At 67.1% G+C, this 57,303-nt stretch carries 48 protein-coding genes (1 of these 48 running past the window's edge); 21 read left to right on the forward strand and 27 right to left on the reverse strand.

Features of this window, described 5'->3' with window-relative positions:
• Positions 1-7,895 carry the 5' portion of a VCBS domain-containing protein gene (locus tag CDO87_RS18285; RefSeq protein ID WP_157815038.1) on the reverse strand. The gene continues 1,279 nt to the left of window position 1, outside the view, so only the first 7,895 of its 9,174 coding nucleotides appear in the window; it begins with the start codon at positions 7,893-7,895; the stop codon falls past the left edge of the window.
• A 353-nt stretch (positions 7,896-8,248) separates the two neighbouring features.
• On the opposite strand from CDO87_RS18285, the gene CDO87_RS18290 reads away from it, so the two are divergent.
• Positions 8,249-8,809, forward strand: coding sequence for a helix-turn-helix domain-containing protein (locus CDO87_RS18290; RefSeq protein ID WP_100930110.1), 561 nt, complete (start codon positions 8,249-8,251; stop codon positions 8,807-8,809).
• 218 nt (positions 8,810-9,027) lie between these two features.
• Here the strand turns inward: CDO87_RS18290 and CDO87_RS18295 are convergent, their stop codons facing one another.
• Entirely contained in the window at positions 9,028-10,401 is a 1,374-nt protein-coding gene (locus CDO87_RS18295; RefSeq protein ID WP_100930111.1) for an L-serine ammonia-lyase, read from the reverse strand.
• Positions 10,401-11,108 carry a glutathione S-transferase family protein gene (locus CDO87_RS18300; protein ID WP_100930112.1) on the reverse strand — a complete coding sequence of 236 codons (708 nt, stop codon included), beginning with the start codon at positions 11,106-11,108 and terminating at the stop codon, positions 10,401-10,403. Before CDO87_RS18300 ends, CDO87_RS18295 begins: the two co-directional genes overlap by 1 nt.
• Before the next feature lie 193 nt (positions 11,109-11,301).
• Between CDO87_RS18300 and CDO87_RS18305 the strand changes: the two genes are divergently transcribed.
• Positions 11,302-11,847, forward strand: a complete 546-nt coding sequence (locus CDO87_RS18305) for a fasciclin domain-containing protein (RefSeq protein ID WP_254698202.1) — start codon at positions 11,302-11,304, stop codon at positions 11,845-11,847.
• Between the two features lie 199 nt (positions 11,848-12,046).
• Positions 12,047-12,505, forward strand: coding sequence for a peptide-methionine (R)-S-oxide reductase MsrB (msrB, locus tag CDO87_RS18310; protein WP_100930113.1), 459 nt, complete (start codon positions 12,047-12,049; stop codon positions 12,503-12,505).
• A gap of 100 nt (positions 12,506-12,605) precedes the next feature.
• On the opposite strand, the gene CDO87_RS18315 is transcribed toward msrB, so the two are convergent.
• The 6 genes from CDO87_RS18315 to CDO87_RS18335 form a co-directional block, all read right to left on the reverse strand.
• Complete coding sequence (locus tag CDO87_RS18315; protein WP_100930114.1) at positions 12,606-13,232, reverse strand: J domain-containing protein; 627 nt, start codon at positions 13,230-13,232, stop codon at positions 12,606-12,608.
• 171 nt (positions 13,233-13,403) lie between these two features.
• Positions 13,404-13,874 carry a DUF4177 domain-containing protein gene (locus CDO87_RS18320; protein WP_100930115.1) on the reverse strand — a complete coding sequence of 157 codons (471 nt, stop codon included), beginning with the start codon at positions 13,872-13,874 and terminating at the stop codon, positions 13,404-13,406.
• 473 nt (positions 13,875-14,347) lie between these two features.
• Entirely contained in the window at positions 14,348-14,485 is a 138-nt protein-coding gene (locus tag CDO87_RS26845; protein ID WP_157815039.1) for a hypothetical protein, read from the reverse strand.
• Positions 14,472-14,711 carry a hypothetical protein gene (locus CDO87_RS18325; protein ID WP_100930116.1) on the reverse strand — a complete coding sequence of 80 codons (240 nt, stop codon included), beginning with the start codon at positions 14,709-14,711 and terminating at the stop codon, positions 14,472-14,474. Before CDO87_RS18325 ends, CDO87_RS26845 begins: the two co-directional genes overlap by 14 nt.
• A 39-nt stretch (positions 14,712-14,750) precedes the next feature.
• On the reverse strand, positions 14,751-16,265 hold the full coding sequence (gatB, locus tag CDO87_RS18330) for an Asp-tRNA(Asn)/Glu-tRNA(Gln) amidotransferase subunit GatB (protein ID WP_100930117.1): 1,515 nt from the start codon (positions 16,263-16,265) through the stop codon (positions 14,751-14,753).
• Between the two features lie 237 nt (positions 16,266-16,502).
• Positions 16,503-17,705 (reverse strand): hypothetical protein, encoded by a 1,203-nt coding sequence (locus tag CDO87_RS18335; RefSeq protein WP_100930118.1) that lies wholly within the window; start codon positions 17,703-17,705, stop codon positions 16,503-16,505.
• A gap of 218 nt (positions 17,706-17,923) precedes the next feature.
• On the opposite strand from CDO87_RS18335, the gene CDO87_RS18340 reads away from it, so the two are divergent.
• Complete coding sequence (locus CDO87_RS18340; RefSeq protein WP_254698204.1) at positions 17,924-18,889, forward strand: transglycosylase SLT domain-containing protein; 966 nt, start codon at positions 17,924-17,926, stop codon at positions 18,887-18,889.
• Positions 18,890-18,970: 81 nt separating this feature from the next.
• Here CDO87_RS18340 and CDO87_RS18345 read toward each other — a convergent pair whose 3' ends face one another.
• From CDO87_RS18345 to pepN, 4 genes are all read right to left on the reverse strand, one after another.
• Positions 18,971-19,834, reverse strand: a complete 864-nt coding sequence (locus CDO87_RS18345; protein WP_100930120.1) for a lysophospholipid acyltransferase family protein — start codon at positions 19,832-19,834, stop codon at positions 18,971-18,973.
• Positions 19,835-20,011: 177 nt separating this feature from the next.
• Positions 20,012-20,461 carry a hypothetical protein gene (locus CDO87_RS18350; protein WP_100930121.1) on the reverse strand — a complete coding sequence of 150 codons (450 nt, stop codon included), beginning with the start codon at positions 20,459-20,461 and terminating at the stop codon, positions 20,012-20,014.
• On the reverse strand, positions 20,458-21,201 hold the full coding sequence (locus CDO87_RS18355) for an SDR family oxidoreductase (protein WP_100931029.1): 744 nt from the start codon (positions 21,199-21,201) through the stop codon (positions 20,458-20,460). The genes CDO87_RS18350 and CDO87_RS18355 overlap by 4 nt, the downstream gene beginning before the upstream one ends.
• 273 nt (positions 21,202-21,474) lie before the next feature.
• A complete protein-coding gene (gene pepN / locus CDO87_RS18360; protein ID WP_100930122.1) occupies positions 21,475-24,027 on the reverse strand; it encodes an aminopeptidase N in 2,553 nt (850 codons plus the stop codon).
• Between the two features lie 174 nt (positions 24,028-24,201).
• Here pepN and CDO87_RS18365 point away from each other — a divergent pair, with 174 nt between their 5' ends.
• Positions 24,202-24,354 (forward strand): hypothetical protein, encoded by a 153-nt coding sequence (locus CDO87_RS18365; protein WP_157815040.1) that lies wholly within the window; start codon positions 24,202-24,204, stop codon positions 24,352-24,354.
• A 64-nt stretch (positions 24,355-24,418) separates the two neighbouring features.
• Entirely contained in the window at positions 24,419-24,571 is a 153-nt protein-coding gene (locus CDO87_RS18370; RefSeq protein ID WP_100930124.1) for a DUF2256 domain-containing protein, read from the forward strand.
• A 382-nt stretch (positions 24,572-24,953) separates the two neighbouring features.
• Here CDO87_RS18370 and CDO87_RS18375 read toward each other — a convergent pair whose 3' ends face one another.
• Complete coding sequence (locus tag CDO87_RS18375) at positions 24,954-28,712, reverse strand: efflux RND transporter permease subunit (RefSeq protein WP_100930125.1); 3,759 nt, start codon at positions 28,710-28,712, stop codon at positions 24,954-24,956.
• Complete coding sequence (locus tag CDO87_RS18380; RefSeq protein ID WP_254698205.1) at positions 28,709-30,655, reverse strand: efflux RND transporter periplasmic adaptor subunit; 1,947 nt, start codon at positions 30,653-30,655, stop codon at positions 28,709-28,711. Before CDO87_RS18380 ends, CDO87_RS18375 begins: the two co-directional genes overlap by 4 nt.
• A gap of 379 nt (positions 30,656-31,034) precedes the next feature.
• On the opposite strand from CDO87_RS18380, the gene CDO87_RS18385 reads away from it, so the two are divergent.
• From CDO87_RS18385 to CDO87_RS18400, 4 genes are all read left to right on the forward strand, one after another.
• Entirely contained in the window at positions 31,035-31,691 is a 657-nt protein-coding gene (locus CDO87_RS18385) for a tetratricopeptide repeat protein (protein WP_100930126.1), read from the forward strand.
• 118 nt (positions 31,692-31,809) lie between these two features.
• Positions 31,810-33,135 carry a PQQ-like beta-propeller repeat protein gene (locus CDO87_RS18390; RefSeq protein WP_100930127.1) on the forward strand — a complete coding sequence of 442 codons (1,326 nt, stop codon included), beginning with the start codon at positions 31,810-31,812 and terminating at the stop codon, positions 33,133-33,135.
• A gap of 139 nt (positions 33,136-33,274) precedes the next feature.
• On the forward strand, positions 33,275-34,741 hold the full coding sequence (der, locus tag CDO87_RS18395; protein WP_100930128.1) for a ribosome biogenesis GTPase Der: 1,467 nt from the start codon (positions 33,275-33,277) through the stop codon (positions 34,739-34,741).
• Between the two features lie 333 nt (positions 34,742-35,074).
• Positions 35,075-35,635 carry an adenylate kinase gene (locus CDO87_RS18400; RefSeq protein ID WP_254698206.1) on the forward strand — a complete coding sequence of 187 codons (561 nt, stop codon included), beginning with the start codon at positions 35,075-35,077 and terminating at the stop codon, positions 35,633-35,635.
• Positions 35,636-35,677: 42 nt separating this feature from the next.
• On the opposite strand, the gene CDO87_RS18405 is transcribed toward CDO87_RS18400, so the two are convergent.
• The 3 genes from CDO87_RS18405 to serS all read right to left on the reverse strand — a co-directional run bounded on the left by CDO87_RS18405 (position 35,678) and on the right by serS (position 38,356).
• Complete coding sequence (locus CDO87_RS18405; RefSeq protein ID WP_100930130.1) at positions 35,678-36,130, reverse strand: GNAT family N-acetyltransferase; 453 nt, start codon at positions 36,128-36,130, stop codon at positions 35,678-35,680.
• Positions 36,131-36,344: 214 nt separating this feature from the next.
• Positions 36,345-37,046 carry a hypothetical protein gene (locus CDO87_RS18410; protein WP_198521749.1) on the reverse strand — a complete coding sequence of 234 codons (702 nt, stop codon included), beginning with the start codon at positions 37,044-37,046 and terminating at the stop codon, positions 36,345-36,347.
• 17 nt (positions 37,047-37,063) lie between these two features.
• On the reverse strand, positions 37,064-38,356 hold the full coding sequence (gene serS / locus CDO87_RS18415; protein ID WP_100930131.1) for a serine--tRNA ligase: 1,293 nt from the start codon (positions 38,354-38,356) through the stop codon (positions 37,064-37,066).
• Between the two features lie 217 nt (positions 38,357-38,573).
• Between serS and CDO87_RS18420 the strand changes: the two genes are divergently transcribed.
• Positions 38,574-39,326 carry a calcium-binding protein gene (locus tag CDO87_RS18420; protein WP_100930132.1) on the forward strand — a complete coding sequence of 251 codons (753 nt, stop codon included), beginning with the start codon at positions 38,574-38,576 and terminating at the stop codon, positions 39,324-39,326.
• 227 nt (positions 39,327-39,553) lie between these two features.
• Here CDO87_RS18420 and CDO87_RS18425 read toward each other — a convergent pair whose 3' ends face one another.
• Complete coding sequence (locus tag CDO87_RS18425; protein ID WP_100930133.1) at positions 39,554-40,201, reverse strand: serine protease; 648 nt, start codon at positions 40,199-40,201, stop codon at positions 39,554-39,556.
• Between the two features lie 148 nt (positions 40,202-40,349).
• On the opposite strand from CDO87_RS18425, the gene yajC reads away from it, so the two are divergent.
• The 9 genes from yajC to CDO87_RS18470 all read left to right on the forward strand — a co-directional run bounded on the left by yajC (position 40,350) and on the right by CDO87_RS18470 (position 46,487).
• Positions 40,350-40,637, forward strand: coding sequence for a preprotein translocase subunit YajC (yajC, locus tag CDO87_RS18430; RefSeq protein ID WP_100930134.1), 288 nt, complete (start codon positions 40,350-40,352; stop codon positions 40,635-40,637).
• 7 nt (positions 40,638-40,644) lie between these two features.
• Positions 40,645-42,312, forward strand: coding sequence for a protein translocase subunit SecD (gene secD / locus CDO87_RS18435; protein ID WP_100930135.1), 1,668 nt, complete (start codon positions 40,645-40,647; stop codon positions 42,310-42,312).
• 13 nt (positions 42,313-42,325) lie between these two features.
• Positions 42,326-43,294: a protein translocase subunit SecF gene (gene secF / locus CDO87_RS18440; RefSeq protein WP_100930136.1), complete on the forward strand. Its 969-nt coding sequence runs from the start codon at positions 42,326-42,328 to the stop codon at positions 43,292-43,294.
• Between the two features lie 14 nt (positions 43,295-43,308).
• The gene (locus CDO87_RS18445) at positions 43,309-43,662 is read left to right on the forward strand and encodes an Mth938-like domain-containing protein (protein WP_100930137.1); all 354 of its coding nucleotides are present in this window, start codon (positions 43,309-43,311) and stop codon (positions 43,660-43,662) included.
• Positions 43,663-43,709: 47 nt separating this feature from the next.
• Complete coding sequence (gene ccmA / locus CDO87_RS18450; protein ID WP_198521904.1) at positions 43,710-44,315, forward strand: heme ABC exporter ATP-binding protein CcmA; 606 nt, start codon at positions 43,710-43,712, stop codon at positions 44,313-44,315.
• Positions 44,312-44,968, forward strand: a complete 657-nt coding sequence (gene ccmB, locus CDO87_RS18455) for a heme exporter protein CcmB (RefSeq protein WP_100930139.1) — start codon at positions 44,312-44,314, stop codon at positions 44,966-44,968. The genes ccmA and ccmB overlap by 4 nt, the downstream gene beginning before the upstream one ends.
• Before the next feature lie 85 nt (positions 44,969-45,053).
• Positions 45,054-45,803 carry a heme ABC transporter permease gene (locus CDO87_RS18460; RefSeq protein WP_100930140.1) on the forward strand — a complete coding sequence of 250 codons (750 nt, stop codon included), beginning with the start codon at positions 45,054-45,056 and terminating at the stop codon, positions 45,801-45,803.
• Positions 45,800-45,952 carry a heme exporter protein CcmD gene (gene ccmD, locus CDO87_RS18465; RefSeq protein WP_100930141.1) on the forward strand — a complete coding sequence of 51 codons (153 nt, stop codon included), beginning with the start codon at positions 45,800-45,802 and terminating at the stop codon, positions 45,950-45,952. The genes CDO87_RS18460 and ccmD overlap by 4 nt, the downstream gene beginning before the upstream one ends.
• Positions 45,945-46,487 (forward strand): DsbE family thiol:disulfide interchange protein, encoded by a 543-nt coding sequence (locus CDO87_RS18470; RefSeq protein ID WP_100930142.1) that lies wholly within the window; start codon positions 45,945-45,947, stop codon positions 46,485-46,487. The genes ccmD and CDO87_RS18470 overlap by 8 nt, the downstream gene beginning before the upstream one ends.
• An 84-nt stretch (positions 46,488-46,571) precedes the next feature.
• Here CDO87_RS18470 and CDO87_RS27445 read toward each other — a convergent pair whose 3' ends face one another.
• The gene (locus tag CDO87_RS27445) at positions 46,572-46,700 is read right to left on the reverse strand and encodes a hypothetical protein (protein WP_256388379.1); all 129 of its coding nucleotides are present in this window, start codon (positions 46,698-46,700) and stop codon (positions 46,572-46,574) included.
• A gap of 440 nt (positions 46,701-47,140) precedes the next feature.
• Here CDO87_RS27445 and CDO87_RS18475 point away from each other — a divergent pair, with 440 nt between their 5' ends.
• Complete coding sequence (locus CDO87_RS18475; protein ID WP_100930143.1) at positions 47,141-47,398, forward strand: YjhX family toxin; 258 nt, start codon at positions 47,141-47,143, stop codon at positions 47,396-47,398.
• A 116-nt stretch (positions 47,399-47,514) separates the two neighbouring features.
• Here CDO87_RS18475 and acnA read toward each other — a convergent pair whose 3' ends face one another.
• From acnA to CDO87_RS18510, 7 genes are all read right to left on the reverse strand, one after another.
• Positions 47,515-50,304 (reverse strand): aconitate hydratase AcnA, encoded by a 2,790-nt coding sequence (gene acnA / locus CDO87_RS18480; protein ID WP_100930144.1) that lies wholly within the window; start codon positions 50,302-50,304, stop codon positions 47,515-47,517.
• A gap of 452 nt (positions 50,305-50,756) precedes the next feature.
• Positions 50,757-51,713 carry a cupin domain-containing protein gene (locus CDO87_RS18485; RefSeq protein ID WP_100930145.1) on the reverse strand — a complete coding sequence of 319 codons (957 nt, stop codon included), beginning with the start codon at positions 51,711-51,713 and terminating at the stop codon, positions 50,757-50,759.
• Positions 51,714-51,716: 3 nt separating this feature from the next.
• Entirely contained in the window at positions 51,717-53,066 is a 1,350-nt protein-coding gene (gene hisD / locus CDO87_RS18490) for a histidinol dehydrogenase (RefSeq protein WP_100931032.1), read from the reverse strand.
• 138 nt (positions 53,067-53,204) lie between these two features.
• Positions 53,205-54,209, reverse strand: a complete 1,005-nt coding sequence (locus CDO87_RS18495) for a LacI family DNA-binding transcriptional regulator (RefSeq protein ID WP_100930146.1) — start codon at positions 54,207-54,209, stop codon at positions 53,205-53,207.
• A gap of 70 nt (positions 54,210-54,279) precedes the next feature.
• On the reverse strand, positions 54,280-55,335 hold the full coding sequence (locus CDO87_RS18500; protein ID WP_100930147.1) for an ABC transporter ATP-binding protein: 1,056 nt from the start codon (positions 55,333-55,335) through the stop codon (positions 54,280-54,282).
• A gap of 5 nt (positions 55,336-55,340) precedes the next feature.
• Positions 55,341-56,219 (reverse strand): carbohydrate ABC transporter permease, encoded by an 879-nt coding sequence (locus CDO87_RS18505; protein ID WP_100930148.1) that lies wholly within the window; start codon positions 56,217-56,219, stop codon positions 55,341-55,343.
• Positions 56,219-57,250 carry a carbohydrate ABC transporter permease gene (locus CDO87_RS18510; protein WP_100930149.1) on the reverse strand — a complete coding sequence of 344 codons (1,032 nt, stop codon included), beginning with the start codon at positions 57,248-57,250 and terminating at the stop codon, positions 56,219-56,221. The genes CDO87_RS18505 and CDO87_RS18510 overlap by 1 nt, the downstream gene beginning before the upstream one ends.
• Between the last annotated feature and the right edge of the window lie 53 nt (positions 57,251-57,303).

The following is a 57,303-nucleotide window of genomic DNA, read 5'->3' on the forward strand; positions in this document are numbered from 1 at the left end:
AGCTGCTGCAGCCATGCTGAGGTGCCGAGGCTGCCCGACGCATCCATGGCGAACACCAGGTTCACGCTGGGCGCGTCGTAGGACGTCAGGTCGATGGAGATCGCCCCTGCCGGGTTCCCGTCCACTGGTGCTGCGTTCAGGTCCAGCGTCACCTCCTGTCCGCTGTCAGACACGAAGGTCTCGTTGGCGACCTCGATCCGCAGCTCGGCGGTGTCGGTTCGCCCGGTCGAATCCGTGACCGTGGCGGTGAAGGTCTCCACTCCGGTAAACCCGGGGTTGGGGATGAAGTTGAACCCGCCGCTCGGAGAGATGTTGAGCGTGCCGTTCGGCAGGGCAAAGCTGCCCGCCGTCCATGTCAGCGTGTCGCCAAGGTCCGGATCGACCGCGACCAGCGCGCCGGGCGGGGGCGTGTAGGGCGAGAGGCCGTCGTTGATCGGAACCTCGATGACCTGGTCTTCAGCGCGCGGCCCATCCTCGACCGGCAGGATCCGGTAGGTGCCGGAGGCGGTCGTGGACGCAGCGCTGCCGTTGGACGTCTCGGTCGCCGTCGCCGTGGCGGTCAGGGTGAAGCTGCCGTTCCAGTCGGCGGGCGGCGTCATCTCGAGTGTCGAGAGGTCCAGACCTTCGGCGTTTTCGATCACCCAGTCGCTGCCCGAGGCCGCGCCGAGGCTGAAGGTCGCGCCCGCCGGGAAACCGGAAAGCGTGATCGTCAGCGTCTCGGACCCGTCCGTGACGGTCAGCGCCGCGGCCAGGTTCACCGGCACCGGCTGGTCCTCGGTCGTATAGCCTTCGGGCAGGGACGTGAGTGTCGAGAAGATCTCTCCCGCGCCAATCTCCGTGCTCCAGACGTTGACCAGATCCCCGTTGTCGAGCAGCGCCATCTGCCCACCGCCGCCGAACGGGTACGAATACTGGTTGCCGGTGGTGATGTTGTTGACGCGGGTTTCGATGCCAAAGGGGCTGCCGTCCGCATTGTAGCGCTGCTCGAAGATGCCGTAGCCGGAGCCGTCCTCAAGAAAGGACGACCAACTGATCGCAAAGCCGCCGTCGGGCAGTCCGACCACGGTGGGCGAGGACTGGGCACTGAAACTATATGTGTTGACCTGGAATTCACCGCCGACGCGCGCGCCGGTCAGATCGTATCGCTGCGCGTGCAGGCTGCTGCCACTTCCGTCCTGGCCGAAACTCTGCCAGGCGACGACATAGCCGCCGTCCGCCAGCGCGGCGACGACCGGAAGCTCCTGGTTGCCGTTGGTGTAGGTGTTCGCGACGAACTCCGGGCCGACCGGTGCGGCACTGGCGTCGAAGATCTGGCCCACGATGGCCAGGCCATTGCCGTCCTGCAAGTCGGAGGCCCAGACCGCCACGAAGCCGCCGCCGGGCAGGGCCGTGACGTGGCTGCTTTGCTGGGCGGTGGGGTTCGTCACGTTGACGAGGAACGGGCTGCCCAACAGGTTTCCGTTGGATGCAAGGACCTGCCCCATGATCGCCGAACTGCCCGCATCGCCGCCAGCGCTCTGCGTGTAGGTCACCACGATGCGCCCGTCGTCCAGGACGGCTGTGTCGGGGTGGACCAGTCCGGACCCGCCGAATGTCTGCGTGTTGGTCTGGCTTCCGCCGGCATCGTACAGAGACACGGATATGTCGCCGCCGCCGGCTCCGGCGCTGGCATGCGCTATGGCGAACCCTCCGCCGGGCAGGCCGTTCACCACCGGGTACGGGATCGCCGGCAGGCCAGAGGCAACCGTCAGGGCCTGACCCTGCGGTGTGCCATCGTCCAAGAACATCCGGGCCAGCACGTTGTACGTGCCGTTTTCATTTGAATGCCAGACGACGACGTAGCCGCCGCCATCCAGTGCCGCGACCGTCTCTGCCGTGTCGCCATCGGTCGCGGCGGTGGACACCTGCTGGTCGACCCCGCTGCCTGCGAAACCGTAGGTCGCCGCCCCCGGCGGTGCCAGAGAGACGGTCGGCGCGTCGGCCACGGCCTCGATGGTGATGATCTCCGTCCCGACCTCGTAGGCGCCAAGGCTGTCGGTCGCCCGGTAGTCGAAGCTGTCGATCCCGGACCAGTCTGCGTCCGGGGTGTAGGTGTAGCTCCCGTCGATGTTCATCGTGACGCTGCCATGCGACGGCCCGGTTTCGACGGTATGGATCGGTGCCGCCACCGAATCCGGGTCCGACGACAGCACGGAATCGATGACCATGCCATCCTCCGTCCCGACCTGGAGGGTATCCGGCGCGAAAGGCGCGTCATTAGACCCGGTGATGGTGATGGTCAGCGTGCCGATGTCGGCCGCGAACAGACCGTCATTCACCACGTACTGGAAGGTCTCCGTGACCACCTCGCCCTCGGCCAGCGCGCGGGTCGACGGGTTGAGGTCGTCCAGCGTGTAGGTCCAGTCGCCGTTCGCGCCGATCACGACCGACCCGTAATGCCCCGCCACCGGCGCGCCGACGTTGGCGTTGTCCGCTTCTACCGAAAGCACGATCAGCACGTCCGACGTATCCGGATCGGTGTCGTTGGCCAGAACGTTGCCGCTGGCGATGGGATCGCCGGCCGTGGCAAAGCCCGCCTCCACCACCGGATCGCCGCCGTTGTCGTCGGCCACGGCCACCGGCGCATCGTTCCTGCCCCGCACGTCCACGGTGATCTCTGCCGTGTCGGTGCCGCCGTTTGCGTCCGTCACCGTGTAGGTGATGCCGGTGCTCACGAACTCCCCGTGGGCGAGGGCGTTGAACTCGCCATTCGTGTCAAAGCTGTAGGCGCCGTCGTTCCGCACGGTGAAGACGCCACCGTTGGTCCCGGCGATGGTCATCGTCTGTCCGGGCGCGCCGAAAGGATCGGGCAGCGTCTCCGAGTCTATGCCGTTGGTGATCGAGGACGCCCGAAGCGCGTCGCCCTCCGGGTCGGTGTCGTTGGCAAGCGCCAGCGAGACCTGCCCGAAGATGTCCGCCTGGGCGAAGCCGTGGACGTCATCCTCGTCGACCTGCAGGCTGTCGTCGGATGCCACCGGCGGCGCGTTGTCGCCGGACCCGGTGATGGTGATCGTCAGGGTGGAGCTTGCCTCCGCCCCCGTGCTGTCCACCACGGAATAGCCGAAGACCTCCGTCGCGATCTCGCCCTGCGCCAGCGCCTCCGTATCCGGGTCGGCGTCGTCCAGCGTGTAGGTCCAGTTGCCCGCCGCATCGACCAGCAGGCTGCCGTAGGTGCCCGCGACCGCCGTGCCGATGTTCGCCGCCGATCCGTTGACCGCGGACAGCGTCAGCGTGTCGTTGGCGTCCGGGTCGCTGTCGTTGATGAGCAGCTTGCCCACGGCGCTCGGGTCGCCCGGATCGAGGGTTCCGGCCTCCGTCACGAGGTCGCTGCCGTTGCCGTCCGCCACCAGCACCGGCCCGTCATTCGTGCCCGTGATGGTGAAGGTGACGATGTCGGACGCCAGCGCTGCCCCGAAATCGTTCGCCACGATCCGGACCGAGAAGGTGATCGTCTCGCCCGCGCCGAGGAAGTCGAGGTCGAGCGAGTTGTTGTAGCTCCACGGCAGCACCGTCCCGGCCGTCACCGGCCCCGGTACGCCGAGCGTGAAGCCGGTCTGGATCTGCACCTCCTGCGCGGCGGTCAACGTACCGTGCGACCAGACGGGCACATCCACCAACTGGGTGTAGACCTCCAGCACGTCGTTCACGTCGAGGTCGGCGATCTCCACCGTGCCGGACAGCCCGATGACCTGCGCGGAGGCATCCGCCTCCTCTGTGATTGCGCTGGCCGGGGTCGCCGTCACCACCGGCGCGTCATTGGTGCCCAAGATGCTGAAGAAGATGACATCTGTGCCGGTCTGCGTGCCGTCATGCGCCGCGACCATATAGGACAGGCCGATGGTCTCGTTCCGACCGAGGAAATCGAGGTCGAGCGTGGCGTCGTAGGTCCAGCCGATTGTGCCGGGCGCATTGGCCCCTGTTACGCCAGTGGAGAACCCTGCCGCCAGCGCGGTTTCCTGCGCGGCGGTCAGTGTCCCGCCGGACCACACGGGCGCCCCGTTGATCGAATAGGTCAGATCGATCGTGTCGCCCAGGTCGATGTCATCGAAACTCAGCGTGCCGCTCTGTGACAGGACCTGCGCCGTGGCATCCGCGTCCTCCACGAAGGGCAGGGCGGGCTCGATGACGACGGTCGGCCGGTTGTTGCGGCCTTCGATGGTGATCGCGATGTCGTGGCTCGCCTCTGCACCGTGCACGTCGGTCGCGGTCACCGTGTAGGTCAGCACGAGGCTCTCTCCCAGCGACAGACCGGCAAAGTTGTTCGTGCCGCTGTCGAAGGTCCATCCGCGCCGCGCGAGGCTTTCGACCGCACTCAGCACGGTCGGCGTGTCCAGCGTGAGCATCCCGAGAAGGTTCTCGGGCGGAACCCCCGCCAGAACCGCCGTCGCGCCGGTAGCACTGAATCCGGTCACCGCCGCCGTCACCGTGTCGGAGGTGTCCATGTCCGAGAAGGTGAGGGTGGACGACACCGTCAGCGGCAGGCCGGACTCTGTCAGCGTCTCCGCATCGGTGTCAGGGGTGGTCAGGGTGATCCGCGGCGCATCGTTGGCGCCCTGCACGGTGATGGTCACCAGCTCCGTATCGACCCCGCCGTTGCCATCATCCACGGTGTAGGTGAAGGTATCGGTCGCCTCCTCACCAAGCGCCAGATGCTCGAAAGCGCCGTTGGCGGAATAGGTGAACGTCCCGTCGAGGTTGTTGATCACGGCGCCCACCGTGTCCGTGGTGTCGACGCTGAACGCATGGCTGTCCAGCGTGTCCACATCGGCAAAAGCCGCGACGACCGTGATCTGGTCGCTGTTGCCCGGCACCTGAGGATCCGTGCTCTCGTCCACGCTCCCCGAAAGCGCCTCGGCCATCGGTGCGTCGTTGGTGCCGGTCACCGTGACCGTCACGGCTTCTATGGTGGAGGCCCCCGCATCGTCGGTCAGCGTGACGAGGAAGCTCTCCGCCTCCACCTGGCCCGCCGACAGGCCGTTCGCCACGCCGTTGTTCAGCGTATAGGTCCACGCGCCGGTGACCGGGTCGATGGTGAAGTTACCGTAGATACCCGACGCGTTGCCGGACCACGTCAGCACGGCCCCCGCATCCGGGTCGAAACCGGCCAGCGTGCCCGTGGCGACGGGCGTGCCCGGGTCGACGACGATGCCGTCCGCATCGCTGCCCGCCTCACGAACCGCACCTGCCGTGCCCTGGCCCGTGACGATCTCCGGCTCGTCGTTGCGGCCGGTGATGGTGACCGTGACAAAGCGCGACGCGCTGCCGCCGTTGTCGTCGGATAGGATGACCTCGTAGACCTGCTCCAGCGTCTCGCCTTCGCCGAGGCTGTCGAGCGCGGCGTCGTCCACGGTGAAAGTCCAGTCGAAGCTGCCCGACACGGGGCCGGCGGGCACCGAGAAGCTGCCGACATAGCCGGGCGACACCGGAAGGGCCGTGGCCGTGTGCGTGTCGAGGGCATCGATATCCGTGAAGCTGATCGTGCCGGAGGCGGACAGGACGTCCACGCCTTCGCCCGGTGCGCCATCCGCGATCTCGGAAACCGCGCCTTCGACCACGGCGGCGGTGATCTCGGGCGCATCGTTGCGGCCGGTCACCGTCACCCTGAACACCTGCATGCCGGAAGTGTCGTTCGGCGCCCCGCTGTCATCGGTGGCAAAGACCCGGGTCTCGATCCGCAGCGTGTCGCCCGCGGACAGCCGGTCGATCCCCAGCGAGGGGGGAGAGTCCAGCCGCCAGTACCCGGTCTCGTCGATGGTCACGGCCGCCTCCAGCGCCGCCATCTCTGCCGCTGTGAAGGGTGAGGGGAGACCGCCGCCCGCCGCATCCTCGAAGATCACGGCGAAGGGCAGGTGGCCGATGCTGGCCGTATCGGTCGCGTCGAGGTCGGCAAAGGTGATCTGCCCCTGATCGGAAAGCCCGGCGGGCGCCAGCGGCTCCGCCAGCGCCACGTCGACCGGCGCCGAGGTGATCTGCGGCGTGTTGTTCCTGCCGGTCACCGTGAAGCTCAGGACCTGCGTCCCGGTCTCGCCCGCAAGGTCCGTCGCCGTGATCGTGTAGGACCAGGTGATCTCCTCTCCGATGGCCAGGAAATTCAGGGCAGCCTGCGCCGCGTAGTTCCACCCGATGGATCCCGGCGGCACCGCATCCGACACCCCGGTGGAGAAGCCTTCCTCCAGCGCCGCCGCATTGCCGGGGTCGAGAACGCCGCCGCTCCACGCGATATCGCCGTTGGAGACGAAGGTGATGTCGACAAGGTCGCCCGCATCGCTGTCGGTGAAATCCACCGTCCCGCTGTCCGCCAGCACCTGCATGCCGGCCACCGGCGCCTCGGTGAACCCGGCTGAGGGGCTGACCGTGACCTGAGGCGCGTCGTTGGTGCCCGTGACCGTCACGGTGACCGTGTTCACAGCCGTCGCCCCGTGCCGGTCGGTCGCCGTCACCTCGAAGGTCACATCCCGCGTCTCGCCCTGACCAAGGTCGGTGAAGAAGCCGGTCGGGTCGAAGGTCACCTCCGTCCCGGAGACCGTGGCCGCACCCTCCGCAGGCGGGGCGGTGATGGTGTAGATCAGGGTCGTGCCGTCGTCGTCGCTGTCGATGTCATCGCCGTAGTCGGCAAGGTCCACGCTGACCGGCCCGCCGGTCTCCTCCGCCGCCAGCGTCACCGCGTCCAGCGTCGGGGCATCGTTCTCGCCGGTGACGGTGATCTGCACCTCGCGGGCGATCAGCCCGCCGCGGCCGTCGTCGATGACAACCGTCACCACCACCACGGCATCCTCGCCCAGGGCCAGCCCTTCGTATGCGCCATCGGTGTCGAAGGTCAGCTCGTAGAGCATGCCGCTGGCGCAATCCCGCGTGTCGCCGTCCACCAGCGCCACGTCGATAAGCCCGCCCGTGGCCGAAACGGAATCGATGGAGACCCCGTCACCGTCGAAGTCCACGATCTCCATGGGGAAGGCGACCGTCCCGCTCTCGGAAACCACCTGGTCGGCAACCGAGACCACCGGCGCATTGTCCCGCCCGTCGAGGTAGAGCGTGACATCCGCGAATTGCAGCGCATCGATGAACCGCAGCGTGTCGGTGCCCTCGGCGCCGGTCAGGTCGGTGACGGCCAGCGACTGCCCCCAGCCGCAGGCGAACCACGACTTGTAATGCCCGTACCCATGGCCGCTGCCGTGCGTGTCGTGGCCCTTGCCCTTGTCGTTCCGGTGCCGGTCGTCGCCGTCCAGATGGCTGCCCGTCAGGCAGATGTCGAAGTCGAGGATGGAGCCGTCGTAGACCGCCGTGTCGAACCCGATGCTGCCCTCGAGGGTGTCGTCGCCTGCGCCGCCCCGGAGGGTGTTCTCGCCATGCCCCACCTCGATCACGTCGTCGCCCGCACCGCCGTCGACCGAACTGTCGCCATGCCCCGTGCGCACCACGTCGTCGCCGTCGCCCGCATCGACGGTGTCGTCACCGTGCCCCGACCGGATCTCGTCATCGCCGCCGCCGGTGGATATGTCGTCGTCGCCCCAGCCGCTGCGCACCTCGTCTTCGCCATCGCCGGACACAACGGTGTTGTCGCCGGTCCCCGCACGGATGTCGTTGTCGCCGCTGCCCGCATCGATGCTGTCGTCGCCCGACCCGCCGCTGACATTGTCGTCGCCCGGCCCGGCGAGGATCGTGTCGGCGCCGCTGCTGCCCTCGATAGTATCGTCGTGATCCGAACCGATGACACTGTCGTCACCGCCCTTGGCGTTCACCTTGCGGCCGGATGTCTCCCCGGAAAGGTCGATCGTGTCGTCGGCGCGGGTGCCGTTGATGGTCTTCAAAGTGCTTGATACGGTGCCGTTTCCACGGCCCGGACGAAAATACGTCATGGTGTCCCCCATCGGAAAGAATAGCGGCAGTTTGAAAATCGAAACGGCGCAGGTGCGCGCCCAAGCTGGTACTGGAAACTCCCAATATTAACGGCCCGGCAAGCCTTCCCTGTCAAACCTTTCCGTACGTGGGCCACGGTCAGACCACCGCAAGCGTCTGAGAAGGCGGATGTTTCGTCCCGAAGTGGAACCGGATTTCCACCGCCTTTCGCGTCAAACCCGCCTCTCGACAGGCCGAATCGCGTCATGAGTGTTTCAGAATCGGAAACGGTGTCCGGACAGTTGCCACAGTTGCCTTTGTGGACGAATCCTGCCTACTCTCATATGCGGGATAGATTCCCGGGGGGATAGGAATGAAGAGCGAACTGACAGTTCGCCTCGCTGCGCGTCTATCTGCACTTCGCGCGGCGCGCGGATGGACACTGGACCAGCTGGCTGCTGCCAGCGGCGTCTCCCGCGCCGCGCTCTCCCGCCTCGAAAACGCCGAGGTCAGCCCTTCCGCCGACGTGCTCTACCGCCTCGCCGCCGCCCACGAGATGACGCTTTCGCGGCTGATGTCGCTCATGGAAGACGGCTTTGCCGCCCAGGTCCGCCGCGACGACCAGGCGCTGTGGCGTGACGGCGAAACAGGCCTCTCCCGCCGGATCGTGTCCCCCGCAGCACCCGCGCTTGCGGGGGAGGTGATCGAATGCAAGATCACACCCGGCACACATTGGGTGCAGGAAGCCCCCGAGGTTCCGGGCCAGGAGCACCACCTCGTGATGCTGACCGGCTACATGCACGCGGTGGTCGACGGCGAGGCGCACTACCTCGCCCCGGGCGACACTCTTCGGTACCGCGAACACGGCGAGACACGCTTCGTCACCGCAAAGGGGCAGGGAGCGAAGTTCATGATGTGCCGGATCAGCGGTTGAGAATGGTATCGGCTTGCTGACGCAAGCCGATCCGCGCGGGCTTCGCCCGCGGATGGGGGCTCTGCCCCCGTCTCCCTCCGGGAGCCTCCCCCGAGGATATTTGGACCAAGATGAAGCAAGGCCGTCCGTGCCTTTCATCTTGGTGCAAATACCTCGGAGGGGTCCGGGGAGGCGGAGCCTCTCCGGCGGATCGCCTTGCGCCAGCAAGGCGAAACGTCTCAGCAGTTCGGCACGTTGACCGCCAGACCTCCGAGCGAGGTCTCCTTGTACTTCTCGTGCATGTCCTGGCCGGTCTGGCGCATGGTCTCGATCACCGCGTCCAGTGGCACGAGGTGGGTGCCGTCGCCGCGGATGGCCAGCGACGCGGCCGAGACCGCCTTGATCGCGCCGAGGCCGTTGCGCTCGATGCAGGGCACCTGCACCAGCCCCTTCACCGGATCGCAGGTCATGCCGAGGTGGTGCTCCAGCGCGATCTCCGCGGCGTTCTCGATCTGCGCGGGCGTGCCGCCCATCACCGCGGCGAGGCCGGCGGCGGCCATGGCGGCGGCGCTGCCGACCTCAGCCTGGCAGCCCGCCTCGGCGCCGGAGATCGAGGCGTTGTATTTCACCAGCCCGCCGATGGCGGCGGCGGTCAGCAGGAAGTCGGGGATGCGGGCGCGGGTCGCGCCCGGCACGTGGTCCAGCCAGTAGCGGATCACCGCGGGCACCACGCCTGCCGCGCCGTTCGTCGGCGCCGTCACCACCTGTCCACCGGCGGCGTTCTGTTCGTTCACCGCCATGGCGTAGACGCTCATCCAGTCGTTGCAGACGTGCGGGGCAGACTGGTTCATGCCGCGTTCCGCCACCAGCTGTTCGTGAATGCGCCGCGCGCGCCGCTTCACGCCCAGTCCGCCGGGCAGGATGCCTTCACCCTCCATGCCGAGGTCGATGCAGCGGTTCATCACCTCCCAGATCCGGGCGAGCCCGCGGTCGAGGTTGTCGGCCCCGCCGCGCGAGATCTCGTTGGCGCGCTTCATCTCGGCGATGGTCTTGCCGGAGCGGTCCGCCATCTCCAGCATCTCGGCGGCGGATTTGAACGGGTAGGGCACCGGCGGTCCGTTGTCGGTGTCCTTCCCGGCGGCCAGCTCGTCGGCGGTCAGGACGAAGCCGCCGCCCACGGAATAGTAGGTCTCCTGCAGGATCACGTCGCCCTGTTCGTCCAGCGCCTCGATCACCATCCCGTTGGCGTGGCCGGGCAGGGCGGCGCCAAAGTCGAACCGCAGGTCATGTCCCATGTCGAAGCGCATCTCGGGCAGCCCCTCGGGCGCCACGGTTCCGGTTTCGCGGATGCGGGCCAGCGCGGCCTCGGCGGCCTCGTGGTCGTAGGTCTGCGGCGCGAACCCGGCAAGGCCCAGCACCGTCGCGCGGTCGGTGGCGTGGCCCACGCCGGTGAAGGCAAGCGAGCCGTAGAGGTGCGCCTTCAGCCCGTGCGCGCGGAACGGCGCCTGCCGCAGCCGGTCGAGGAAGCGCGCGCCCGCCACCATCGGCCCCATCGTGTGGGAGGACGACGGGCCGACCCCCACCTTGAACATGTCGAACACGGACAGGAACATCAGAGCGCACTCCCTTCTGGTGGCTGTGCGGGACGCGGATTGCTGAGCGGGGTCGGTCCCAACCCCTCGGCCAAGGCGGCCTTCTGTGCAGACGGACGGGTTTCCACCCTTTCCGCCAGCGCATTGAGCGCCGGGTAAGCGGCGAGCCGGAACCAGCCGGTGTCGCCATGCGGGTAAAGCGCGCACCAGCGCAGAAGGACCGCGACGTAGATCGCAAGCGCATCGGGCGGCGCGTCCGGGTCACGCCCGCCGATCACCCCGTCCAGCAGCGCAAGCGCACGGGGCAGGGTCATGCCCGTCCCGTCCACACCGCGCAGGGTGGCAAGCAGCGCAGCCTGCGCCTGCGGGTCCGGCCCCACGTATTTCTCCGGGTAGAAGGTCATCCGCAGCCCGGTGTGCACGGTGTTCGACACGAAGACCAGCCATTTCAGGACATCGCCGCGCCCGGCGTCTTCGGACGCGGGGGCCAGCCGCCCGTGCCGGTCCGCCAGCCACAACAGGATCGCCGCCGTCTCGAAAAGCGTGCCGTCCGGCGTCTCCAGCGCGGGGATCAGGCCCGCGGGGTTCACCCGCCGGTACTCTGCACTCTCCTGCGCGCGGGCCGCGCGGTCGACCAGCCGCGTGACATAGGGCACGCCAAGCTCTTCCAGCGCCAACCGGACGATCAGCGAGGCATTGTCGGGGGCATAGTGCAGCACGTAACTCATGCGCCTTACCTAGCCCGCCCGCGCAGAAGCGCCCGCATGAAAAGCGTCATCCGGGGGCGTAAATGCGGTGCCGCGCCTCACGCCGCCGTGATGCACCGTGACCCGGTCGTGTGAAACTCTGCCGGCGCGTCATCGTGGCTGGAGGTGAGCGCGGCCCGGGACGGTGCCGCTCCGGAACACAGGGAGACCACAAATGAAGACCTTTGCAGCCACCGCCATCCTCGCCCTCATGACCACGCCGGCCCTTGCCGCCGACGTGCCTACGGTCGGGGGCGCGCCGATGTACCCGGACAAGACCATCGTCGAGAACGCGGTAAACTCGCCCATCCACACCACGCTGGTCGCGGCGGTCAAGCAGGCCGGCCTTGTCGACACGCTCAATTCCGAAGGGCCCTTCACCGTCTTCGCGCCGACCGACAAGGCGTTCGGCATGGTCTCCGACGAGAGCCTGCAGCAACTGATGATGCCCCAGCACAAGGAACAGCTCGGTCAGATCCTCGCCTGCCACGTGGTCGCCGCAAACGCCATGTCCGATGCCATCATGGGCATGATCGCGGATGACGGCGGCATGCACCCGGTGCCGACCGTGGGCGGCTGCACGCTCCAGGCGAAGATGAGCGGCAACAACATCGTCCTGACGGACGAGAACGGCCGCGAGGCCACCGTGACCCTCGCCGATGTCCGCCAGTCCAACGGCGTCATCCACGTGATCGACCGCGTCCTGCTGCCGAGGCAGTAAGCGGTCCCTCGAATGGGGTGGGGGACCTCCCGCCCCGTGGAAAGGGCGCGCACCAAACGCGGGGCCACCAGACCCTGGGCTTTGCTCCCGCCTCGCGCAGACGTGCGCGCCCTGACCTTGCCCGACGCCGGGATGATGCGCATCCTTTCGGGCACAACCTTTCCCACGCCGACACACACCAGACAGGAGGAGGCACATCATGAACCGCAGAACCTTCATCGCCGCCGCCGCCGCGCTCGGTTTCGGCGCCCGCGCCGCCGAGGCCGCCAGCTTCGAAGTCAACCGGAGCGAGGCCGAGTGGCGCGCCATGCTCAGCGAGATCGAGTACAAGGTCATGCGCCGGGAAGGCACTGAACGGGCCTACACCTCGCCGCTCAACGACGAGAAGCGCGCAGGCACCTTCCTGTGCAAGGGCTGCGACCTGCCGCTCTATTCCTCGAAGACCAAGTTCGACAGCGGCACCGGCTGGCCGTCCTTCTACGAGGCGCTGCCCAATGCCATCGAGACGAAGCCCGACCGCGCGCTCTTCATGGTGCGCACCGAGTGCCACTGCCGCCGTTGCGGTTCGCACCTCGGGCACATCTTCGACGACGGCCCGCCGCCGACCGGCAAGCGGCATTGCATCAACGGCGTCTCGCTGACCTTCCAGCCGGCCTGACCGGCCGCAACGATCCCCCGAACGTAAAAGGCCCGGGTCGCTTCTCGCACCATGCGTGAAATGACCCGGGCCAATTTCGTGTTTGGGGAAGGGCGCGCCCTTACTTGAAGTTGCGCGATTCCTTGATCTGGTCCCACGCCCAGACGACTTCCTGCAGCTGCTCTTCCTGGGAGCGGTCGCCGCCGTTCATGTCCGGGTGCAGCACCTTGATCAGCTTCTTGTAGACCTTGCGGAGCTCCGCCTTGGTCAGCGTGTCCTCGGCCTCCAGGATCTCCAGCGCGCGGCGTTCGGTCGGTGGCAGCTTGCGTCCGCCGCCGGCCTTCTTGCGGCCCGGGTTGCGCGTCGCCTTGTCGCCCAGCACCTGGTGCGGGTCCTCGATGCCCAGCCGGGCCCAGGCCTTCGCCTCCGGATCGCGCCAGTCCTTGGTCTTGCGTTCCCACACCTTGTCGGACGAGGCCTGCGCGTTCATCTCGGCTTCGGTCTTGCCCTCGAAGAAGGACCACTGTGCGTTGTATTCGCGTACGTGGTCCTTGCAGAACCAGTAGAAGTCGTCCAGCACATCGGGGGCTTTGGGTGCGCGGAACTTGCCCGGTTCCTCGCAGCCGTCATGATCGCAGACGCGCTGCGATGTCTCGGATTCGCCGGTCATGCCCTTCCGGCCGCGCGGGTTCTTCTTCTTCGCGGACCTGACGGACATGTCGAAACCGAAGGGATCGGGTCTGCTCATCTCTCACCTCATCTCGACTCGGACGCCAGATTTTAGACATTTGTCGTCCGGAGAACAGGGGGCAGCCGGAAAAAATGTCGCGACCCGCGGGATGCTGCCCGTGCCTCCTGCCGTCCCATCCGGCAGGTCCGGCAGGCGCTGCGCAATCGCGTGGCAGCGCAGGAACGGAGGTCAGGCCGACCCCTCGGGAGGGGAGCCGCCGTCGATCGGGCCGGTCAGCGCCGTGCGCAGCGCCACGTCCGCCGCATCATGCGGCCCGACCGGCGTGCGCGGGGGGCGGGCCGGCGGGGCAGGCGGCTCTGCCTCGGGATCGGCGTGTGTGTCCTCCACCCGCCATAGTTGAGGCGCGGGGGCTGTGACGCTGGCGGTCTGCGGTGGCTCCAGCAGGCGCGGCTGGAAGACGCTCGCATCCGCCGCGTGCGGCCTGCGAAAGACAAGAAGGTTCCGCCAGACCGTCTCTGCCCCTGTCAGCCCGGCGCGTTCGGTTGCGGGCAGGGTGTCGGTACGCTGGTACTCCCAGCCCCGCGCGGCCATGTCGTTCAGCACACGTTCGACGGCGGCGGCAAAGCGCGCCTCCGCACTGGCGCCCTTCAGCTTCTCGCCCTTCTCCGGGGCGGGGACGATCCGGTATTCGTACCTCATGACGGGCAGAGTATCAGCCCGGCAGGGCGAGTGAAGCGAAAACCTGCCCCCTTTAGGCGCCGCATACGGTCCGCACATGCCCCGTTCCGCAACCGTGGCCGCACGCAAAAAGGGGCCGGTCTCACGACCTGGCCCCTGTCAGCTCTGAACAAACGGATCAAATCCCCCGCTGCCAATCTTTTGCGTGTCGCCCCGACCAATCCTGGGACTGCCTCGGGGTGAACTACCCTTCGGTACAGGGAAGATAACGCAAACATCACGGGTTTGTCAGTCAGGGAATCCTTACGTAGCGGAATTTGAATGCGAGAAAGGGCGCCTGCGCGCAATGATCTTGCCGCGATGGGCGGCCCGACATTGCGATATCGGCATGACCTTGCTGTCCCCCAAGTTCGGAAGACCCATGATCGGACAAAAGATTTGAGGGAGTCAGAAGGTGGCCGGGGACCACCGCGCGGCGCCTTGCGGCGCTGCGGTCACTTCGTGGGGCGCTTTTCGGCGCGGGCTTCCTCGAGGCGGCGTTCAAGCACCTTGCCCTCGTGCCGCATCCACAGGACGCCGAGGGAACACCCGCCCAGAAGCACCAGCGGCATCCAGAATTCATAGGCTGTCATCGGCAGACTCCTTGTGCAGTCTTCCCAACATATAGTGCGAAAGCGCGTGAAATGCCAGTGCAATGACCGCCCACCACAACGAGGACAGCTCCAGCGAGAGCGCCGTGTCGGTCGCCGGACGCAGCACCGCAAAGCCCAGAAGCCCCAGCGCGATGGCGTTCAGCGACGTCGCGACCAGCTTGATCCGTTCGTTGTAGACCAGAAGCTCGTCGCGCAGCCGTTTCATCCCGAGGTTCCCCCGCCGGATCGCATCACCGGCGCCGCGTCACTGCGCCAGCTTCTGCGCGACGATCTCGTTGACCGCCTTGGGGTTGGCCTTGCCGCCGGTCGCCTTCATCACCTGGCCCACGAACCAGCCCGCCAGCTTGGGGTTCTGCTTGGCTTTCTCCACCTGCGCAGGGTTGGCGGCGATGATCTCGTCCACCGCCGTCTCGATCGCGCCGGTGTCGGTGACCTGCTTCATGCCGCGCTCTTCGACGATCTTCTCCGGGTCGCCGCCCTCGGTATAGACGATCTCGAAAAGGTCCTTGGCGATCTTGCCGGAAATCGCGTCCGACTTGATCAGCTTGATGATCGCCGCCAGCTGACCGGGCGCCACCGGGCTGTCGGTGATGTCGCGGTCGTCCTTCTTCAGGCGGCCGAAAAGCTCGTTGATGACCCAGTTGGCCGACAGCTTGCCGTCGCCCGCCTCCGTCACGACCTGCTCGAAATAGGCGGCGTTCACCGTCTCGGCGGTCAGCACGTTGGCGTCATACTCCGTCAGGCCGAAATCGCCCATGAAGCGCGCCTTCTTCTCGTCCGGCAGTTCCGGCAGCGAGGCGGCGATGTCGTCGACCCAGGCCTGCTCGATCTCCAGCGGCATCAGGTCGGGGCAGGGGAAGTAACGATAGTCGTGCGCCTCTTCCTTCGACCGCATGGAGCGCGTCTCGTTCTTGTCCGGATCGTAGAGCCGCGTTTCCTGGTCGACCTTGCCGCCGCCTTCGACGATGGCAATCTGGCGGCGCGCCTCGTATTCGATGGCCGCCTGGATGAACCGCATGGAGTTCATGTTCTTGATCTCGCAGCGCGTGCCGAGATGGCCGAAGTCCTGCGTCTCCTGGTACTTCTCGTAGGCGCCGGGCAGGCAGATCGACACGTTCACGTCGGCCCGCAGGTTGCCGTTCTGCATGTTGCCGTCGCAGGTGCCGAGGTAGCGCAGGATCTGGCGCAGCTTGGCGATGTAGGCAGCGGCCTCTTCCGGCCCGCGGATGTCGGGGCGGCTGACGATCTCCATCAGCGCGACGCCCGTGCGGTTGAGGTCGACGAAGGACATGTTCGGGTCCATGTCGTGGATCGACTTGCCCGCGTCCTGTTCGACGTGGATGCGCTCGATCCGCACCTTGCGCGCGATCCCCGGCTCCATGTCCACGAGGATTTCGCCCTCGCCGACCAGCGGGTGGTAGAGCTGGCTGATCTGGTAGCCCTGCGGCAGGTCGGGGTAGAAGTAGTTCTTGCGGTCGAAGGCGGACACGAGGTTGATCTGCGCCTTAAGGCCAAGGCCCGTGCGCACGGCCTGCTCGATGCAGTATTCGTTGATGACCGGCAGCATCCCCGGCATGGCCGCGTCCACGAAGGACACGTTGGAGTTCGGCTCCGCCCCGAACTGGGTCGAGGCACCGGAGAACAGCTTGGCCTTGGACGCGACCTGCGCGTGCACTTCCATCCCGATGACCAGTTCCCAGTCGTGCTTCGCCCCGGCGATCACCTTGGGTTTCGGGGTCTCGTAGGTCAGATCCAGCATGTCGGGGCCTCGCGATGCTCAAGAATGGGTTGCGGTCTAGAACACCGGGCGGGGCGGAGCAAGGCCCCGGCGCCGGACCGCCCGCGCATCATGGCGCGGGGCCGCGCGCTGCGCCAGCCGGAACCCGCCGCGCGACGGGCTCTTGTGCTGCATCTGTGCAAAATCCGGCCTGTCCGGTGTCCGGTCACGGCATACGCGTTTGGAGGCTGCAAAGCCGCAGCCAATTCGCTACGGCCTTCAATCCCCCTTCAGCATCCGCACGCCGTCCGGCGTGAAGACGAGGCGTCGGCCCACGTCCAGCGCCGGGGCGTAATACTCGGCCATGGTGGAAATCGCCCGCACCCGGCCGCGGCGGACGGTGTCCTGCGAATCCTCCGGCGGCAGGGGGCGACCGGGGGAGGGGGCGTTGGCCCAGATCTCCGGGTGCAGTTCGCGCAGGTAGTCCTGCGTGATCCAGCCGAAGGCATCGCCAAGGCGGCGGCGGGCAGAGCCCGGGTCGGACGGGCCGCCCAGCGTCAGCCCGGTGAAGGCCGCCATCCGGTTGGCCATGTCCTGCGTCGGGTGGCGCTGCAATATGTCGTGCAGCCCTTCGGTGAAGAGCTCGGCATCGACCCGGCGCAGTGCGCCCGCGTCCCGCTCCAGCGCGCCGATATAGACCCATGTGTAGCCCGCCATGCCCCAGATGTCGCAGGTCTGGCCGATCACGCGGCGGGCTTGGCTGTCGAGCATTTCCCAGCTGCCGAAGCGGCGCGGGCGCAGGTCGTGTCCCAGCGCCATCATGTGGGCGGGCACCTCCGGCGCCAGTTCGACGAGGTCCTCGTAATCGTCGGCGACACGGGCGGCGGGCGCCGGGTCCGCCTCCAGCACGGCGCAGCGCAGCGCGGCCCAGTAGGACGATCCCGCCTCGAACGCGTCGTGACGGTCGGCGAGCGCGCGCGCCTCTCCCATGTGCCAGGCATAGGCGGCGCGGCGCTGTGCCGAAAGCTGTGCCGGGGCGGAAGCGCCGCGCCACGAGAGCGCCACGTCCACATGCGCCAGCGCCGCCAGCCCGTCGAGCGGAGGGCCCGCGTCCTCATCCTCCAGAGCCGCGCGGAAGGCGGCGAGGATTGCGCGTGCCGTCTTCGGCTCTCCGCGGCGGACCAGTTCGCGGGCGGCCTGCACCACGTCCGACCGCGCCCCCTGCGCCAGCAGCAGCGCCACCGGGAACAACCCGTCGGTCAGTTGCCCGCCCCGGTCGGCGGCGGCGATCAGTTCGGCCAGCTCGTCCCAGGCCTCCTGCCGCGCAAGGTGGCGGCCCCGTGCGATGTGGTCGGCCCGCTGCGCCGCGTCGGGACCGGGTGCGCGCACCGCGATCTCCACCCGAGGGCGCAGCGGCGGCAGCGTGGCCGTGCCAAGGCGGGCGCGCAGGGCTCTCTGGTCGGCATAGCGGTTCGGGCGCATGGTGAGGATGGTTCCGGGCAGGCAGCAGCAGGATGCAGGCCCCCAGTCTGTCGGCGCATGTGGGCCAAAAGACGGCGGCTTCGCGGAACCGCCCCGACCTATATCCGACGTTTTTCGGAACGTCTGCCTGCGGCCGCCGCATTGGTTACCCGACCGTTAACAATCCCCGTCCCGGGCCATGCCGTCCGCAAAGCGGTGCGATCTTCATCAGCGCCTTCGTGGGTGCGGCAATCCTGCGCAATTTTGCATCATTTGGCGGTATTGCGAATCCGGATCGTTTCCGGCAGGGTGCCGCGGTCATGTTGCGTGCTGCTGCCCTTATCACGCTCATCGGGACATCGTCGGTCTGGACCGCTGCGGATGCCAATCCGTTGCTGTCACAGGTCGGGCCCGTGCCAACCGTAGCTGCCCCCGAGCAGGCGGTGATGGCATCGGTGCGCCCGAAACAGCGTCGCCTCGCCGTCCCGGATGCAAGATGGGACACCAAACCCGGTCGCAAAAGCTGGACTCTCGCCGTCCTCAAGGGATTGCGGAGCCATGCCCACGCACTCCCCGATATTGTGCCGAGGGATATCGCTTCGTACTGCCCGGCGTATCCGACCGCAAGCCGCGAACAGCGCGAAGCCTTCTGGGTGGGCCTGATTTCTTCGCTGGCGTGGCACGAAAGCACACATCGCCCCACCGCGGTGGGCGGCGGCGGCCGCTGGTACGGTCTGACGCAGATCCTGCCCGACACCGCACGTCGCTATCAGTGCAAGGCAAAGAGCGGATCGGCCCTCAAGGACCCGGAGGACAACCTCTCCTGCGCGCTGCGAATCATGGCCGTGACGGTCAAGCGCGACAAGGTGGTCAGCGCGGGCATGCGCGGCGTCGCCGCCGACTGGGGCCCGTTCCACTCCTCGCGCAAGCGCAGCGACATCATGGACTGGACCCGCAGCCAAAGCTACTGCCAGGGCATCGCCCGCTCGCTGCGCCCCGTCGCGCGGCCCGACGAACTCCAGCAGCAGTGGGAGACCGAGCGCATGCGCACGATCCTCGCCTCGTTCGAGAACGTCCGCCCGGAGGCCCGCCCGATCTCCGTCTTCGCCCGCGCCCTGAAGGACGCGCTGCCGCCGGTGGAAACCCTGCGGGAGGCGATGGACAACCCGGTCCGGATGCTCATCAGCACCCAATCCGAAGGCTGATCGCCGCAAGCCGCCAGACACCCGGAAAACAAAAAGGCCCGCCAGAGTGCGGGCCTTTCGCTTGTCAGATGCGCAAAGCCTTCAGGCCTTCAGCCAGCTCGGCCGCCGCGTCGCGTCCAGAAGGCTCACCGCAGGTGCCTTCGGCCCGCCCAGCGACAAGGTCGCCCGGCGCAGGATCTCGATGCCTTCCTCGCTCTTCGCCGGCAGCGCAGAGGGAGAGATCGGCTCGCCCACGGTGATGCGGAACGGCTGGCGCGCCTTGTTCAGCGTCTCGTGGAACAGGGAAATGTCGCGCAGCGTCGGGTGCAGAAGGTCGAACAGGTAGAACATCACCGAGTTGCGCGCGCGGATGTTGACCGGGATCACCGGCAGGTCCAGCTTGCGCGCGATCATCGCCGCACTCGCCATCCAGGGCCGCTCGTGCAGCGACAGGCCGCGCCGCTTGGCCAGACGGCCCGAGGGGAAGATCACGCCGAGCCGGCCGTCTTCCACCGCGCGGCGGCAATATGCCATGGTCTCGCGCGTCTTGGCATGCGAGCGCTTCTCCTGCCGCCATTCCACCGGGCAGACGATGTCGTCGAGCTGCGGCAGGACGCGCACCACGTCCTTGTTGGCAAAGAAATAGGTGTCGGGCCGGATCGTCCCCAGCGCATTGTAGAGGATCACGCCGTCGGCCAGCCCCGTGGGGTGGTTCGACACGATCAGCGCCGGTCCGTGGCGCGGGATATTGTCGAGGCCGGAGATCTCGACGTCCTTGGCGATCAGGCTGCCCAGCAGGCGGAAACCGTCCTGCGCCGTCATGTGGTCGAGCTGACCGGCCACCTCCAGCGTGTGGTCATATGTCAGCAGCCGTTCGAGGACGGCGCGGGCAGCGGCAACGAAAGAATTCTGCCGCGAGAACCATGGCGCGCGTTCCTCGATCAGGGGGTCGATACGGTCTTTCATTCGTCAGCCATGATCACAAGTTGTTAAAGTTTCCATGACAGACAGGGGCGCAGCTGTCCAGACGACAGTGCACCGCTGCGTCATGGCGGTTAACAGCCGCCGGTGGGGACAGTCCGACCGGCGCTCCGGAATACGTCCTGCTATACATAACGCACCGGACGTGCAGGGAAAGGGCGGCTAACGGTCCGGGCGCAGGCCGAAATGGTGACGCTCCGTCGTGACGTTACGTCGCCTCAGCGCCTCCTCCAGCGCGGGCGGCTGCGGCAGGCAGTCCTGTGGCAGGGTGATGCGGCGCCCGTCGTCGGTGACGAGGCGGGCGCGCACCGACAGGTCCAGCCGGGTCTCGAAACGCGCGGTCCGGATGCGCGCCAGCGCGATCTCCCCCTCGCTGCCGCCCGACCGCCAGGCCAGCGTCCGGTCGTCCAGCCGCAGCCCGGCCTGCCGGTCGCGGGCAAAGTCGAGCGCGGCGGGCAGGGTGACCAGCATCAGCAGCGCCACGATCCAGCCCGCGGCCTCCAGCACCAGCCAGAGCGTCAGGATCGCCAGCCACACGAGGATCAGCGCCAGCGCCGCCCAAGGCGTCCGCCCCGAGGCGCGATGTTCCAGAACCGGCAGGTTTCCGGTCACCGCCCCCCGGCCACGTCGAGGATCGAGCGGGTGACATAGGAGGCGCGCTCCGACAGCAGCCAGAGGACCGCCTCCGCCACCTCGTCGGCGGTGCCGGGGCGACCCATGGGCGGCGTCTTCCCCAGCTTCTCCAGCCGGTCGGGTACACCGCCCTTGGCGTGGATGGCGGTCTCGATCAGACCGGGCCGGATGGCGTTGACCCGGATGCCCTCCGGCGCCAGCTCGTCCGCAAGCCCCAGCGTGAAGGTGTCGATGGCGCCCTTGCTCGCGGCGTAATCGATGTACTGGTTGGCCGATCCCAGCCGCGCCGCCGCAGACGAGATGTTGACGATACTGCCGCCCTTGCCCCAGGCCCGCATCAGGCCAACCGCCTGCCGCGCTACCTCGATGGCGCCCAAGACGTTGACGGCAAAGACCTTCTCCACCCGCTCCGGCGTCAGGTCCATGATCGTGCCGGTCTGCGCCACGATCCCGGCGTTGTTCACCAGTCCGACCCGCCCCGGTTTCATGCCCGAGATGGTGTCGAACATCTTCTGGACGGCCTTCGGTTTCGAGACATCGGCCTGCAACAGGTAGGCCTGCGCCCCCATGCTCTCCACGACCGAGGCGGTCTCCTCGGCGCCCGCCTTGTCCTGCCCGTAATGCACCACGATGCGCGGCCAGCCGTTGAAGGCGGCGTTGCGTGCCGTGGCAGCCCCGATCCCGGCAGAGGCACCGGTGACGATCAGCACCCCGCTCACGCCGCACATCCCGTCATGAAATTCCCGAAATCTCTGTTGCTGCTCATGGACCCCATTCTCCCGTCTGACCGGCGCGCAAGGCTAGACCCGGCCGTCCCACATCTGCAAGGCGCGCCCGGCCCGAAGGCCCCGGCGCGCCCGCCATTGCCAAGCGAATATGCTTCATCTTGGCCCAAATACCTTGGGGGTGTGGGGGCAAGGCCCCCACCGGATCGCTGCCGCAGGCAGCGAAACGCCCCGAATGGCCGAAGGCTCCGGCCGGACGCCCCGCCCTCAGGCGCCGAGAATACGGCTCACCATCTCGTCCACGTCGCGGCTCAGCTTCGGCTTCGACCGGATACGCTCCAGCTCCGCCCGGATCATCTCCTGCCGCCCGGCATCGTAGCGCCGCCAGGTCTGGAAGGCAGAACACATCCGCGCCGTGGTCTGCGGGTTCACGTCGTCGAGCCGGATCAGCCAGTCCGCCAGCAGGCGATAGCCCGCACCGTCTACCGAATGGAAACCGGCATGGTGCATCATCATTGCCCCCATGACGGCCCGGAAGCGGTTGGGATTCTTCCAGTCGAAGGCCGGATGCGCGGTCAGCGCCTCGGTCCGCGGCACCACCTTCTCCGGCGTGGTGGCCGCGATCTGCAGGCCGAACCACTTGTCCATCACCAGACGGTCGCCCTGCCACTGGTCGTGGAAGGCCTTCAGCGCCGCATCGTCCCGGCCCGCGCGGATCAGGTTCGACAGGGCCGAAAGCTGCAGGGTCATGTTGTCGGCGCGGCCAAACTGCGCCTCCGCCGCGGCCCCGCCGTCGAGCCGGGTCTGCAGCGACAGCACCGCCGCGCCAAGCGCCCGGCGGGCCGACTGTTCGGCGTCGGCGCTGTAGGGGGCGGTGACCTCCGCCTCCGCGGCGAGGCGCGGCAGGAGGTCGGTCCAGCGCTCCGCCTTGACCTGCGCCAGCGTCTCGGCGGCCTGCCAGATGGCATCGGGATCGGGGACGTGCCCGCGGTCGGCCAGCACCTGTGCCAGCTCCGACTGGGAGGGCGTGCCCATCATCAGCGCCCGGTAGGCGGGGTCGAGGGTTTCGTCGCGAAGCACCGCCTCCAGCCCGTCGATATAGGCCATGTCGGGCGTCGCGCCGGTCAGGACCATGTCCACCAGCGTCTCGCGGGCAAGCTGCCGGCCGGCGTCCCAGCGGGTGAAGGTGTCGGTATCGTGGGCCAGGAGGAACGCCTGCTCGTCGCGGCCCGCCTCCCGGTCCAGCACCACGGGGGCGGAGAATCCGCGGAGCAGGGAGGGCACAGGTTTCGCCGCGAAACCACTGAAATTAAAGGTTTGTTCAGACTGGTTAAACTCGAGGAGCGTGGTCGGCAGCACCTCGTCGCCGTTCGGGTTCAGCAGCCCCACGGCCATCGGGATCACCTGCGGCGCCTTCTCGGGCTGGCCGGGGGTGGGCGGGGTCTCTTGCCGGAAGGTCAGCGAATAGGTGCCGTCCGCGAAGGATTCGGACACCGACACGCGCGGCGTGCCTGCCTGGCTGTACCAGCGCTTGAACTGGGCAAGGTCACGGCCCGTCGCATCCTCGAAGACCTTCAGCCAGTCCTCGATCGTGCAGGCCTGCCCGTCGTGGCGGTCGAAGTAGAGGTCGAGCGCCCTGGCATAGGCCTCGTCCCCCACGAGACGCTTGAGCATGCCGATCACCTCGGCGCCCTTCTCGTAGACCGTCGCGGTGTAGAAGTTATTGATCTCCTGAAAGCTTTCCGGGCGGACGGGGTGCGACAGCGGGCCCTGGTCCTCCGGGAACTGGCGGCCGCGCAGGTCGATCACGTCGGAGATCCGCTTGACCGGCTCCGACCGCATGTCGGAGGTGAACTGCGCGTCGCGGAAGACCGTCAGGCCCTCCTTCAGGCAAAGCTGGAACCAGTCGCGGCAGGTGATGCGGTTGCCGGTCCAGTTGTGGAAGTACTCGTGCGCGATGATCGCCTCGACCCGTTCGAAGTTCGCGTCGGTCGAGGTCTCCGGCGAGGCCAGCACGCAGGAGGAGTTGAAGACGTTCAGGCCCTTGTTCTCCATCGCGCCCATGTTGAAGTCGTCGACGGCCACGATGTTGAAGATATCAAGGTCGTATTCACGTCCGTAAACGTCCTCGTCCCACTTCATCGACTTCTTCAGCGCCTCCATCCCGAAGGCGCACTTGTCCTCGTCGCCGGGGCGGACCCAGATGTTCAGCTCCACCTCCTTGCCGGACATGGTGGTGAAGGCGCCCGGAAAGTTCACGAGGTCGCCGGCCACCAGTGCAAAGAGGTAGGCGGGCTTCGGCCAGGGATCGTGCCATTCGGCAAAGCCCTCTCCCGCTTCCTGCGGGTTGCCGTTCGACAGTTTCACCTTCTCGTCGCCCTCGATCCGGACGGTGAAGGTCGACATCACGTCGGGGCGGTCGGGGTAGTAGGTGATCTTGCGGAAACCTTCGGCCTCGCATTGGGTGCAGTACATGCCGTTCGACATGTAAAGCCCTTCGAGCGCGGTGTTGCCCTTCGGGTCGATTTCCACCTCCGCTTCCCAGAGGAAGGCGCCGGAGGGGACGGTGACGGTCAGGCCCTCTTCGGTCACGTCCGGGGTGACGGGTGTGCCGTCGATCTTCGCACCGATCAGTTTCAGCATCTCGCCGTGCAGGAAGAAGTCCTGTGCCGGGGCGTCGGGGTTGGGGGCAAACCGGATCTTCGACAGCACGCGGGTGCTGTTCGGCGCCAGACGGAAAGTGAGGTGCACGCTTTCGACGTGCCAGCCGAACGGGGTGTAGTCCTTGAGATAGATGGTCTGGGGGGCTTCGGCCTTCATCGCGGTGCTCCTTCTGGTCGTGCCCGATGGAACCCGGGCGGCTGCCCGAGTGTTATTCCTGTAACCGACGAGCGGCAACCGCGCCGCAGTTGCAAATGGAAAGAGGTTGATATGTCCGCCCCAGAGACGAACATTCACAAACAAGAGAAACGCCACGCAGGCCCGCTGACGGGCATGCGCGTGCTTCTGATCGTTGTCGGCATCATGCTGCTGGGCTGGGTCGGCTGGGTCGTGATCCAGGGCCAGGACCCGCAGGGCGCCGAGACCCAGATCGAGGTCGTGCCGGGCGTCGGTGCCGAAGAGGTGCCGGGACCGGCTGCCGATTGATCCTCGCGCAATCGTGTTTCAGAACGCGTCCGGTTTCCGGGCGCGTTTTTCGTATGTGGGGACGATGTCAAAGGCTGTGAAGAAACGCGATCTGCCTGTGAAGACCTGCGCCACCTGCGGGCGACCGTTCACGTGGCGCAAGAAGTGGGCGAAGGTCTGGGACGAGGTCCGCTATTGTTCGGAACGGTGCAGGCGGGAGCGGTCCGAAAAGCGGTAGGCCGTTAAGGGAGCGGTTTGCCCTTCCGGGCACGATAATCTTTATTTTCCATCGCTTTAATTGAATAAGCGGCGATTGGTCCTTTAACCTGACAGCACACGTCCTTCACCAGTTGTTAGCGCTTTTTGTGCACCCTCCGGAAACATTCCATCGGAATGCAGAAAGGAGGAAAAATGTCCGAAAACACCTATCGCGTGCTGACTGTCGGTCTGATGGTCCTGACGATTGTCGTCATGGTCCTGATAGGCCGATAAAAGCAGTCCCCGGGATGCGGCAACATCCCGGGGACACTTAGAAAGCAGGTGTTTGTCCGAAACAAACCTATCGCTACACCCAATTACCTTTTCCTTGCGAAAAAATCAAGATCGGCAGCGTTCCATGGTTACTCCGCCGCGCGCAGCGGAAGGTTGAGCTGCGGGTCGTCGGTCGACGGTTCTGCGGGCGGGGCAGGGCGGCCGATCTCTTCCCACAGGATCTCCGGCGCCTTGATGCGTCTTGCCTCGCGGGCGAGGGCCCAGTCGCGGGCGATGCGGCTGCCGCGGCCGAAGGACAGGCGGGCGAGCAACTGGGCGAACCACTTGACGTAGGTCGTGAACCAGACGCGGATCGCCAGCATCGAGGGGGTGAAGACCAGCGTCAGCACCGTCGCGATGCCAAGTCCGAAGACCACCGCCGTGGCGAGGTTCTTCCACCAGAGCGCGGTGGGGCTGTCGATGGAGTAGCCGCCCGCGAAGAAGTCGAGGCTGAGGCCGAACATCATCGGCGCGAGGCCCGCCATCGTCGTGATCGTGGTCAGCAGCACCGGGCGGATGCGGTCCTCGGCGGTGCGGGTGATCGCCTCCAGCCGCGGCATGTAGCGCGCGTATTCCTGGTAGGTGTCGATCAGCACGATGTTGTTGTTCACCACGATCCCGGCGAGTGCCACGATCCCGGTGCCGGTCATGATGATCGAGAAGAACTGTCCCATGATGATCATGCCCCAGAGCACACCCGCGACCGACATCACGACGGCCAGCAGCACCAGCACGGAGTTGTAGAAGCTGTTGAACTGCGCCAGCAGGATGATGAACATCAGCCCCAGCGCGCCTGCGAAGGCGGATTGCAGGAAGGCCTGGGATTCCGCCTGATCCTCCTGATCGCCGGTCCATTCCCAGTCGATGCCAACGGGGAGCGGGCGGGTGTCGAGCCACTCGGTCATCAGGGCGATGCGCTCGTTGGCGGTGATCGGCTGGGCGGTCATGTCGCCCTCGCGCAGCGCCGTGCCGAGCTGTTCCGGCGAGGTGCCAGTGTCGAGCGACAGGACCTCGTAGCGGCGGTCCTCGAAGCCGGTGACGGTGGCGTGACCGGGTTTCGCCTCTGCCCCGTCGACAAGCTGGCGGAGGGTGGCGCCGGCCTCGGGCACCTTGAAGAGGTTCGGGCTGACGTCGGCCTTCAGGTCGAAATAGCGCTTCTGGTCGATACGGTTGATCTCGGCCAGTTTCTCGACCGGCGTGCGGGTGATGAAGTTCGAGAGCGGCACGAGGCCGTCGGCGGTGCGCACCTTCAGCGTGTCGAGGGTCGACAGGACGCGGTATTCCTCCGGCAGGCGGACGCGGATGTCGATTTCCTCGTCGGAGCTTTCGACCCGCATGGTGTCGAGCAGGATGCCGCGGGTGACAAGCTGGACCATGGCGCCCACGGTGGCGACGTCGGCGCCGTAGAGGCCGGCCTTCTCCACGTCGACGTCGATCTGCCAGTCGATGCCGGGCAGGGGGCGCGTGTCCTCGATCAGGGTCAGGCCGGGGGTGTCCTCGAACCGGGCGCGGGCAGTGGCGACGGCGGCCAGCAGGTCCTCCCAGTTGTCGCCCTTGAGCCGCAGGTGCAAGGGCTTGCCGGAGGCGGGGCCGCGGGCCTGGGCCAGGATCTCGATCTCCGTGCCGGGGATCTGTTCCAGCTTGGCGGTCAGGTCCTCGATGATGACGTCGCCGTCGAGCTGGTCGAGGGTGATGTCTTCCGGATGGGCGGCGGCATAGGCCGGGCGGTCCTCCCACGGGATGGTTTCCAGCTGGACCTGCCCGATGGTGTCCTTGGGGGCCTCGGCGCCGCCTGTGTTGTTGTTCAGTCCGCCGTCCCCCGCGAAGGCGAAGGCGTTCTTGATGCCGGGGTGGTTCAGCACGATCTCCTCGGCCCGCTTCACGATGGCGTCCTTCTCGGTCAGGCTGAGGTTGCCGCGCGCGCGGACGTAGACGATGGCCTGTTCCGGCTCGCTTTCGACGAAGAACTCCACCCCGTTGTTGTGGGTGCCGAAGTAGCTGAAGGTGAACATCACGAAACCCACCACCGCGCCGACGGTGACGATGGGCATGATCGGGTTGCCGGAGATGAAGTTGATGAAGTGGCCGAAGAGCGTGCGACGGTAACGGCCGTCGACCCGCTTGGGTTTGCGGCGCGGCGCGGCGGCATCCATCACCACCGAGGAGATGACCGAGAAGATCATGAAGACCACGACGCCGGGCAGGCGGGCGGCAAAGCCCGTGGCCTCCGTCGGGCCGAGGTAGTCGGGGTTCAGCACCATCATCGCGCCGACGAACAGCCCGAACAGCGCCACCGGCACCAGCGCCGCGCGCAACCACCAGGGCGCGGCGGCGCGCAGGGCGTTGCCCATCCGGCCGACGTTGCGCGACCAGCGGCCCGAGACGCCGCCCATCACCGGCAGGTAGACCAGCGCCACCACGAGCGACGCGGACAGCACGAAGATCAGCGTGACGGGGAGCATCCCCATGAATTCGCCCGCGACGCCGGGCCAGAACAGCATCGGCAGGAAGGCGCAGAGCGTCGTGGCGGTCGAGGAGACGACCGGCCAGAACATGCGGTGCGCGGCCTCCACATAGGCGTGCATCGGGCCGGAGCCTTCCTCGATACGCTTGTCGGCGTATTCGACGACCACGATCGCGCCGTCCACCAGCATCCCCACGGCAAGGATCAGACCGAACATCACGATGTTGGAGATCGACACGCCCATCAGCGCCAGCAGCAGGAAGCACAAGAGGAAGGAGGTCGGGATCGCGAAGCCCACCAGCAGCGCGGGCCGGAGGCCCAGCGAGGCGAGGACCACGATCATCACCAGCGCGATGGCGGTCAGCACCGACCCTTCGAGCTGGCTGACCATGGAGGCCACCTGCCGCGACTGGTCGTTCGACGCGCCGATATCGAGGATCGCCTGAAGCTCAGGCGGCCATGCCTTCTGCGCCTCGTCGATCACCGCGCGCACCTCGTTGGCGGTGTCGATGATGTTGAACCCCTTGCGCTTGACCACCTGCAGGGCGACCGTCGTCTCGCCGTTGAAGCGGGCGGTGCCCTTGCGGTCCTCGAAGGTCAGGCGGATGTCGGTCAGCTCGCCCAGCGTCACGGTGCGCTGGCCGTTGGTCTTGACCGGCAGGTTGTAGATGTCCTGGCTCTCCTCGAAGGAGGCGGGGATCTTGATGGCAAAGGTGCCCTGATCGGTTTCCACCTCGCCCGCGGCGATCAACTGGTTGTTGTTCTGGACCGTCGCGATCAGCTCGCCCGCGGTGACGTTGTAGCTTTCGAGGCGGAGCGGGTCGATCACCACCTCCACCATCTCGTCGCGGTTGCCGGCGATCCCGGCCTCCAGCACGGAATCGAGCCCTTCGACGCGGTCCTGCAGGTCCTTGGCGACCTTGGTCAGCGTGCGCTCCGGCACCGGGCCGGTCAGGTTGACGATCAGGATGGGAAATTCGGAGAAGTTGATCTCGTTGATCGAATAGTCCTCGGCGCCGTCGGGGAACTGCCCTTCGGCGTTGTTCATGGCGTCGCGGACATCGGCCAGCGTCTTGGTCTTGTCCCAGCCGAACTCGAATTCCAGCGCCACGCCAGCATAGCCTTCGGAGGCGGTGCCGGTCATGGTCTTCAGCCCGTCGAGGTCGGACAGCTCCGTCTCCATCGGCTTGACCAGCAGCTTTTCGCTGTCGGCGGCCGAGATGCCGGGGAAGGGGACAGAGACGAAAAGCGCCGGGATCTCGATGTCCGGTTCGCCCTCCTTGGGGAGGCTGACGTAAGCGTATCCGCCCACGGCAAGGGACAGGACGATGAAGGCGATGACCATCCGGGCGCGCGCGGCGGCCCAGTCGATGATTCCGGTCATTGGATCACTTCCTCGAAGCTGGGCACCACGGGGACGCCGTCGGTGACGTATTCCTGTCCGAGGACGATCAGGTCCACGGTGTCCGGCAGGCCGGTGACCCAGACGCCTTCGCGGGTGTCGCGCAGGATGGTCACGGGGATGAACTTCGCCGTCTCCTCCTCGGTCACGGTGCGCACGCCGAGCGCGCCCTCGTCGTCGAGCGTGAGGGTCGACTGTGCGACGAGGTGGCCCTTGGCGCCTTCGGCCTCGATCAGGATGTCGGCGGTCTGGCCGTCGCGGATGGTCAGGTCGGGGTTGGCGACCTCCAGTTCCACGCGGAAGGTGCGGGTGGCCGGATCGGCGGAGCGGGAGACGAAGGCGACGATGCCCGCGACCTCGCGCCCGTCGGCAAGGCGCGCCCCGGCCTGCGCGCCGAGGTCGATGCGCGAGACGGAGGTTTCCGGCACGTAGGCCACGATCTTCACCGGGTCGAGCTGGATGACCGTCGCGCAGGCGGAGCCGGGCTGCATCAGCGCGCCCAGTTCGGCGGTATCGGTCTCCAGCAGGCCCGCGAAGGGGGCGGTGATCGACAGGCGGTCGATGTCCTTCTGCGCGGCGGCCACGGCGGCCTCGGCGGACTGGATGGCCGAGAGGGCGCTTTCCTCGCCGGTCCTCGCGGACTGGATCCCGGCCTGCGCGCCTTCGAGCTGGCTGTTGGCGGAGATCACGGCGGCCTTCGCGCCCTCGACGTTCGAGAGCGCGGTGGAGACGCGGGCGCGGGCGCCCTCGACCTGGCTCTGGGCGGTCTGGACCCCGGCCTTGGCGTTCTCGATCTGGGTCCGGGCGGCGATCACCCCGGCCTCGGCGTTGCGGATGCCGGAGCGGGCAGCCTGCACCGCGGCGCGGGCGGCCTCGATGTTGCTGCGCGCGGTCTCGACCCCGGCGTGGGCGCCTTCGAGGCCGGAACGGGCGGCCTGGATGCCGGAGGCGGCGGCCTTCAGCCCGGCCTGCGCGGTCTGGACGGAGGCCTTGGCGGTCTCGTAGGCGGCTTCGGCGGAGGCGAGGCGGGTCTGGGCGGCGAAGCCATCCTTGGCGAGCGAGCTGGCGGCGGTCAGGTTGATCTCGGCCTCGCGGACCTGAGCCTCGGCCTGCCGGACGCGGGCCTCGGCCTCGGGGACACGGGATTCGGCCTCTTCCAGCGCGGCTTCGGCGGCGGGGACGGCGGCTTCGGCCTCCCTCAGGCGGGCCTCTGCGGCGGGGACGGCGGCCTCGGCCTCTGCCAGCCGGGATTCGGCTTCGGGGACGCGGGCCTTGGCCTCTTCGAGACGGGCCTCGACCTCCGGCACGCGGGCCTCGGCCTCCTTCTGCGATGCCTCGGCCGCGGGGATGCCGGCGCGCGCTTCGAGCAGGGCTGCTTCGGCGGCGGGAACGGCGGCCTCGGCCTCCGTGATGCGGGCGCGGGCGGCGGGGATCTGGGCCTCTGCCTCAGCCAGGCGGGCGCGGGCCTCGGGCACCATGGCCTTTGCCTCCGCCAGACGGGCACGCGCCTCCATCAGCGTGACCTCGCGGGTGCCGGGATCGAGTTCACACAGAAGCTGTCCCTCTTCGACGAGGGCGCCCTTGCGCAGGGGCGTGGAAATCACCTTGCCTGCGGTTTCGGCGCGGACCTCGACCTGGCGCAGGGCCTGCGTCTCGCCGCGGAGCTGCACGGCGCTGTCGATTTCCTGCGCGACGGAGCGGTTGGCCATCACCCGGACCGCGTTTTCAGGCGTCTCGCGCGCCTCCATGGCGCTTTCGACAGGGGCCACTTCGGGGGCGGGGGCCGGATCGGTGGCGGCCTCGGCGCGCTCCTCGGCAGAGGGGGACAGCCGCGCGGTCCAGGAAAGCAGCGCATCGCGTTTCAGGACCACACCGTAGAGGACGGCCGCGACAAGGATCGCCGTGATGATGGACACAATTCGCATGCTTCGTTTCCCGTCGTCCTGAGGCGCCGCAATCCCGGCGATGTCACACTTCTTACGGTCTCTACCGAGAGGCGGACCAATCGCCCTGGCAAATGGTGAACCGTTTGGTTCAGTTTCTTAGGGTGCCGTAACGGCGTCTTCAAGACGGAGTGATCGCCGGAGCCCCTTTATAGGTGTATTTTTCACGATTTCCTGTCAGCAACTGGCAAGAGTGTCACGTTTCCACGCCGGTTCTCCTTCGTCCTGTCCTGCGCGACGTGATGGCGGGGGTGTTGGCAAGGCCGGGGGCAGCCTGTAAGAGGGGCCAAAATCAGGCCCGCGCGCGGGTTTGCGACGGGTCGGCCCTCGGGGCGCCCTGGGCACATTTGGGGGGACGCAGGTGAGCGACACCGACAGTTTCATCGACGAGGTGACCGAAGAGGTCAAACGCGACCGGCTGTTCGCGATGATGAAGCGCTATGGCTGGATCGCGGTGGTGATCGTGCTGCTGCTGGTCGGCGGCACCGCCTGGCGCGAATACCAGATCTCGAGCCGGGAGTCGGCTGCGCAGGCCTTTGGCGACAGCGTGCTGGACGCCATGGACGCGAACGACGCCGCGGCGCAGGCCGCCGCTCTGGAAGAGCTGTCTTCGGACACGCCCTCGGCGCGCGCCGTGCTGGAAATGCTGACCGCCGATGCGGAGCAGTCCGCAGGCGAGACGGCGGCGGCGGTCGAGCGTCTGCAGGCCGTGGCCGCGGACGCGGAGGTGCCCAACATCTACCGCCAGATCGCCAGCTACAAGGCGATGACGCTGGGCGCGGAGGTGCTGTCGGTCGAGGAGCGGCGTGCCGGGCTCGAGGCGCTGGCCGTGCCGGGACAACCGCTGCGTCTGCTCGCCGAAGAGCAATTGGCGCTGGTCGAGGTCGAGACGGGTGAGCGGGAAGCCGCCCTCACGCGGCTTCAGGGGATGCTCGACGATTCCGAGATCACCGCGGGCTTGCGTCGCAGGGCAAGTCAGTTGATTGTGGCTCTGGGCGGCGACCTGCCGGAGAGCTGACGCCCCCGCGCCGCCGGATCGGCCTGATGCGGCGGCGGACTTGGGACGGGAAGACGGGCCCGGGACGGTGGCACATTGAAGGCCACGCGGGTCCGGCGGGCAGAATGAGGACGAAACGATGCGGCGCAAGGCTATTCTTCTGACCACGCTGGGTGTGCTGGCTCTGGCCGGCTGCGAGGAGAAGGACCCGGTGCTGGCCGGTGAACGCCTCAACGTGCGCGACGTGCTGGAAACCCGCGCCGGCGCCGACGAGGCGCCGCAGCCGGTGAGCCGCGCGTTCTCCACCCCGCAGATGGTCAACAACGCCAGCTGGACGCAGAGCCCGGTGTCGCCGTCGGTGCGCACCACGAATGCCGCGCTGTCGAGCGCGCCGCAGCCGCTGTTCTCGACGCCGATCGGCACGGGTGACAGCCGCCGCATGCGGCTGGACGCGGAGCCGGTGGTGGCCGACGGGCGGATCTTCACGATGGACGCGCGCAGCGTGGTGAAGGCCATCGGCCTGAACGGCGAAACCCTGTGGTCCACCGACCTGACGCCCGCGCGCGAGAAGACCGCGCTTGGCGAGGGCGGCGGTCTGGCAGTGGGCGGCGGGCGTCTCTATGTCACGACATCCTACGGCGAGCTGGTGGGGCTGGACCCGGCGACGGGCGCGACGCTCTGGACGCAGGGGTTCGGCAACACCTCGACCGGCGCGCCGAGCTATGCCGACGGGCTGGTCTACGCGGTGTCCGGCGACACGACCGCCTGGGCGGTGGAGGCCGCGGATGGCAAGGTGCGCTGGCAGATCGACGGGCAGGGCGACGTGAGCAACGTCGCGGGCGGCCCGGCGCCGGCCTTCGGCGACCAGCACGTGGTCTTTTCCTACGGATCCGGCACGGTGCAGGGCGCCTTCCGGCAGGGCGGCCTGCGGCTCTGGAGTTCCGAGCTGCTGGGGCGGCGTCCGGGCGTGACGCTGGCGGGCTTCGACGACGTGACCGGCGATCCGGTGATCTCGGGCGACACGGTCTATGCGGGCAACCATTCGGGCCGCGTGGCGGCGATGTCGGTCTACACCGGCGAACGGATCTGGGAGGCGCCCTATGGCGCCGAGGGGCCGATGTGGCCCGCCGGGGATTCGGTGTTCTTCGTCTCCGATCTCAACCAGCTTGTCCGTCTCGATGCCGCGACGGGGCAGGAGATCTGGACCACCGATCTGCCGGGCTACGTGCCGCGCCGCAAGCCGAACAAGCGTCGCGACCGGGCCTATGCGAACATGGGGCCGATCATGGCGGGCGGACGGCTGATCGTCGCCGGGTCGGACGGGCTGATGCGAGCCTTCAACCCGGCGGACGGTGCACTGGTCCAGACCATCGACGTACCGGGCGGTGCGACGACGCGGCCGATCGTGGCCGGGGGCACGCTTTATGTCGTCTCCAAGAAGGGCGTGCTGCACGCCTATCGGTGATATTGCCACGGGCCGCGCGGGGTGATCCCGGGGCGGCCTGACGGGCGAGGATGCCCCGTGCCGACCGGTGCGGTCCGCGGGGCCTTTCGCAGGCGCGGAAAATGCGTTACATGCGCGATCTGATCCGCGGAGCCTTTGCATGTCCTTCTCCCTCGCCATCGTCGGACGCCCCAATGTGGGCAAGTCGACCCTGTTCAACCGTCTCGTCGGCAAGCGGCTGGCGCTGGTCGACGACCAGCCTGGCGTGACCCGCGACCTGCGGGAGGGCGAGGCGAAGCTGGGCGACCTGCGGTTCACCGTGATCGACACGGCGGGCCTTGAGAACGCCAACGACGATTCCCTTCCGGCACGGATGCGGCGCCTGACCGAGCGGGCGGTGGACATGGCGGATGTCTGCCTGTTCCTGATCGACGCGCGGGCGGGCCTGCTGCCGGACGACCACGTCTTTGCCGAGATCCTGCGCAAGCGCGCCAAGCACGTCATCCTCGCGGCCAACAAGGCCGAGGGCTCTGCCGCCGACGCCGGTGTGTTCGAGGCCTTCGAGCTGGGTCTGGGCGAGCCGATCCGCCTGTCGGCGGAGCACGGCGAGGGGATGCCGGAGCTCTACTCGGTGCTGGCGCCGCTGGCGGACGGGTACGAGGAGGAGCGCGCCGACGACGCGCCGGAGGTGGATGTCGCCGTCTCCGAAGACGACGAGGACGACGACAGCGTGCCGGTTCCGACCCGCGCGCGGCCCCTGCAGATCGCCGTTGTGGGGCGCCCGAACGCGGGCAAGTCGACGCTGATCAACCAGATCATCGGCGAGGACCGGCTGCTGACCGGGCCCGAGGCGGGGATCACCCGCGACGCCATCTCTCTGACCCACGAGTGGGGCGGTGTGCCGATGCGGATCTTCGACACCGCGGGCATGCGCCGCCGGGCGAAGGTGCAGGAGAAGCTTGAGAAGCTGTCGGTCTCTGACGGCATCCGGGCGGTGAAGTTCGCCGAGGTGGTGGTCGTGCTGCTGGATGCGGCCATCCCGTTCGAGACGCAGGACCTGAAGATCGCCGACCTTGCGGAGCGCGAGGGGCGTGCCGTGGTCGTGGCGGTCAACAAGTGGGACATCGAGGGCGAGAAGCAGGAAAAGCTGAAGTGGCTGCGCGAGCAGTTCGAGCATGTCCTGCCGCAGCTCCGCGGCGCGCCGCTGGTGACGGTCTCGGCCCGGACGGGCAAGGGGCTGGACAAGCTGCAGGAAGCGGTGATGAAGGCCTACACGGTCTGGAATCGCCGCGTGTCGACCGGGCAGCTCAACCGCTGGCTCGAGGGCATGATCTCGCGCCATCCGCCCCCGGCGCCGCAGGGCCGCCGGATCAAGCTGCGCTACATGACGCAGGCGAAGACCCGGCCGCCGGGCTTCGTGGTGATGTGCTCGCATCCCGACAAGCTGCCTGAAAGCTATTCGCGCTACCTGGTGAACGGGCTGCGCGAGGACTTCGACATGCCGGGCACGCCGATCCGTCTGCACATGCGCGGGCAGGGCGACAAGAACCCCTACAAGGGCCGCCGGACGAAGAACGCGGGGGCGCTGAAGAAGCACCTCGGGTCGCTTCAGAAGAAGAAGGACTGATCCGGTGGAATGGGCGCCCTTTGGGCGCCCATGCTGTTTGCCTCACCGCCCGCCTTCGGCGGTCGGCTCGGGTTGGCGGGGGTCCATGTTGGGCGATACCGTTGACTGCGGAAGGCCGCGCAAGCTGAAGTGCCGGACGCTGCGCGTCTGACGTGGTGACTGACGTTTTCCCGACGCGATGCGTGACCTTGCGTTTTCACTGCAGTCGAAAGGCGCGGCTGTTCCAGGCCGGGCGTGCTTGGCGGCGCTCTCAAGGGGCCGGTCTCGGGACATTGCAGCCGTTTCGTTGCGGCGCTATAGAACGGCCCTTCGCCAGCCCGGAGGATGACCGTCATGCCAAAGCTGTATCTGCTGGGGGCCTCGTGCTCCGGCGTGTCGACACTGGGCGCGGTTCTGGCTGAACGACTCGACGTCCCGCAGATCGACGTCGACGATTACTACTGGATGCCGACCGATCCGCCGTTCAGCGTCAAACGCGACCCCGAAGAGCGCGTCCGTTTGATCGGCGCGCGCCAAGAGATCGCCGAGGACTGGGTGCTGACCGGCTCATTCATGGGGTGGGGCGATGCGCTTGTCGAAGAGGTCGATCTGATCGTCTTTATCCATACTCCGACACCGATACGCCTTGAGCGCCTTGATCGGCGCGAGGCACAGCGCCATGGCGCGCGCATTCTGCCGGGCGGCGACATGCACCGATCCCATCTGGCGTTCCGGGACTGGGCGTCCCGGTACGACGATCCGTCCTTTTCCGGGCGCAACCTTGTGCAGCACGAGCGATGGCTGGAGGCGCAAGGCGCGCCGGTTCTTCGCCTCGATGGTCAGCGCCCGGTCGGGGAACTCGCAACAAAGGTTTTGGAGACGATTCTCGGTTCACGTGACCGGAACAATCACTGAGCTGACACCCGGCCGGGCAGGAAACTCCTGCCCGGCCGGGTGTCACGCCCTCAGATGAAGCGCCGCGTTGGGGTATGGATCACCGGAATCGTCCACATCCCGGCGCGACACCTCGGTAAAGCCGAGCGTGCGGTAGAAGCGGACGGCCTGCTCGTTGGCGGTGTAGACCTCCAGCGACAGCTCTCCCTTCAAGGCCAACGCATGGGCAATCAGCTTGCGGCCGATGCCCAGACCTTGCCGATCGGGCGCAATGAAGATCCCGCCGACAAAATTGCCGAGCAGGCTGATGAAGCCGACCGCGTCCCCGCCGCAACAGGCGACCCAGGTCTCCGATTTCGGCAGGTATGTCTCCTCGATCAGCGTGCGCTGTTCCACGAGCTTCGGTTCACCGATGAAGGGATGCGCCTTGAGGGAGGCGGCAAACCAGATGTCCGACAGTCTTTCGGTATCCGCCACCCCATCGAAGGGCCGGATCGATATGTCGTTGTTCTCCATGAGAACTCCACGGAATTCATGCAAAAGGGATCGGCAGCGATGTGCCGATGCGAAGCCGCTACATGCGGTTCAATCGAGGCCTCTGTGCATGAATCTCCTTCTGAGACGGCCACAGGATAGATGGCCATGTCATCACGTTCAATGACCGAGACAGGGATCGGAGGGGTTCGCGCCGGATGGATGCGGCGGGCAGGCGCGGACGCCCGCCCGGTTGTCATTCGGTGTCGGTGGCGCGCAGCGACAGGATCGCGACGATGCCCAGCAGGGCGAGGCCCGCAACGGCGGCGTTGAACGGCTGGGAGTTCTGGATGATCACGCCCACCAGCGCCCAGATCACCGTGATGCCGTATTCCGGCGCGCGGTGCAGGCGGTACTGGACGATGACGGCCAGCGCCAGCGCCAGAGAGAGCGAGATCAGCGCGGCGATCGTCGGCGAGAAGATCTCGTACCCGCCGAGTACCACGCCAAGCGCCACGAAGGCCGCGGCTGTCAGCCAGCCGGAGTAGATCGCGACCGGCGCCTGTTGCAGCCAGCGGTCGGTGTCGCCGACGCGGAAGAGCGCGCGCAGCGCCGCCGCCAGCATCAGGAATATGAGGACCGTTGCCGCCAGCGGCGAGACGCTGGCCACGGGCAGCCATGTCGCCCCCAGCGCGAGGCTGAGCGCCAGCCAAGGGCGCATCGGCATCCAGTCCTCGTCGTCGGAGCGGCGGACCGCGCCGAAGACCGCGCCGACCAGCAGCCAGACGTAGATCAGCCCCCAGATCGCGAAGGCGTAGCCCGAGGGCTGGACCGGCGGTTCCTCGATGACATTCGGAAACTGGTCGGGGGTGAAGCCGTTGAAGTCGGGCACGACGAAATACGACGCGATGAACGCCAGCGTCGCCAGAAGACAGGCCCAGGCCCAGAGGCGTTGCATGATCGCGCCCCCCGGTCTCAAACCAGGTTCCCGGAGGCGTCGAGGCGCGTCCTGCCGCGCAGCCATGGGTGCAGCGCCTCGGGCAGGTCGACGGAGCCGTCCGCCTGCTGGCCGTTCTCCAGCACCGCGATCAGCGCCCGGCCCACGGCAAGGCCGGAGCCGTTCAGCGTGTGCAGGAAGCCGGGCTTGCCGCCCTCCGCGGGCTTGTAGCGGGCGTTCATCCGCCGCGCCTGGAAATCGCCGCAGGTCGAGACGGAGCTGATCTCGCGGTAGGTGTTCTGGCCTGGCAGCCAGACCTCGATGTCGTGGGTCTTCTGCGCGCCGAAGCCCATGTCGCCGGTGCAGAGCACGACGGTGCGGTAGGGCAGGCCCAGCTTTTCCAGGATGGTTTCCGCGCAGCGGGTCATGCGCTCGTGTTCGGCCAGCGATTTGTCGGGGTGGCAGACGGTCACCATCTCGACCTTCTCGAACTGGTGCTGGCGGAGCATGCCGGCGGTGTCTCGGCCGGCGCTGCCTGCCTCGGACCGGAAACACTGCGAATGGGCGGCGTAGCGGCGGGGCAGGTAGCCCTCGTCCACGGTCAGCCCGTTGACGATGTTGGTCAGCGTGACCTCCGACGTGGGGATCAGCCACCAGCCGTTGGTGGTCTCGTAGCTGTCCTCGCCGAACTTCGGAAGCTGGCCGGTGCCGTACATCATCTCCGGCCGCACGAGGACCGGGGTCCAGGTCTCGGCAAGCCCGTGTTCCTCCACGTGGGTGTCGAGCATGAACTGCGCCAGCGCGCGGTGGATGCGGGCGACCCCGCCCGAAAGCAGCACGAAGCGCGAGCCGGAGAGCTTCGCGGCGGTTTCGAAATCCATGCCGGGCTTCACGCCGTCGAGCTCGTAATGCTCCTTCGGAGCGAAGTCGAAGCTGCGCGGCTCGCCCCAGCGGCGTATTTCCACGTTGTCGTTTTCGTCGGCGCCGTCGGGCACCTCGGCCAGCGGCAGGTTCGGGACGCCCAGCAGGAGGTCGGTCAGCTGCGCGTCCAGCGCCTTGGCCTTCTCCTGCATTTCGGCGACCTCGGCCTTCTTCTCGGCCACCAGGGCGCGGAGGCGTTCGAACTCCGCCTCGTCGCCGGAGGCCTTGGCCTTGCCCACGTCCTTCGACGCCTTGTTCTGATCGGCCTGCGCCGTCTCGGCGGCGAGGATCGCGGCGCGGCGGTCGGCGTCGAGGGCGAGGATGGCGGACGACATCGGCTCTGCCCCGCGGCGGCTGAGGGCCGCATCCCAGGTTTCCGGGTTCTCTCGGATGGCGCGGATGTCGTGCATTTGGGTCTCCACGGAAGAATGCTGTCGAGTCGCAGCGCTTATGCCCGAAGTTTCAGGGGGAGTGTAGGGGCCAGCCTGCCGCGGGTCCATCTGGCGCCCGACGGCCATTGTTCAATGCCCGTCGACAATCCTTTGCCGTTTAACGGGATTTTTTCGTTTGAAGGCCATGATCCCCGAAACCGCGGGACACGGGCGCCCGGGATCGAGGAGCAATCACATGGGGTTCGGCCTGATGGCGGTCGTCGGTGCGATGGTGCTGATGGCTCTGCAAGGAATGATGGAAGACGTCCCGGAGCCGGGCGAGGACGTGATCCGCGAAGACGACACCGTGGTCGGCAGCGATGACGACGACGTCATCATGGGCAACGGCGGGGCCGAACTGCTGCTGCCGGACGACGGCAACGACCTGGTGCGCGGCGGGGGAGGGAACGACACGATCTCTGACCTGCGCTGGGACGAGGATGCGGTGATGACGGATGCGGGTCCTGTCAATCCGAACTGGAGCAGCGACACGCTGTTCGGCGGTACGGGCGACGACGTCATCACCGCGACCGGCGGGCAGGACGACGTGAACGGCGGCGCGGGCGACGACCGGATCAACACCATCGACCTGCACCCCGACCAACCCTTTGCGCCCGACCGCTTGTTCGGCGCCGCGGGCGACGACTGGCTGGTGGGCGACGACGGCGACACGATGATCGGCGGGGAGGGGGCGGACTTCTTCTCCAACCTCATCGACGAGCCGGAGGACCAGCCGGTGATGATCCGCGACTGGCAGAGGGGCGAGCAGGTGGAACTGCTGCTCTATCACCCCTCGCTGATCCCGGCGGACGGCAGCGCGCCGGTGGCGGAACTGCGCGACAGCGACGCGGGTGCGGTGCTGTCGGTCAACGGCCACGACGCGGCGGTCTTTGCCGACGCTCTTGCGCGCGACCTGAACGGGCATGTCCGGGTGGTGAGCCGCGTCTGAGGTTTACCGTGCTGACTTTTGGGCTGATGACCGGCCGGGCATTCGGGTGTCTGGCCGGTTTTCCTTGTCGCGTTGGAGGTCTCCGTTACGAGGCCGGACGTCAGAGCGCGTCGGTGCCGGGCGATGCGGGGAGGCTTGTCCGGGTCTCTGGCATATCCGCCGCCGTTCCCCTGTCTTCCGTGTTGGTTGAAGGGCTGGCTCCGCAGCGTCTGACGCTCAGGGAGAGGTCAGTCGCGGAGGTTGGCGAGTTGGGCGAGGAGCCAGCTGTCGACGGGGACGACGATGGCCTCTTCCTCTACCACCGCGGCGATGACGGCGACGATGCGGCGGGCGCGGTCCTCGCCCAGGAAGACCGGGCCGCCTGACTGACCGGGTTCCACCCGGCAGCGGAGCCGCCAGAGCGGGCCTGTCTCGTCGCCGTAACACAAAGGCGTGATCGTCAGCCGGTGCGGGACGGAGCGGCGGTAGCCCATCAGGGTCATCGGTCCCGGCGGAACGCCAATGCCGACAGGCAACGGCGCGACTTCCAGCAGCTGGTCGAGCGTCACAAGCGCGATGTCGTGGGCGATGTCGAAACGCCCGTTGTCGTAGGCCTTCGGATGCACGGTCACCGCCTTGATTCGCGCAGCCCCTGCGTGATGCTCCCCGTCCCAGCCCGCGACGAAGGTCATGTCCCCGATCCGCTTGAGATATCCGTCGGCTGGCGTTGTGACGCAGTGCGCCGCGGTCAGCGCGATATCGGGGGCCACGAGCGTCGCCGTGCACATCTCGCGGTGGCGGTAGCCGGCGAGGTTCAGACGGCCCACCGCGTCCTCCGCAGGGGCGGGGACGGGCAGGAGGGCGGCGGCCAGCGCCAGGAGCAATACCCGTAACATGGCCGCAGCATAGCGCGGGACGGGCCTGCGCGACCATCTGCCAGCCTGCCGCGCACCTTGCATCCCGGCGCAGGGCCGCATAGGTAACGGCCAATTTAGCGGGGGATGCCCCGCAGATCCGACACAGAGATCCAGCAGGGAGCATCCAATGGACCAGAACGCCCTTTCCTCTTTCGTGATGATGGGCCTGATCTTCGCGATCATGTATTTCCTCCTCATCCGCCCGCAGCAGAAGAAGGTGAAGGAGCACAAGGCGATGATCGAGGCGATCCGCCGCAACGACATCATCGTCACCCAGGGCGGGATCATCGCCAAGGTCGTCAAGGTCAAGGACGACGCCGAGGTCGAGGTCGAGATCGCCGAAGGCGTGAAGGTGCGCATCATGCGCTCCACCATCGCGGCGGTGAAATCCAAGACCGAACCCGCAGAGGCCTGAGACCCAAATGCTGCAGATCGACGCCTGGAAGCGCTGGCTGATCTGGCTCACCGTCGTGGTGGGCCTGCTTCTGGCCATTCCGAACCTGTTCTACGGACGGGTCGAAAGCCACAACGACGCCGTCAAGGCCATCGAGGCGGGCGCCGACACGTCGGAGAACCGCGCGGCAGAGGCCCAGTGGCCGTCTTTCCTGCCGTCGGGGCTGGTGAACCTCGGGCTCGATCTGCGGGGCGGTGCGCACCTGTTGGCGCGGGTGCAGACCACGGACGTCTACAAGTCCCGGATGGAGTCGCTCTGGCCGGAAGTGCGGGACCTGTTGCGCGACGAGCGTGACACGGTGGGCACGATCCGCTGGAACTCCGAGGCCGTCGACCGCGGCGAACTGCGGGTCAAGCTGTCGAATCCGGAAGGCATGCAGCGCGCCATCGAGGTGGTGCGCGGGCTTGCGCAGCCGGTCGTGACGCTGACCGGCGCGGGCGCGTCAGACATCGAGGTGCGCGGCGAGGGCGACGAACTGGTCGTCACGCTGTCGGAAGCCGAGAAGCAGGCAACCGACGACCGCACGCTGCAACAGTCGCTGGAGATCATCCGCCGCCGCATCGACGAGGTGGGCACGCGCGAACCGACGATCCAGCGGCAGGGGTTCGACCGCATCCTGATCCAGGTGCCGGGCATCGGCTCTGCGGCGGAACTGAAAGAGATCATCGGCACCACGGCGCAGCTGACCTTCCAGCCGGTCGTCGGCCGGACCACCAACCAGAACGACGCGCCCGGACCGGGCAACGAGCTGCTGCCCTCGCTGGACGAGCAGGGGCTGTATTACGTGCTGGAGCAGACCCCGGTCGTGACCGGGGAAGAGCTGACCAACGCGCAGCCGACCTTCGACCAGAACGGCCGCCCGGCGGTGAGCTTCAACTTCAACCCCGGCGGCGCGCGCAAGTTCGGCGACTACACCGCCGAGAACATCGGCTCGCCCTTCGCCATCGTGCTGGACGACGAGGTGATCTCTGCCCCCGTGATCCAGAGCCACATCGGCGGTGGCGCGGGCATCATCACCGGCAACTTCACGGTCGAGGAATCGACCAACCTCGCCGTGCTGCTGCGCGCAGGCGCTCTGCCCGCGGGACTGGAGTTTCTCGAGGAACGGACCATCGGTCCGGAACTGGGGCAGGACAGCATCGAGGCCGGCAAGTTGGCGACGGGTGTGGCCTTTGTCGCGGTGCTGGGCTTCATGGTGGCGAGCTACGGTCTCTTCGGTGTCTTCGCCAACATCGCGCTGATCCTGAACGTCGCGCTGATGTTCGGCCTGCTGAGCCTGATCGGGGCGACGCTGACCCTGCCGGGGATCGCGGGGATCGTGCTGACGGTCGGCATGGCTGTGGACGCCAACGTGCTGATCTTCGAGCGCATCCGCGAGGAGCTGAAGACGGCGCGCGGACCGGCGCGGGCGATCGAGCTGGGCTATGAAAAGGCGCTGAGCGCCATCGTCGACGCCAACATCACCACCTTCATCACTGCCGTGATCCTCTACGTGATGGGTTCCGGCCCGGTGCGGGGCTTCGCGGTCACGCTGGGTTTCGGCATCATCACTTCCGTCTTCACCGCGATCTTCGTGACGCGGGTGCTGATCGTGACGTGGTTCGAACGCCGCCGCCCCAAGACCATCGAAGTTTGAGAGAGAGCCTGACATGCGACTGAGACTGGTCAAGGACGATCTGAACTGGGACTTCTTCTCGAGATCGAAGCTGTGGCTCGGCATCTCGGGGGTGATGGTGGTCATCGCGCTGGCAAGCTTCTTCATCCAGGGGCTGAACTACGGCATCGACTTCCGCGGCGGCACGACGATCCGGACCGAGAGCGCGGAGCCGGTCGACGTGGGCGCCTACCGCGACGCGCTGGCGCCGCTGGGGCTGGGCGACACGGTGATCTCGGAGGTGTTCGACCCGAACTTCCGCGACGACCAAAACGTCGCCATGGTGCGCATCGGTGCGCAGGACGGCGAGGAAGCGGTCAGCACCGAGGTCATCGATTCCGCCGAAGCAGCCCTGAAGGAGGTCGCTCCGGATATCCGCTTCACCTCTGTTGAATCGGTGGGTCCGAAGGTCTCGCAGGAGCTGATCCATACCGCCGTGTTGGCGGTGTGCCTCGCGATTGCGGCGGTGCTGGTCTACATCTGGCTCAGGTTCGAATGGCAGTTCGCGCTGGGGGCGGTGATCGCGCTGATCCACGACGTGGCGCTGACCATCGGGATCTTCAGCGAGTTGCAGATCCGCTTCGACCTGGCGATCATCGCGGCGCTGCTGACCATCGTCGGCTATTCGCTGAACGACACGGTGGTGGTCTTCGACCGGGTGCGCGAGAACCTGATCAAGTACAAGTCGAAGGACCTCAAGGAGGTCCTGAACATGTCCATCAACGAGACCATGAGCCGGACGGTCATGACCTCGCTGACCACGCTTCTGGCGCTGATCGCGCTTCTGGTGCTGGGCGGCGACGTGATCCGCGGCTTCGTCTTCGCCATGACGTGGGGCATTATCGTCGGCACCTATTCGTCGATCTTCGTCGCCTCCGCCATCCTGCTGCGGCTTGGGGTGAAGCGCGACTGGTCGAAACCCGCGGACACGCCGGGCACGCAGTTCGGTGACGTCGACGCCTGAACGACGGAGGCCACATGCGCCTGAACGAGATCATCTATACCGACGCCCGGCCCGTGGACGGCTACGGACCGGGCTTCTTCCGTGTCGGCGGCGAGGTGCATGAAGGTGCGCTGCTGCTGTGGGACAAGGGCAAGGCCGGTTGGGGCGGTTTCGAGGACGAGGGCAGCCTGCTCAGTTTCGTCGACATGGTTGACGTGATCCTCGTGGGCACCGGGGCCGAGATCGCCTTTCTCCCGACGGAGTTGCGGGAGCGGCTGGAGTCCGAGGGGCTGGGGGTCGAGGTGATGAGTTCGCCCTCTGCCTGCCGGACCTACAACGTGCTGATCAGCGAAGGGCGCCGCGTCGCGCTGGCGGTGCTGCCGGTCTGAGGCGGAGGACGCATTTCCATGACAAGTCAGGGCCTTCGGTGACGGTTTTGCAGGTATCCGGTCTGGGGGTCGCGCGCGGGGGCGTGCCGGTGCTCGAAGGGCTGACCTTCGGGATCGGCGCCGGCAGGGCGCTGGTTCTGCGCGGTCCGAACGGGTCAGGCAAGACGACGCTGTTGCGCACCATCGCCGGGCTTCAGCCGCCGCTGGAAGGGCAGATCGAGGGCGCCGGAGAGCGCATCGCGTACGCTGCCCATTCCGACGGTCTGAAGTCCATGCTGACGGTCACGGAAAACCTGAGGTTCTGGGCGCAGGTCTTTGGCACCGCAGGCATTTCCCCCGCCATCGAGGCCTTCGACCTGATCCCGTTGCGGGACCGGCTGGCGGGCAGCCTGAGTGCCGGTCAGAAGCGTCGGCTTGGGCTGGCGCGGCTGATGGTGACGGGCCGCCCGGTGTGGGTGCTGGACGAGCCGACGGTGTCGCTGGACACGGCCTCTGTCGCACTCTTCGCCGATGCGGTGCGCGCGCACCTTGCGGGCGGGGGATCGGCGCTGATGGCGACGCACATCGACCTCGGGCTGGAGGCGGACGTGCTGGACGTGACCCCTTTCAAGGCGAAGCCGCGCGTTGCCGTGGAAGACGAGGCCTTCCTGTGATCGCGCTGCTGGTCAGGGACCTGCGGCTGGCGGTGCGGGCGGGCGGGGGCTTTGGCCTCGGGCTCGCGTTCTTCCTGATCGTGACGGTGCTGGTGCCTTTCGGCGTGGGGCCGGAGACGGGTCTCCTGTCGACCATCGCGCCCGGCGTGCTGTGGATCGGCGCCCTTTTGGCCTGCCTCTTGTCGCTGGACCGCATCCTCGCCCTCGACTGGGAAGACGGGTCGCTCGACCTGCTGGCCACGGCGCCGCTGCCTATGGAGGGGATCGTCAGCGTGAAGGCGCTGGCGCACTGGATCACCACGGGTCTGCCGCTGGTGGTCGCGGCGCCGATGCTGGGCGTGCTGCTGAGCCTGCCGGCCGAGGGCTACCTGTGGGTCTTCGTCAGCCTCGCCCTGGGGACGCCCGCGCTGTCGGTGATCGGCACCTTCGGGGCGGCCCTGACCGTTGGGCTGAAGCGCGGCGGCCTCCTGATGTCGCTGCTGGTGCTGCCGCTTTACGTGCCGACGCTGATCTTCGGCGCAGAGGTGGCGCGGCGCGGGGCAGAGGGGCTGCCGGTGGCGACGCCGCTGGCGATGCTGGCCGGGATCAGCTTTGGGGTGATCGCGCTTTTGCCGTTTGCCAGCGCCGCCGTCCTGCGGATCAACCTCAGGTGAGGTGGGCCGTCGGGCACCCGGGGACATATTGCCTCGGGCCGATATTTGGGGTTCATGGAAACCGGAGGCGAAGGTAGGGAGAGCCATGGCGTCGATCTGGGAATATGCCAATCCGGTCAAGTTCATCCGGACCACGGACAGGGTGCTGCCCTGGCTCTCGGCCGCGGCTGTCGTGGCGCTGGTGGGCGGCCTCTTCTGGGGGTTCTTCCTGACGCCGGACGACTACCGGCAGGGGTCGACCGTCAAGATCATCTACCTGCATGTGCCTGCGGCGCTGATGGCGATCAACGCCTGGCTGATGATGCTGGTCGCCTCGCTGATCTGGATCGTGCGGCGCCACCACGTGAGCGCGCTGGCGGCCCGGGCCGCGGCGCCGGTGGGGGCGGTGATGACGCTGATCGCACTGGCGACGGGCGCGATCTGGGGCCAGCCCATGTGGGGCACGTGGTGGGCATGGGACCCGCGGCTGACATCCTTCCTGATCCTGTTTCTCTTCTACCTCGGCTACATGGCGCTTTGGGAGGCGATCGAGAACGACGACACGGCGGCGGACCTGACGTCGATCCTGTGTCTCGTGGGTTCGGTCTTTGCGATCCTCAGCCGCTACGCCGTCAACTTCTGGAACCAGGGTCTGCACCAGGGTGCCTCGGTCATGCGCGCGGGCGCGCTGGCCGGCGACACGGAAGAGCGGGTGTCCAACGTCTACGCGGTGCCGCTGTTCGTCTGCATGGCGGGCTTCGTGCTGCTGTTCATCGCACTGGTCTTCCTGCGCACCCAGACGGAGATCCGGGCGCGACGGACAAGGGCGCTTCTGGCGCGGGAGCGGGTGGCATGATCCCGGAACTCGGCAAGTATGCGGGGCCCGTGCTGGCCTCTTACGCGGTGTCGCTGGCGCTGCTGGGGCTGCTGATCGTGGCTTCGGTCCTGCGCTCGCGGCGCGTGAAACGCGAACTGGAACAGGTGGAGGGCCGCAAGGATGGCTAAGGTGTCGCCGCTGATGATCCTGCCGCCGGTGATCTTCGCCGCCTTCGGGGTGATGGCCTACCTCGGGCTGAAGAACAGCGACGAGACGCACCGGCTTGAATCGGTTTTCGAGGGCAAGCCCGCCCCGGCGGTGACGGATGTCGCGCTGGAAGGCTACCCCGGCATCACGCCTGAGATGCTGGCCCGGGGCGAGGTCGTTCTGGTCAACTTCTGGGCCTCTTGGTGCCCGCCGTGCCGGGCGGAGCATCCGCAACTTCTGGCGTTGCAGGCCGACGGGGTGCCGATCCTCGGCGTGAACTTCAAGGACCAGGCGAAGAACGCCAGGTCCTACCTCGAGGACGAGGGCAGCCCCTTCGAGGCAGTGGCCTTCGACCCGAACGGCCGCACGGCGATCGACTGGGGCGTGACCGCGCCGCCGGAGACCTTCATCGTGGACGGAGACGGCACAGTTCTGTTCAAGTTCGTGGGGCCGCTGGTTGGCTCGGACTACGAGCAGCGGTTCGTGCCGGAACTGGAGAAGGCGCTGGCCGACTGACCCTTGCCCGGCGCGGGTGCGCGTGGGCAGGGCGGATGCCTCCGGCGGAGGTATTTTTCACCAAGATGAAGGGGGGGGGCGTCGTCAGAGATCGCAGACGGTGGTTTCCTGGCGGGTGTCGCAGGGGGCCTTGCTGTCCTGCGTGCCTGCGTATGCACCGATCACGGCGAGCAGCAGCAATGCGCCTGCCTGCAGAAGGGTAATCACTTTCATCTCTGGGCGCCTCTCTGTTCGGTCTCTTTCGTGGGCCGTGGCTGTGAAATGGTCCCGTCGCCGGGGAATTAAAGGGGTCGTGCCTGCGGGCATAGGGGATGCCGTGCGGGGCGAGGAAAATCTGCGCGGTGGCCTGCCGGTTGCCGCGAAATTCGGCAAGCTCCTGCCGAGGCGGGAGCGGCGGGCCCGTTTGTGATAATTGATACTGATGGCAAGCGGCAGGTCAGGAAAGCCTGACCCATGGGCTTGTCCCGTGCGGGTGGGGTGGCTATCTAGGACGCCAAGGCCCGATCCCGGGCCGATGGAGTTTGCATGTTGGAGAATGTGGCGGGCCGCTGAGGGCCGGGCTCACAGGATGAACACCGGTCCCGACGAGACCTGACCTTCCGCGCGCCGGCCGGAGGGTTGGCGGCTGACGTCTGATCCGGACATGACTTCCAATGAACATCTCGAAATACGAACAGCGCGTCTTGCACGTGCTGGCTCAGGGCGGCGCGATTTCCTTCGAACGCGGCGCCAATGGCAAATTGCTGGACGTGACCTGCGTGACACGCGACGGCCACGTGCTGAACGACTGCACGCTGGCGGTGGTGGAGCGCCTGAAGAAGCGGCGGCTGATCCGGTCGCGGGGCGGGGCGGCTTACCGCGTCACCCGGGCGGGGCTGGCCGCCGTGCGGGCGCAGCTCGACCAGCGCTGAGCGGGGCGACACGGGGTAGGGCGGGGCTGTGCGCCGCCCTGCCTTGAACGAAGAAAGCGCCCCTTTTCGGGGGCGCTTTCGGATCATTCGGCAGTGGCTTCAGGCCGCGGCCCGGCTCATTCGGCTGCCACGGAGCCCTCGGCTGCGAGGTTGCGCAGCACGTAGTGCAGCACGCCGCCGTGCTCGATGTATTCCACCTCGATGGCGGTATCGATCCGGCACTTCAGCGTGATCTCCTTGGTGGAGCCGTCCGCGAAGGTGATGGTGCAGGGAGTTTCCTGACCCGGCTTCACATCATCAAGGCCCTTGATGTCGACGGTTTCGTCGCCCTTCAGGCCCAGCGACTTGCGGGTGTCGCCGCCGGTGAACTCGAACGGGATGACGCCCATGCCTACGAGGTTCGAACGGTGGATACGCTCGAAGTTCTCGGCGATCACAGCCTTCACGCCCAGGAGCGCCGTGCCCTTGGCCGCCCAGTCGCGCGAGGAGCCCGCGCCGTACTGTTCGCCGCCGAAGATCACCAGCGGGGTGCCCTGGTCCTGGTAGGCCATGGCCGCGTCGTAGATCGAGGTCTGTTCGCCGTCGGGGCCCTTGGTGTAGCCGCCCTCGACGCCGTCCAGCATCTCGTTCTTGATGCGGATGTTGGCAAAGGTGCCGCGCATCATCACTTCGTGGTTGCCGCGACGCGAGCCGTAGGAGTTGAACTCGCGCACGGGCACCTGGCGCTCGGTCAGGTACTTGCCTGCCGGGGTGGTGTCCTTGAACGAGCCCGCCGGAGAGATGTGGTCGGTGGTGACCATGTCGCCGAGGATCGCCAGGACGCGCGCGCCCTCGATGTTCGAGATCGTGCCCGGCTCCTTGCCCATGCCCTGGAAGTAGGGCGGGTTCTGGACGTAGGTGGAGGTCGCCGGCCAGTCGTAGGTTTCGCCGCCGTTCACCTCGACCGACTGCCACTTCTCGTCGCCCTTGAAGACGTCGGCGTACTTGGACTGGAACGACTCGCGGGTGACGGTCTTTTCGACGAGGTCGGCGATCTCGGCGTTCGAGGGCCAGATGTCCTTGAGATAGACGTCGTTGCCGTCCTTGTCCTTGCCCAGCGGGTCGGTGGCGATGTTGACGTTCATGTCACCCACCAGCGCGTAGGCCACCACCAGCGGCGGCGAGGCGAGGTAGTTGGCGCGCACGTCCGGACTGATCCGGCCTTCGAAGTTGCGGTTGCCCGACAGCACCGAGGTCGCGACTAGGTCGTACTTGTTGATCGCCTTGGAGATCGGGGCGTCCAGCGGACCGGAGTTGCCGATGCAGGTGGTGCAGCCGTAACCCACCAGGTTGAAGCCGATGGCGTCGAGGTGCTCCTGCAGGCCGGCGGCCTCGAGGTATTCGGACACGACCTGCGAACCGGGGGCCAGCGAGGTCTTCACCCAGGGCTTGCGGTTCAGGCCCAGCTCATGCGCCTTCTTCGCCACCAGACCTGCGCCGATCATGACGTAGGGGTTGGACGTGTTGGTGCAGGATGTGATCGAGGCGATCACGATGGAGCCGTCGTGCAGCTGGTAGGCGCCGTCGGCGGTCTCCACGAAGCCGCGCTTGTGCTTGCCCTCGTCGCCGGGGATGTCGCGCGGCTCGGGTGCGCCGCCTTCACCTTCCCAGCGGACCTCGTCCTTGGCCGGGACGTCCTGACCGTCGCGCACGCCCTTGATGTACTTGGCGAAGGCCGGTGCGGCCTTGTCCAGCGCGATGTAGTCCTGCGGACGCTTCGGGCCGGAGATCGCGGGCACGATGGTGCCCATGTCCAGTTCCAGCGTGGAGGAATAGACCGGGCTGTAGCCCGCGTCGCGCCACATGCCGTTTTCCTTGGCATAGGCCTCGACCAGAGCGATGCGGCTTTCCTCGCGCCCGGAGACGCGCAGGTAGCGCAGGGTCTCGTCGTCGATCGGGAAGAAGCCGCAGGTCGCGCCGTACTCGGGCGCCATGTTGGCGATGGTTGCGCGCTGTGCCAGCGGCAGGTTGTCGAGACCGTCGCCGTAGAATTCGACGAACTTCGACACCACGCCGTGTTCGCGCAGCATCTCGACGACCTTCAGCACGAGGTCGGTGCCGGTGGTGCCCTCGACCATCTCGCCGGTCAGCTTGAAGCCCACGACCTCGGGGATCAGCATGGAGATCGGCTGGCCCAGCATGGCGGCCTCGGCCTCGATGCCGCCGACGCCCCAGCCCAGCACGGCCGCGCCGTTCACCATGGTGGTGTGGCTGTCGGTGCCGACGAGGGTGTCGGGGTAGGCGACCATGTCACCGTTCTGGTCCTCGTCGGTCCAGACGGTCTGGGCGAGGTACTCGAGGTTCACCTGGTGGCAGATGCCGGTGCCCGGGGGCACGACGCGGAAGTTGTTGAACGCGGTCTGGCCCCACTTGAGGAACTCGTAGCGCTCCATGTTGCGCTCGTACTCGCGGTCGACGTTCATCTGGAACGCGCGCGGGTTGCCGAACTCGTCGATCATGACGGAGTGGTCGATCACGAGATCGACGGGGTTCAGCGGGTTGATCTTCTGTGCGTCGCCGCCGAGTGCCTTGATGCCGTCGCGCATCGCGGCGAGGTCAACCACGGCGGGAACGCCGGTGAAGTCCTGCATCAGAACGCGTGCCGGGCGGTAGGCCAGTTCCCGGTCGCCCTTGCCGCCGTTCTTCGCCCAGTCGGAGAAGGCCTTGATGTCGTCCTGGGTCACGGTCTTGCCGTCCTCGAAACGCAGCATGTTCTCGAGCACCACCTTGAGCGCGGCGGGCAGCTTCGAGAAGTCGCCGAGCCCGGCGGCTTCGGCGGCGGAAATCGAGTAATAGGAGACGGTCTGGCCGCCCGCTTCGAGCGTCTTGCGCGTCTTGGCGCTGTCGTGGCCGACTTGAATGGTCATGGGAACCTCCGATGGGTGACGGAATGTGATAGCCGTGTCATGCCGCAACGCCGCAAACAACTCAAGGGGTCTGTGGCGTTTTGTATGCCATTGTACACAGAAAATTGTCGCAGCCGCGCGTCCTGTCCAGATTGCCGGTTTCCCTGTGTGTGTCACGGGTCAAGCGCCGCTGCCGGGCGGGGCAGGGGCCCGATTGGTGAAGAATGCGGCGGCCACTGTTGCGGCCCCAAGCGCCACTCGAAGAATGGTGTGAGACGCTGCCTTGTTCTGGACGGAAATACCTCGCGGGCGTGTTCGAAGAGGACGGGGCAGCGCGCCTATGCCGCCCTCTGGCCGCGCGCCGCGATCCTCGACCCGACCGGTTCCGGCACGCATCCCCCAAACGTATCGCGCCACGGCTCCCGGGAACCGTGGCGCAATGACTCTTCCGACTGAAAGAGGGGCTACCCTTATCAGGCCGCGCGGGTCGGACCGGCGGGGTCTCCGGTTCCGGTGATGCGGTAGAGCGCGGCGTCGCCAGTCATGGAGGGCGCGACACGGTAGGAAAGGTTCTCGGGGACGCTCATCGTGTCGCCGGGGGCGAGGATGGCGTGTCCATCCGTCCAGTCCACCCGCCAGTGGCCCGTCACCGGCATCAGCACGGTCGGGTGCGGCGCGGCGGGCTGTTCGCCACCGGCGGAGGCGCGGGTGATGAAGTCGACCTCGAAGCCGGGCCGGTCCTTCAGCAGGCCCGTGGCGCCGATGACCTTGCAGGGCGTGCGGTCGGCCAGGGCCACCATGTCCCAGTAGCGTGCGACGTGGTTGGGCAGGACCTCGGCCGTGGTGGGTTCCGGCCGCTTCGCCAGTTCCTCGTCCGACATCAGCGGCATGGGATTCACACCCTCGGGCAGGCGCTGCTGGCGCTTGGTGTCGTAGAGCTTGCCGTCGTCGCCCAGCACGAGCCCGTGCGCGCGGGCATCCTCGATCACCTGCGGCGCCCACATGACGCCGCCGCCCGCGTCGTCGCCGCCGAGGATCGCCATGATCATCCCGTAGTCGGTGCCGATGTTCTCGAACCCGCGGAAGATGCCGGTGGGGATGTTGAAGATGTCGCCCGCCTCGAGCACCACCTCTCCGGCGGTGCCCCAGCGGCCCCAGAAGAACCGCCACCGGCCCGAGAGGACGAAGAACGCCTCGGCGGTGTGGTGGTCGTGGAGCGAGTTGCGGCACCGGGGCGGCTGGCCTGCGGCACCGATGTTGAAGCCGTGCGGGATCGAGATGTGGACGTGCTGATCGGGCGATTCCGACACGCCGCCGCCGATGATGGTGAAGTTTTCCTTCTGGTCCGAGCCCGGCGTGTGGGCGTCGATGAAGGCGGTCTTGCAGGGCTGAAGCTCGCCGTAGCGGACGATGCGGTCAGAGAGATCCATGGATCAGGCTTTCTCGGGGGTTGCGGTTTTCTCGGAGGGCAGGACGGGCGCCGCCTCGGCGTAGGGCACGTTGACGCCGCCGTATCGGCGCACACGAAGGTTGCATTGCTCGGCATGCCCGGCGAACCCCTCCAGCATGCACAGCCGGGAACCGGCGGCGCCGATGCGGGCGGCGGCCTCGTCGGTGGTGATGCGCTGGTAGCTGTGGGTCTTCAGGAACTTGCCCACCCAGAGGCCACCGGTGTAGCGGCCCGCCTTCCGGGTTGGCAGGGTGTGGTTGGTGCCGATCACCTTGTCGCCGTTGGCCACGTTGGTGCGCGGCCCGAGGAAGAGCGCGCCGTAGCAGGTCATGTTCTCGAGGAACCAGTCGTCGCGGTCCGTCATGACCTGCACGTGTTCGGAGGCAATGTCGTCCGCGACCGCCAGCATCTCGTCGTAGGTGTCGCACAGGATCACCTCGCCGTAGTCGGTCCAGGAAGCGCGGGCGGTGTCGGCGGTGGGCAGGATGGCAAGCAGGCGCTCGATCTCTGCCAGCGTGTCGTAGGCCAGCCTCTGGGAGTTGGTCAGCAGCACGGCGGGGGAGTTGTAACCGTGTTCCGCCTGTCCCAGCAGGTCCGTGGCGCAAAGCTCGGCGTCCACGGTGTCGTCCGCAATGACCATCGTCTCGGTCGGGCCGGCGAAGAGGTCGATGCCGACGCGCCCGAAGAGCTGGCGCTTGGCTTCGGCGACGAAGGCGTTCCCGGGACCGACGAGCATGTGCACCGGCTGCATCGTCTCGGTGCCGATGGCCATGGCGCCGATGGCCTGGATGCCGCCCAGGACCCATATCTCATGCGCGCCGCCGAAGTGCATGGCGGCGATGACGGCGGCGTTGGGCTGGCCTTTGAAGGGCGGGGTGCAGGCGACGATGCGCGGCACCCCGGCGACCCGCGCCGTCGCCACCGACATATGCGCCGAGGCGACCATGGGAAACTTGCCGCCGGGCACGTAGCAGCCGACCGATTGCACGGGAATGTTCCTGTGGCCGAGGATCACGCCGGGGAGGGTCTCGACCTCGATGTCCTGCATGGAGGCGCGCTGCGCCTCGGCAAATTTCACCACCTGTGCCTGTGCAAAGCGGATGTCGGCGATCTCCTGTTCCGACAGGGTGGCGATCAGGGCATCGATCTCGTCCTGCGACAGGCGGAAGCTGTCCGGCGTGTAGCCGTCGAACTTCTGCGACAGGTCGCGGACGGCGGCATCTCCGCGCGCCTCGATGTCGGCGAGCGTGGTTTCGACCGCGGTGCGGACCTGCGCATCGTCCTGTCGGCGGTCCGCGTCCGCCTTGCCGCGTTTCAGATACGTGATGGCCATGATCCCCTCGCCACTTTGCATACGTTTGCAATCATGGATAGCGGCACGGCGTAGCTGCGGCAAGCGTATTTTGCATACGATTGCAAAATTGATCGGGCGCGGGGACAGAATGAACGAGGGGCCGCGCGGGCCCCTCGGTCAGTCGCGGGTGGTGCCGCGCGGGATGGGGACGGGCATGATCCGCAGCTTGGTCGCGGGCCTGTCCTCGCCCTCTATCGCGCTGATCAGCTCGTCCACGGCGGTCGAGACCATGACGTTCAGCCGCTGCCTTACGGTCGACAGGTTGAAGGACGGCCAGGCCGCCTGCGGGATGTCGTCGAAGCCCACGACGGCCACGTCCTCCGGCACCCGGAGGCCCAGTTCGTGCCGGATCACGTCGAGCGCGGCCAGCGCCATGTGGTCGTCGGTGACAAACAGGGCGTCGGGCGGGGTGTCCCCCTCGAAGAGTTCGCGGGTGGCGTCCGCCGCGTCGCTGTAATGGAAGTTGCCCACCGCGCGGGCCACGACGCTCTTGCCGGCCTCGGCCAGTGCCGCGGTGAACCCGGCCTCCCGGTCGATCTGGGTGGAGGCGCCGTCGAAGCCCGCCAGATGCGCGATCCGCTGCGGGTTGCCCTTCAGCAGCATTTCCGCGGCCAGGCGCCCGCCCGCGACGTTGTCGGAGGTGACGGCCAGGAGGTCCTCCCTCGGCTGGTCGCGGTTGAACAGCATCACCGGGATGTTGCGTTCGCGGCAGCGGTCGGCCAGCGTCGAGGACATGGAGACCGACACCAGGATGATGCCGTCGACCCGGTAGTCGAGGATGGTCTGCACCACCGGCTCCACGTCGCCGACGGTGGTCGACGCCATGAACAGCAGGACGTGGTAGCCGTTTTCCTGCAGGGCGATCGACAGCTTCTCCACCGCTTCGGGATAGAACTGGTTCTCGAGGTAATAGACCACCAGCCCGATGATACGGCTCTTGCCGGTGATCATCGCGCGGGCCAGCACGTTGGGGCGGTAACCCAGTTCGTCGGCGGCCGCCTTGATCTTTTCCGCCATCTTCTTGGACACCGAGGCGCCGGGCGTGAAGAAGCGCGAGACGGCCGATTGGCTGACGCCGGCCCGGCGGGCCACGTCGACGGAGGTCACAGGTTTGCCGCTCACGCCGGTTGAGTCTCTTTGACCATAGAAATCCGTCCTCGTCCCTGTCCGGCCTCTTTACCCTTGCACACCGTCAGCGGCGCGTCAGATTCTTTCCCGTCTCGACATCGAATAGGTGGCAGGTCTCGGCCGGGATATCGGCATGTATAGTCTTGCCGATCTCCGCGCGGAAGTCCTTGGCGGCCTTGAGGTTCACAAGATCGCCGCCGACGCGCACCGCGGCCATCGACGCCTCGCCCAGAAGCTCCAGCGCGTAGATCGGCGCGTGGATGTCGCCGCCCTCGGGCGCCAGCGTGACGTCCTCCGCCCGGAAGCCGAGGATCACCTTGCCGTGGTGGCCTTGCGGCAGGCCCGAGAGGCGGATGTTCTCGGCCGAGAAGGTGCCGTTTTCGATGGTGCCCTCGACCAGGTTCATGGCGGGGGAGCCGATGAAGCCGGCGACAAAGGTGTTGGCGGGGTTGTCGTAAATCTCTGTCGGTGTGGCGACCTGCTGCACCACGCCCCTGTTCATCACCACCACGCGGTCGGCCAGCGTCATCGCCTCGATCTGGTCGTGGGTCACGTAGATCGTCGTGGTCTTGAGCCGGTGCTGGAGGTTCTTGATTTCGGCCCGGGTCGAGACGCGCAGCTTGGCGTCGAGGTTCGAGAGCGGCTCGTCCATCAGGAAGACCGTGGGTTCGCGGACGATGGCCCGGCCAAGCGCCACGCGCTGCCGCTGGCCGCCCGACAGTTCCGCCGGACGCCGGTCGAGCAGTTCCAGCAGGTCGACCTGTTCCGCCGCCTTCATTACCCGGTCGTGGTGCTGGTCCTTCGGCACCTTGCGGACCTTCAGCGGGAAGCGGATGTTGTCGTAGACCGTCAGGTTCGGGTAGAGGCCGTAGCTTTGGAACACCATGGAGATGTCGCGGTCCTTGGGTTCGAGGTTGTTGACGACGCGCCCGCCGATGATGATCTCGCCCTCGGTGACGTCCTCCAGCCCGGCGATCATCCGCATGGTGGTAGACTTGCCGCAGCCCGACGGCCCGAGCAGTACGAGGAACTCCTGGTCCGCTATATGCAGGTCGAAGTTGTCGACACCGATCACCGTGCCCCACTTCTTGGAGATGTTTTTCAGGTGAATGTCGGCCATTTGGCTTACCCCTTGACGGCGCCCGCGGTCAGGCCGCTGACGATCTGGCGTTGGAAGAACATTACGAGGATGAAGAGCGGCACGGTGGCGGATACGGTCGCGGCCACGGCATACATGATGGTGCCCTCGGTCTGCACCGTCCCGAGGAAGGAGTTGATCTTGGGCACCATGGTCTGGTTGTCCTGGTTCAGCAGCATCGCGGTCACGGCGAAGTCGTTGTAGGCCAGAAGGAAGCTGAACAGCCCCGTTGTGATCACCCCCGGCCACATGACCGGCATGATGGCCCATCGGAACGCCTGGAAGCGGGTGCAGCCGTCGACCATGGCAGATTCGTCGAGGTCCTTGGGGATCGACATGAAGAACGAGTGCAGCATCCAGATGGTGAAGGGCTGGTTGATCGCCACCAGCACGATGATCGCGGTGGGCAGGTAGCCCCAGATGTTCATCTCGAAGAACGGTAGCAGGTAGCCCGAGACCAGCGTGATGTGCGGCATGGCGCGGAACACCAGCGCGGCGATCAGGATCCAGAAGGTGTACTTTCGGGTGGATCGCGACAGGGCGTAGCCCCCCAGCGTGCCGAACAGCAGCGAGATCGAGGTGACGCAGACCGTGACGATGACGGTGTTCCAGACAGAGTGGTAGAACTCCCGCTCCACCCATGCGCCGCGGTAGCCGTCCAGCGTGAAGGCGCCGCCGGTCTGGCGCTGGGTGGCCGGGCCGAAGATCGCGTTCCAGAAGGACTCGCGGCTGAAGAAGTCCGCCTGCACCTTGAACGACCCCCAGACCGTCCAGAAGAAGGGGAAGGCGGCAAGGATCAGCCAGACCAGGAGGATCAGGCCCGAAGTCACGGCCAGCGTGCGGGAGTGTCCGATTTGCGTGCTCATCAGCGGGCCTTCCGGTTGAAGTCGCGCCAGGTGCGGATCAGCACCGGCATCAGCAGGACGATCACGCCCAGCATGGTCAGGATCGAGGTCGCCGCCGCCGAGCCGAAGAGCTGGTCGACCGAGCCGTTCAGGTCGTTGTAGATCGACCAGGACAGCGATGTGGCGTTGGCCTCGGACGAGAAGCCGATGATCGGTTCGAAGACGCGGAAGTTGTCCATCAGCAGCACGAGCCCCACGAAGGTCGCCAGCGGTGTCAGGTGCGGCATGACCACGTATCGGATGCGCTCCCACCGGTTGGCGCCGTCGATCATCGCGGATTCGAGCGTGTCCTTGGGCAGGGTCTGGAGACCGGCGTAGAAGACGACGAAGGCGAAGGGGGTCATGTGCCACGTCCCGTAGACGATCAGCGTGACCCACGTGAGGAAGGGCGAGGCCTTCAGCGACAGTTCCGGATCGTCGAACACCCATTGCAGCGTCGCGCCGATTACCCCGTCGGAGTTGATCATCCAGAACAGGATCAGCGAGCCGAGAAGCGGCGTCACGATGTAGGGCAGGAGCGACAGGAAGATCACCGGCCCCTTCCAGAACTTCGGGATGTTGTTGACCCCGAGCGCCACGGCAAAGCCCATGATCATGCTCAGCGGCGTCACGAGGAAGGTGTAGACCAGCGTGAAGGACAGCGCCTTGTAGAACGGCAGGTTGTAGACGCGGCTGACCACGTCGCCGAGACCGTTGTTGTCCGACAGGATCGCGCCCAGTTCGTCCACCGCGAGGTGCGCGCGGTTCAGGTAGGTGCCCAGACCGTTGAACCGGCCCAGAGGGTCCGCCTCCTTCAGGGCGGCGGTGGCGTCGGGGTCGACCTTGGTTTCGGTCTGGCAGCCGAAGGGGCCGCAGTTTTCCACCGACACCAGCACCTGCTCATGCTCGACGAACAGCGACTGCACCGCCACCGACACGATCGGCAGGGCGATGAACAGGAGCATGGCGAGGGCAGAGGGGAAGATGAAGGCGGTGAAGTCGCGATGGCGCATTTCCGTCTCCTGATGGAAGGACGCCCCCGGCGGAAGAGAGACCGGGGGCGTGA

This window comes from Sagittula sp. P11 (genome assembly GCF_002814095.1).
GTDB lineage: Bacteria > Pseudomonadota > Alphaproteobacteria > Rhodobacterales > Rhodobacteraceae > Sagittula.

What these genes read in the sequence shown, in the direction of transcription:
- CDO87_RS18325 (WP_100930116.1), bottom strand. Translation starts at nt 14,711, where the DNA reads ATGAAACGGCTGCGCGACGAGCTTCTGGTCTACAACGAACGGATCAAG.
- CDO87_RS18400 (WP_254698206.1), top strand. Translation starts at nt 35,075, where the DNA reads ATGCCAAAGCTGTATCTGCTGGGGGCCTCGTGCTCCGGCGTGTCGACA.
- CDO87_RS18410 (WP_198521749.1), bottom strand. Translation starts at nt 37,046, where the DNA reads ATGCAACGCCTCTGGGCCTGGGCCTGTCTTCTGGCGACGCTGGCGTTC.
- CDO87_RS18345 (WP_100930120.1), bottom strand. Translation starts at nt 19,834, where the DNA reads ATGAAAGACCGTATCGACCCCCTGATCGAGGAACGCGCGCCATGGTTC.
- CDO87_RS18500 (WP_100930147.1), bottom strand. Translation starts at nt 55,335, where the DNA reads ATGGCCGACATTCACCTGAAAAACATCTCCAAGAAGTGGGGCACGGTG.
- CDO87_RS18335 (WP_100930118.1), bottom strand. Translation starts at nt 17,705, where the DNA reads ATGCGCCCGAACCGCTATGCCGACCAGAGAGCCCTGCGCGCCCGCCTT.
- CDO87_RS18315 (WP_100930114.1), bottom strand. Translation starts at nt 13,232, where the DNA reads ATGAGCAGACCCGATCCCTTCGGTTTCGACATGTCCGTCAGGTCCGCG.
- CDO87_RS18445 (WP_100930137.1), top strand. Translation starts at nt 43,309, where the DNA reads ATGCGCCTGAACGAGATCATCTATACCGACGCCCGGCCCGTGGACGGC.
- CDO87_RS18420 (WP_100930132.1), top strand. Translation starts at nt 38,574, where the DNA reads ATGGGGTTCGGCCTGATGGCGGTCGTCGGTGCGATGGTGCTGATGGCT.
- secF (WP_100930136.1), top strand. Translation starts at nt 42,326, where the DNA reads ATGCGACTGAGACTGGTCAAGGACGATCTGAACTGGGACTTCTTCTCG.
- CDO87_RS18300 (WP_100930112.1), bottom strand. Translation starts at nt 11,108, where the DNA reads ATGAGTTACGTGCTGCACTATGCCCCCGACAATGCCTCGCTGATCGTC.
- hisD (WP_100931032.1), bottom strand. Translation starts at nt 53,066, where the DNA reads ATGGCCATCACGTATCTGAAACGCGGCAAGGCGGACGCGGACCGCCGA.
- CDO87_RS18510 (WP_100930149.1), bottom strand. Translation starts at nt 57,250, where the DNA reads ATGCGCCATCGCGACTTCACCGCCTTCATCTTCCCCTCTGCCCTCGCC.
- pepN (WP_100930122.1), bottom strand. Translation starts at nt 24,027, where the DNA reads ATGAAGGCCGAAGCCCCCCAGACCATCTATCTCAAGGACTACACCCCG.
- der (WP_100930128.1), top strand. Translation starts at nt 33,275, where the DNA reads ATGTCCTTCTCCCTCGCCATCGTCGGACGCCCCAATGTGGGCAAGTCG.
- acnA (WP_100930144.1), bottom strand. Translation starts at nt 50,304, where the DNA reads ATGACCATTCAAGTCGGCCACGACAGCGCCAAGACGCGCAAGACGCTC.
- CDO87_RS18390 (WP_100930127.1), top strand. Translation starts at nt 31,810, where the DNA reads ATGCGGCGCAAGGCTATTCTTCTGACCACGCTGGGTGTGCTGGCTCTG.
- CDO87_RS18405 (WP_100930130.1), bottom strand. Translation starts at nt 36,130, where the DNA reads ATGGAGAACAACGACATATCGATCCGGCCCTTCGATGGGGTGGCGGAT.
- CDO87_RS18425 (WP_100930133.1), bottom strand. Translation starts at nt 40,201, where the DNA reads ATGTTACGGGTATTGCTCCTGGCGCTGGCCGCCGCCCTCCTGCCCGTC.
- CDO87_RS18320 (WP_100930115.1), bottom strand. Translation starts at nt 13,874, where the DNA reads ATGAGGTACGAATACCGGATCGTCCCCGCCCCGGAGAAGGGCGAGAAG.
- CDO87_RS18295 (WP_100930111.1), bottom strand. Translation starts at nt 10,401, where the DNA reads ATGTTCCTGTCCGTGTTCGACATGTTCAAGGTGGGGGTCGGCCCGTCG.
- CDO87_RS18475 (WP_100930143.1), top strand. Translation starts at nt 47,141, where the DNA reads ATGAACATCTCGAAATACGAACAGCGCGTCTTGCACGTGCTGGCTCAG.
- CDO87_RS18290 (WP_100930110.1), top strand. Translation starts at nt 8,249, where the DNA reads ATGAAGAGCGAACTGACAGTTCGCCTCGCTGCGCGTCTATCTGCACTT.
- CDO87_RS18460 (WP_100930140.1), top strand. Translation starts at nt 45,054, where the DNA reads ATGGCGTCGATCTGGGAATATGCCAATCCGGTCAAGTTCATCCGGACC.
- CDO87_RS18365 (WP_157815040.1), top strand. Translation starts at nt 24,202, where the DNA reads ATGCGCGTGCTTCTGATCGTTGTCGGCATCATGCTGCTGGGCTGGGTC.
- CDO87_RS18505 (WP_100930148.1), bottom strand. Translation starts at nt 56,219, where the DNA reads ATGAGCACGCAAATCGGACACTCCCGCACGCTGGCCGTGACTTCGGGC.
- CDO87_RS18485 (WP_100930145.1), bottom strand. Translation starts at nt 51,713, where the DNA reads ATGGATCTCTCTGACCGCATCGTCCGCTACGGCGAGCTTCAGCCCTGC.
- CDO87_RS18305 (WP_254698202.1), top strand. Translation starts at nt 11,302, where the DNA reads ATGAAGACCTTTGCAGCCACCGCCATCCTCGCCCTCATGACCACGCCG.
- CDO87_RS18370 (WP_100930124.1), top strand. Translation starts at nt 24,419, where the DNA reads ATGTCAAAGGCTGTGAAGAAACGCGATCTGCCTGTGAAGACCTGCGCC.
- CDO87_RS18470 (WP_100930142.1), top strand. Translation starts at nt 45,945, where the DNA reads ATGGCTAAGGTGTCGCCGCTGATGATCCTGCCGCCGGTGATCTTCGCC.
- CDO87_RS18375 (WP_100930125.1), bottom strand. Translation starts at nt 28,712, where the DNA reads ATGACCGGAATCATCGACTGGGCCGCCGCGCGCGCCCGGATGGTCATC.
- secD (WP_100930135.1), top strand. Translation starts at nt 40,645, where the DNA reads ATGCTGCAGATCGACGCCTGGAAGCGCTGGCTGATCTGGCTCACCGTC.
- CDO87_RS18380 (WP_254698205.1), bottom strand. Translation starts at nt 30,655, where the DNA reads ATGCGAATTGTGTCCATCATCACGGCGATCCTTGTCGCGGCCGTCCTC.
- CDO87_RS27445 (WP_256388379.1), bottom strand. Translation starts at nt 46,700, where the DNA reads ATGAAAGTGATTACCCTTCTGCAGGCAGGCGCATTGCTGCTGCTCGCC.
- ccmD (WP_100930141.1), top strand. Translation starts at nt 45,800, where the DNA reads ATGATCCCGGAACTCGGCAAGTATGCGGGGCCCGTGCTGGCCTCTTAC.
- msrB (WP_100930113.1), top strand. Translation starts at nt 12,047, where the DNA reads ATGAACCGCAGAACCTTCATCGCCGCCGCCGCCGCGCTCGGTTTCGGC.
- gatB (WP_100930117.1), bottom strand. Translation starts at nt 16,265, where the DNA reads ATGCTGGATCTGACCTACGAGACCCCGAAACCCAAGGTGATCGCCGGG.
- yajC (WP_100930134.1), top strand. Translation starts at nt 40,350, where the DNA reads ATGGACCAGAACGCCCTTTCCTCTTTCGTGATGATGGGCCTGATCTTC.
- serS (WP_100930131.1), bottom strand. Translation starts at nt 38,356, where the DNA reads ATGCACGACATCCGCGCCATCCGAGAGAACCCGGAAACCTGGGATGCG.
- CDO87_RS26845 (WP_157815039.1), bottom strand. Translation starts at nt 14,485, where the DNA reads ATGACAGCCTATGAATTCTGGATGCCGCTGGTGCTTCTGGGCGGGTGT.